The 56,694-nt window shown below is 65.7% G+C and carries 51 protein-coding genes (1 of these 51 cut by a window edge); 26 read left to right on the top strand and 25 right to left on the bottom strand.

What is annotated here, in order from left to right:
• From ACFOD4_RS21635 to ACFOD4_RS21650, 4 genes are all read right to left on the bottom strand, one after another.
• Positions 1–712 (bottom strand): hypothetical protein (locus ACFOD4_RS21635; protein ID WP_379599791.1); only part of this gene is annotated, 712 nt, incomplete at its 3' end.
• Between the two features lie 13 nt (positions 713–725).
• Positions 726–2,081, bottom strand: a complete 1,356-nt coding sequence (locus ACFOD4_RS21640; RefSeq protein WP_379599792.1) for an HlyD family type I secretion periplasmic adaptor subunit — start codon at positions 2,079–2,081, stop codon at positions 726–728.
• Positions 2,078–4,243: a peptidase domain-containing ABC transporter gene (locus ACFOD4_RS21645; RefSeq protein ID WP_379599793.1), complete on the bottom strand. Its 2,166-nt coding sequence runs from the start codon at positions 4,241–4,243 to the stop codon at positions 2,078–2,080. The genes ACFOD4_RS21640 and ACFOD4_RS21645 overlap by 4 nt, the downstream gene beginning before the upstream one ends.
• Positions 4,240–5,925, bottom strand: a complete 1,686-nt coding sequence (locus ACFOD4_RS21650) for an ATP-binding cassette domain-containing protein (RefSeq protein WP_379599794.1) — start codon at positions 5,923–5,925, stop codon at positions 4,240–4,242. The genes ACFOD4_RS21645 and ACFOD4_RS21650 overlap by 4 nt, the downstream gene beginning before the upstream one ends.
• Positions 5,926–6,217: 292 nt before the next feature.
• On the opposite strand from ACFOD4_RS21650, the gene ACFOD4_RS21655 reads away from it, so the two are divergent.
• The 6 genes from ACFOD4_RS21655 to ACFOD4_RS21680 all read left to right on the top strand — a co-directional run bounded on the left by ACFOD4_RS21655 (position 6,218) and on the right by ACFOD4_RS21680 (position 12,321).
• Positions 6,218–7,294, top strand: coding sequence for an ABC transporter ATP-binding protein (locus tag ACFOD4_RS21655; protein ID WP_379599795.1), 1,077 nt, complete (start codon positions 6,218–6,220; stop codon positions 7,292–7,294).
• Positions 7,295–7,341: 47 nt separating this feature from the next.
• Positions 7,342–8,685: an ABC transporter substrate-binding protein gene (locus ACFOD4_RS21660; RefSeq protein ID WP_379599796.1), complete on the top strand. Its 1,344-nt coding sequence runs from the start codon at positions 7,342–7,344 to the stop codon at positions 8,683–8,685.
• A gap of 57 nt (positions 8,686–8,742) precedes the next feature.
• Entirely contained in the window at positions 8,743–9,705 is a 963-nt protein-coding gene (locus ACFOD4_RS21665; RefSeq protein ID WP_379599797.1) for a carbohydrate ABC transporter permease, read from the top strand.
• Complete coding sequence (locus ACFOD4_RS21670) at positions 9,698–10,597, top strand: carbohydrate ABC transporter permease (RefSeq protein ID WP_379599798.1); 900 nt, start codon at positions 9,698–9,700, stop codon at positions 10,595–10,597. Before ACFOD4_RS21665 ends, ACFOD4_RS21670 begins: the two co-directional genes overlap by 8 nt.
• A 42-nt stretch (positions 10,598–10,639) precedes the next feature.
• Entirely contained in the window at positions 10,640–11,623 is a 984-nt protein-coding gene (locus tag ACFOD4_RS21675; protein WP_379599799.1) for a tripartite tricarboxylate transporter substrate-binding protein, read from the top strand.
• A 329-nt stretch (positions 11,624–11,952) separates the two neighbouring features.
• Positions 11,953–12,321, top strand: a complete 369-nt coding sequence (locus ACFOD4_RS21680; RefSeq protein ID WP_379599800.1) for a hypothetical protein — start codon at positions 11,953–11,955, stop codon at positions 12,319–12,321.
• A gap of 45 nt (positions 12,322–12,366) precedes the next feature.
• On the opposite strand, the gene ACFOD4_RS21685 is transcribed toward ACFOD4_RS21680, so the two are convergent.
• The gene (locus ACFOD4_RS21685; protein WP_456316919.1) at positions 12,367–13,698 is read right to left on the bottom strand and encodes a dicarboxylate/amino acid:cation symporter; all 1,332 of its coding nucleotides are present in this window, start codon (positions 13,696–13,698) and stop codon (positions 12,367–12,369) included.
• A 249-nt stretch (positions 13,699–13,947) separates the two neighbouring features.
• Between ACFOD4_RS21685 and ACFOD4_RS21690 the strand changes: the two genes are divergently transcribed.
• Positions 13,948–15,801, top strand: coding sequence for a sensor histidine kinase (locus tag ACFOD4_RS21690; protein ID WP_379599801.1), 1,854 nt, complete (start codon positions 13,948–13,950; stop codon positions 15,799–15,801).
• Positions 15,802–17,139 (top strand): sigma-54-dependent transcriptional regulator, encoded by a 1,338-nt coding sequence (locus tag ACFOD4_RS21695; protein ID WP_379599802.1) that lies wholly within the window; start codon positions 15,802–15,804, stop codon positions 17,137–17,139.
• 31 nt (positions 17,140–17,170) lie between these two features.
• Here the strand turns inward: ACFOD4_RS21695 and ACFOD4_RS21700 are convergent, their stop codons facing one another.
• Positions 17,171–17,638, bottom strand: a complete 468-nt coding sequence (locus ACFOD4_RS21700; RefSeq protein ID WP_379599803.1) for a CreA family protein — start codon at positions 17,636–17,638, stop codon at positions 17,171–17,173.
• 106 nt (positions 17,639–17,744) lie between these two features.
• Between ACFOD4_RS21700 and ACFOD4_RS21705 the strand changes: the two genes are divergently transcribed.
• The 12 genes from ACFOD4_RS21705 (at position 17,745) to ACFOD4_RS21760 (ending at position 30,234) form a co-directional block, all read left to right on the top strand.
• Entirely contained in the window at positions 17,745–18,314 is a 570-nt protein-coding gene (locus ACFOD4_RS21705) for a phosphatase PAP2 family protein (RefSeq protein WP_379599804.1), read from the top strand.
• Between the two features lie 221 nt (positions 18,315–18,535).
• Positions 18,536–19,738: an HWE histidine kinase domain-containing protein gene (locus ACFOD4_RS21710; RefSeq protein WP_379599805.1), complete on the top strand. Its 1,203-nt coding sequence runs from the start codon at positions 18,536–18,538 to the stop codon at positions 19,736–19,738.
• The gene (locus ACFOD4_RS21715; RefSeq protein WP_379599806.1) at positions 19,731–21,305 is read left to right on the top strand and encodes a GMC family oxidoreductase; all 1,575 of its coding nucleotides are present in this window, start codon (positions 19,731–19,733) and stop codon (positions 21,303–21,305) included. The genes ACFOD4_RS21710 and ACFOD4_RS21715 overlap by 8 nt, the downstream gene beginning before the upstream one ends.
• Before the next feature lie 67 nt (positions 21,306–21,372).
• Positions 21,373–22,146, top strand: a complete 774-nt coding sequence (locus ACFOD4_RS21720) for an SDR family NAD(P)-dependent oxidoreductase (protein ID WP_379599807.1) — start codon at positions 21,373–21,375, stop codon at positions 22,144–22,146.
• A gap of 82 nt (positions 22,147–22,228) precedes the next feature.
• Complete coding sequence (locus ACFOD4_RS21725; protein WP_379599808.1) at positions 22,229–22,621, top strand: hypothetical protein; 393 nt, start codon at positions 22,229–22,231, stop codon at positions 22,619–22,621.
• 169 nt (positions 22,622–22,790) lie between these two features.
• Positions 22,791–23,567, top strand: coding sequence for a DeoR/GlpR family DNA-binding transcription regulator (locus ACFOD4_RS21730; RefSeq protein ID WP_379599809.1), 777 nt, complete (start codon positions 22,791–22,793; stop codon positions 23,565–23,567).
• An 86-nt stretch (positions 23,568–23,653) separates the two neighbouring features.
• The gene (locus tag ACFOD4_RS21735) at positions 23,654–25,009 is read left to right on the top strand and encodes an NAD(P)/FAD-dependent oxidoreductase (RefSeq protein ID WP_379599882.1); all 1,356 of its coding nucleotides are present in this window, start codon (positions 23,654–23,656) and stop codon (positions 25,007–25,009) included.
• Positions 25,006–26,199: an NAD(P)/FAD-dependent oxidoreductase gene (locus tag ACFOD4_RS21740; RefSeq protein ID WP_379599810.1), complete on the top strand. Its 1,194-nt coding sequence runs from the start codon at positions 25,006–25,008 to the stop codon at positions 26,197–26,199. The genes ACFOD4_RS21735 and ACFOD4_RS21740 overlap by 4 nt, the downstream gene beginning before the upstream one ends.
• Positions 26,196–27,623 carry an FGGY family carbohydrate kinase gene (locus ACFOD4_RS21745; RefSeq protein WP_379599811.1) on the top strand — a complete coding sequence of 476 codons (1,428 nt, stop codon included), beginning with the start codon at positions 26,196–26,198 and terminating at the stop codon, positions 27,621–27,623. The genes ACFOD4_RS21740 and ACFOD4_RS21745 overlap by 4 nt, the downstream gene beginning before the upstream one ends.
• Positions 27,624–27,784: 161 nt before the next feature.
• Positions 27,785–28,735, top strand: coding sequence for an MYG1 family protein (locus ACFOD4_RS21750; RefSeq protein WP_379599812.1), 951 nt, complete (start codon positions 27,785–27,787; stop codon positions 28,733–28,735).
• Positions 28,736–28,805: 70 nt separating this feature from the next.
• On the top strand, positions 28,806–29,393 hold the full coding sequence (locus ACFOD4_RS21755) for a flavin reductase (RefSeq protein ID WP_379599813.1): 588 nt from the start codon (positions 28,806–28,808) through the stop codon (positions 29,391–29,393).
• Positions 29,394–29,499: 106 nt separating this feature from the next.
• Positions 29,500–30,234 carry a GntR family transcriptional regulator gene (locus ACFOD4_RS21760; protein WP_379599814.1) on the top strand — a complete coding sequence of 245 codons (735 nt, stop codon included), beginning with the start codon at positions 29,500–29,502 and terminating at the stop codon, positions 30,232–30,234.
• A 5-nt stretch (positions 30,235–30,239) separates the two neighbouring features.
• Here ACFOD4_RS21760 and fhuF read toward each other — a convergent pair whose 3' ends face one another.
• Together fhuF and ACFOD4_RS21770 are read right to left on the bottom strand one after the other, a co-directional pair.
• Positions 30,240–31,001 carry a siderophore-iron reductase FhuF gene (gene fhuF, locus ACFOD4_RS21765; protein WP_379599815.1) on the bottom strand — a complete coding sequence of 254 codons (762 nt, stop codon included), beginning with the start codon at positions 30,999–31,001 and terminating at the stop codon, positions 30,240–30,242.
• A gap of 48 nt (positions 31,002–31,049) precedes the next feature.
• Entirely contained in the window at positions 31,050–31,475 is a 426-nt protein-coding gene (locus ACFOD4_RS21770) for a hypothetical protein (RefSeq protein ID WP_379599816.1), read from the bottom strand.
• Between the two features lie 288 nt (positions 31,476–31,763).
• Between ACFOD4_RS21770 and ACFOD4_RS21775 the strand changes: the two genes are divergently transcribed.
• Both ACFOD4_RS21775 and ACFOD4_RS21780 read left to right on the top strand, forming a co-directional pair.
• Positions 31,764–34,529, top strand: coding sequence for a glycosyl hydrolase (locus ACFOD4_RS21775; RefSeq protein ID WP_379599817.1), 2,766 nt, complete (start codon positions 31,764–31,766; stop codon positions 34,527–34,529).
• 292 nt (positions 34,530–34,821) lie between these two features.
• Positions 34,822–35,949 (top strand): acyltransferase family protein, encoded by a 1,128-nt coding sequence (locus tag ACFOD4_RS21780; RefSeq protein WP_379599818.1) that lies wholly within the window; start codon positions 34,822–34,824, stop codon positions 35,947–35,949.
• Between the two features lie 58 nt (positions 35,950–36,007).
• On the opposite strand, the gene ACFOD4_RS21785 is transcribed toward ACFOD4_RS21780, so the two are convergent.
• Positions 36,008–37,240, bottom strand: a complete 1,233-nt coding sequence (locus tag ACFOD4_RS21785; protein WP_379599819.1) for a hypothetical protein — start codon at positions 37,238–37,240, stop codon at positions 36,008–36,010.
• Between the two features lie 103 nt (positions 37,241–37,343).
• On the opposite strand from ACFOD4_RS21785, the gene ACFOD4_RS21790 reads away from it, so the two are divergent.
• The 3 genes from ACFOD4_RS21790 to ACFOD4_RS21800 all read left to right on the top strand — a co-directional run bounded on the left by ACFOD4_RS21790 (position 37,344) and on the right by ACFOD4_RS21800 (position 40,504).
• Complete coding sequence (locus ACFOD4_RS21790) at positions 37,344–39,380, top strand: NAD(+) synthase (protein WP_379599820.1); 2,037 nt, start codon at positions 37,344–37,346, stop codon at positions 39,378–39,380.
• Between the two features lie 57 nt (positions 39,381–39,437).
• Complete coding sequence (locus ACFOD4_RS21795; RefSeq protein WP_379599821.1) at positions 39,438–40,046, top strand: cysteine hydrolase family protein; 609 nt, start codon at positions 39,438–39,440, stop codon at positions 40,044–40,046.
• A 185-nt stretch (positions 40,047–40,231) separates the two neighbouring features.
• Positions 40,232–40,504, top strand: coding sequence for an HU family DNA-binding protein (locus ACFOD4_RS21800; RefSeq protein WP_379599883.1), 273 nt, complete (start codon positions 40,232–40,234; stop codon positions 40,502–40,504).
• Between the two features lie 23 nt (positions 40,505–40,527).
• On the opposite strand, the gene nikR is transcribed toward ACFOD4_RS21800, so the two are convergent.
• The 13 genes from nikR to ACFOD4_RS21865 form a co-directional block, all read right to left on the bottom strand.
• Positions 40,528–40,950, bottom strand: coding sequence for a nickel-responsive transcriptional regulator NikR (gene nikR / locus ACFOD4_RS21805; protein ID WP_379599822.1), 423 nt, complete (start codon positions 40,948–40,950; stop codon positions 40,528–40,530).
• A gap of 64 nt (positions 40,951–41,014) precedes the next feature.
• Positions 41,015–42,916, bottom strand: a complete 1,902-nt coding sequence (locus ACFOD4_RS21810) for an AI-2E family transporter (protein WP_379599823.1) — start codon at positions 42,914–42,916, stop codon at positions 41,015–41,017.
• A gap of 114 nt (positions 42,917–43,030) precedes the next feature.
• Positions 43,031–43,972, bottom strand: a complete 942-nt coding sequence (locus ACFOD4_RS21815) for a replication protein RepA (RefSeq protein WP_379599824.1) — start codon at positions 43,970–43,972, stop codon at positions 43,031–43,033.
• Positions 43,973–44,401: 429 nt separating this feature from the next.
• Positions 44,402–45,379, bottom strand: a complete 978-nt coding sequence (repB, locus tag ACFOD4_RS21820) for a plasmid partitioning protein RepB (protein WP_379599825.1) — start codon at positions 45,377–45,379, stop codon at positions 44,402–44,404.
• The gene (gene repA, locus ACFOD4_RS21825) at positions 45,376–46,584 is read right to left on the bottom strand and encodes a plasmid partitioning protein RepA (RefSeq protein ID WP_379599826.1); all 1,209 of its coding nucleotides are present in this window, start codon (positions 46,582–46,584) and stop codon (positions 45,376–45,378) included. Before repA ends, repB begins: the two co-directional genes overlap by 4 nt.
• A gap of 134 nt (positions 46,585–46,718) precedes the next feature.
• Positions 46,719–47,444 (bottom strand): DapH/DapD/GlmU-related protein, encoded by a 726-nt coding sequence (locus ACFOD4_RS21830; RefSeq protein ID WP_379599827.1) that lies wholly within the window; start codon positions 47,442–47,444, stop codon positions 46,719–46,721.
• Positions 47,445–47,648: 204 nt separating this feature from the next.
• Positions 47,649–47,957, bottom strand: a complete 309-nt coding sequence (locus tag ACFOD4_RS21835) for a winged helix-turn-helix domain-containing protein (RefSeq protein ID WP_379599828.1) — start codon at positions 47,955–47,957, stop codon at positions 47,649–47,651.
• A 68-nt stretch (positions 47,958–48,025) separates the two neighbouring features.
• Positions 48,026–49,129, bottom strand: coding sequence for a molybdenum ABC transporter ATP-binding protein (gene modC / locus ACFOD4_RS21840; protein ID WP_379599829.1), 1,104 nt, complete (start codon positions 49,127–49,129; stop codon positions 48,026–48,028).
• Positions 49,129–49,821, bottom strand: coding sequence for a molybdate ABC transporter permease subunit (gene modB, locus ACFOD4_RS21845; RefSeq protein ID WP_379599830.1), 693 nt, complete (start codon positions 49,819–49,821; stop codon positions 49,129–49,131). The genes modC and modB overlap by 1 nt, the downstream gene beginning before the upstream one ends.
• A 2-nt stretch (positions 49,822–49,823) precedes the next feature.
• Positions 49,824–50,612 carry a molybdate ABC transporter substrate-binding protein gene (gene modA / locus ACFOD4_RS21850; RefSeq protein WP_379599831.1) on the bottom strand — a complete coding sequence of 263 codons (789 nt, stop codon included), beginning with the start codon at positions 50,610–50,612 and terminating at the stop codon, positions 49,824–49,826.
• A 63-nt stretch (positions 50,613–50,675) separates the two neighbouring features.
• Positions 50,676–50,954 (bottom strand): hypothetical protein, encoded by a 279-nt coding sequence (locus tag ACFOD4_RS21855; RefSeq protein WP_379599832.1) that lies wholly within the window; start codon positions 50,952–50,954, stop codon positions 50,676–50,678.
• A 341-nt stretch (positions 50,955–51,295) separates the two neighbouring features.
• On the bottom strand, positions 51,296–52,081 hold the full coding sequence (locus ACFOD4_RS21860; protein ID WP_379599833.1) for an SDR family oxidoreductase: 786 nt from the start codon (positions 52,079–52,081) through the stop codon (positions 51,296–51,298).
• A gap of 15 nt (positions 52,082–52,096) precedes the next feature.
• Positions 52,097–53,038, bottom strand: coding sequence for a dihydrodipicolinate synthase family protein (locus ACFOD4_RS21865; RefSeq protein ID WP_379599834.1), 942 nt, complete (start codon positions 53,036–53,038; stop codon positions 52,097–52,099).
• Between the two features lie 117 nt (positions 53,039–53,155).
• Between ACFOD4_RS21865 and ACFOD4_RS21870 the strand changes: the two genes are divergently transcribed.
• Positions 53,156–54,031: a LysR family transcriptional regulator gene (locus ACFOD4_RS21870; RefSeq protein ID WP_379599835.1), complete on the top strand. Its 876-nt coding sequence runs from the start codon at positions 53,156–53,158 to the stop codon at positions 54,029–54,031.
• Positions 54,032–54,037: 6 nt separating this feature from the next.
• Here ACFOD4_RS21870 and ACFOD4_RS21875 read toward each other — a convergent pair whose 3' ends face one another.
• The 3 genes from ACFOD4_RS21875 to cysW all read right to left on the bottom strand — a co-directional run.
• Complete coding sequence (locus ACFOD4_RS21875) at positions 54,038–55,117, bottom strand: tartrate dehydrogenase (RefSeq protein WP_379599836.1); 1,080 nt, start codon at positions 55,115–55,117, stop codon at positions 54,038–54,040.
• 108 nt (positions 55,118–55,225) lie between these two features.
• Positions 55,226–56,269: a sulfate/molybdate ABC transporter ATP-binding protein gene (locus ACFOD4_RS21880; RefSeq protein WP_379599837.1), complete on the bottom strand. Its 1,044-nt coding sequence runs from the start codon at positions 56,267–56,269 to the stop codon at positions 55,226–55,228.
• Positions 56,266–56,694, bottom strand: the 3' portion of a protein-coding gene (gene cysW, locus ACFOD4_RS21885) for a sulfate ABC transporter permease subunit CysW (RefSeq protein ID WP_379599838.1). It continues 396 nt past the right edge of the window; only the last 429 of its 825 coding nucleotides appear in the window; its start codon lies beyond the right edge, outside the window — the gene reads right to left on this strand; its stop codon occupies positions 56,266–56,268. Before cysW ends, ACFOD4_RS21880 begins: the two co-directional genes overlap by 4 nt.

The following is a 56,694-nucleotide window of genomic DNA, read 5'->3' on the forward strand; positions in this document are numbered from 1 at the left end:
TTGGCACAGGGAAGGAGTCGGATTGCTGGGGAACAGTTGTCGGAGGAAGTGGAGCCTCTTCCGGCACGGCAGCGGCCACTGTCTCCAGCGACTGGACCGGTGCTGCGGACGGCTCGCGCGACATCGGCGCCCTGAACGGTTCCGGCTGGCGCGGCAGAGCTGGCTCGGGAGATTGCTGTTCAACCGCCTCAGCATCGTCCTGAGCCGGAGCGCTTTCCTGCAGATCCTCGACGACTGAACCAGGAATCGGGGGCGAGGTGATCGCAGCCCGCTGGAACTCGGCCGGGAACAGATCTTTCGGTGCGGCCTCGGCGATGAAGGTGTTCTCCGTAACAGAAGACTCCTGTGCCGCCGAAGGCGGCCGGGCAGCGGGAGCAACCACGGCCATGCCGCCGCGCTCCCCTGTCATGCGAAGCGGCGGGATCTCCGCTCCAGGAGCTGTTTCCGGCACCGTTTCCAGTGGCCGCGCTGATTCCGCCGCAGGGTCATCCGAGGGAGCTTCCGCAGACAGCCCCTCCACGCCGCCGGCCTGCGCCATCCGCAGGGGCGCCAAGCCTCCTGCCGCCACGGTTCCACCGACCAGAGCACCTTGGGCGCCTTCCGCGCCCTGCACCAACATGCGCTGCACGGCGCGCAGGGCGCGCACCGCGTCCTCATCCACCACGCTGGACTCGAGCAAGGGATTCGACGTGTTGTTTTCAGCCTGTGCCATAGGACGTGGACCTTCAGCGCTCGTGGAACGATGCCGCAGTTGCCGAATAGATCGGCTTCAGCAGGTATTGCAGCACCGTCTTGGCACCGGTGGTGATGTCGGCTTGCACGGTCATGCCCGCCGCGAGCAGCGCCTGACGCGGATCATGGCCGACATGCTGCTGATCGAGAGCGATGCGGGCCCTGTAATGCGGCTGCTTCTGTTCATCGAGGAAAGTGCCGGCGGAAACGCGCTCCACGACTCCCGACAAGGTGCCGAAGCGGGCATAGTCGAAAGCCTGTATCTTGACCTGCACGGCCTGACCCACAGCAATGAAGCCGATGTCACGCGGCGCGAGCCTCACATCGGCCACGAGGGCTGCCGAGAGCGGCATGATCTCCGCCACCTGCCCACCAGGAGGCAGAACCGTTCCTGGCCGATGCACGGCAACGCCGCGCAGCACACCCTCCACCGGGGCCCTCAGCACAACACGATTGGCGCGGTCCTCAAGCCGGCCGACAGCTTCCGCCGTTTCGGCCGTCTCCAGCGCCACGCGCGCCGCTTCCTGCCGCGCCTCATCCACGGCTGAAGCATCCAGCTCCGTCACCCGCGCCTCGGCCTCCGCCAGGCTGCGATATCCGCCAGCCAGCTGGCCTCGAAGCCTGTCCCGCTCGGCGGCGGCGTTCATGACCGAGCGGCGCGCATCCAGCAGCGCGAGCCTCGTGGTCAACCCCTGCTGCGACAAGGCTTCCCGCGTTGCCAGTTCGCTTCGGTGCAGGGCAAGCTGCGCATCGAGTGCTGCAATCTGGCCAATCCAAGTTTCGAGGTCGTTGCGGCGCTGCGCCGCCTGCTCCAGCAAGACATCGCGCCGTGCCGACAGGGCCTGAAGCCGGGCCTCGAAAGCGGCGCGCTGTGACACGGCGAATCCGTTGGCAACCGCCGCCGGCATAGCGCTGCCACCCTCCGCAACGGCCCTCAAACGCTGCGCTTGGGCCTGCAGCGATTGCAGCCGCAGTCTGGCCTGGGCAAGGTCAGCCTGCAGCGCCGTGCCGTTCATGTGGAGCAGGGGCTGTCCGGCCTCAACAAACTGGCCTTCGGCAACCAGCACCTCCGTCACGATCCCGCCTTCGGCATGCTGAACCGGCGCCGGAGCAGTTGCAGGCACAATCTCCCCTAGCCCGATAGAGAGCTCGGGGATGCGGGTAGTGGCGGACCAGACGATACCGCCCACGACCAGCAGCGCCGCACCCAGGATCACCGCGCGTTCCAGCCCGTGAACGCGGACTTCCTCCAGAGCCAGCACGTGGCTGTCGGGCCGCGGCTGCCGGCTACCGCGCGGCAAGGGAGACGGAACCGGCAACGTTTCTCCGCCCGGCACGATGCCACTCATGGCGCGGATCCTTTGGACTGCAGGAGTTGCTGGGAGAAAACAGGTGTTCGCACACGGGCCGCATTCGGCGGCAGCTGCGACTCGACCTCCTCCACCTGGCCGTCACGCAAACGGAGGACGCGGTCCGCCAGGCGCATGTGGCTCGGCCGATGCGTCGCCATCAGAATGGTGCAGCGGCCACGGCGATGAGCAATAACGTCGGTGATGGCTGTGGAGCAGGCATCATCAAGACCGGCCACCGGCTCGTCGAGCAACAGGATCGGCGCGTCCCGTAACAACGCGCCAGCCAGAGCGATCCGCAGCAGAATGCTGCGCGGCAGACGGCCGCTGCGATTGTCCCCGACGCGCGTATCAAAGCCGCGCGGCAATGCCTCGATTGCTTCCAAAACGCCCGCCTCGGCGGCAGCGGCCTGCAACTCGGCATCGGAGGCCGTGGCATGGGCCAAGCGAAGATTCTGGGCGATGGTTCCATAGAGCAGTTCGGGGGATTGTGGCACCCATCCAATACTCCGTCGGAGCACGGCCGGATCGAAGGCCCGCACATCATGGCCGTCGATGCGCACCACGCCGCCCTGCGGCCGGTACAGCCCCGCCACCAGCTGCAACAAGCTGGATTTGCCCGCGCCCTCGGCGCCGATCACCGCGACCACCTCGCCAGGCTTGACGTCGAAGCTCGCGCCGGCGAGCACTGGCTCGGATTGCTGCAGGTAACGCAGTGTCACCCGGTGGAACAGGATGGCGCCCCGCTCAGGCGGAGCCATGCGGGCCTCCAATGGGCTCGGCCGCTCCGTTTCCAGCGCCATCATGCTGTCGACCTGACGGATCGAAGCCTGAGTCTGCTCCCAGCGCGACAGCATCAGGAACCCGGTCTGCATGGGCCCAAGCACGCGCCAGCTCAGCATCATGCCGGCGATCAGCGCCCCCGCGGTCATGGCCCCGGCGAACACCGACAACACGCCGGTGACAATGGCCGCGAGGCCCGACAGAGTCACCAGCGCCTGGCTGGCCACGAGCACAGATCCCGTCAGCGCACTCACCTCGGCCGAAGCCATGGCCGCCGCCGCCGAGGCGGACGCATAGCGCTCGATCCAGCGCTGCTCGGCACCTGTGAGCTTCAGCGTGCGAACCGCCTCCAAAGCCTCCACGGCAAGGGCATCTCGGGTCTGTGTGGCGCGGGCCCCTTGAGCAATGGCACGCCGCATCCGCGACCGCGTGGCCAGGAACAGGAGCACAAAACCCAAGGCCGTGCCCATGGGAACCAGGGCGATCCAGCCACCGAAGCCAATCATCAACGCGATGACCAGCAGGGTGAAAGGCAGGTCCAGCAAGGCGACCGCGAAGCTGCCGGTGAGAAACTCGCGGATGGCAGCGAAGTCGCGCAGGCGCGATACCTGGGAAGCGGTGCCGGCCCGCTCAACCAGCGCTGTCGGCAACGACATCAGCTGAGTGAAGACGGCGCAGGACACCAAACGGTCGAGCCGCTCCCCGATCCGCAGCAGCGCGCGCTGCCGGGTTGCGCGGAACACCGCCTCCAGCAGAACGGCACCCACCACGCCCATCACCAGCATGGTCAAGGTTCCTGGACTGCGGCCCGCGATCACCGTGTCGAAAACGGCCATGGTAAAGGCCGGCACGGACAGCCCCAGCAGCGCCATCAGGCCGCTGATGCCAAGCAGCGCCGGAAGGTCACCCTGGAACCGGCGCGCCACGCCGGAGAACCAGTTCTGCCGCCCACCTGCCTGCGGCTGGGGCACGTCGCTGAGCAACAACAGCGTGCCGCTCATGGTAGCCGGTGAGCCTGGTGTAACCAGGCCGGTCGCACCATCGAAGCAGAGCAGCTGGCCGTATTCATTGCAGTAGAGCACGCAGGCTGGGCCCTTAGGGCGCAGCAGGATGGCCGGCAGACGGCGGGTATCCAGTGCGTTCTGCCGCAACCTGCGCACCACTGTCGGATAACCGATGATGGACAGCGTGTTGCGCAGGTCCGTGACATCGATCCGAGGCTTGGCATGCGGCAGCGTAGCCAGCAGATCATCGGCGCCGCCCGACCAATCCAACAACCAAAGCATGGCCGACAGGCAGCGTGTCAGGTCGGAAGGGGCCAGAAGGTCCTCAGGCAGCGACAGCAACGCGCGCGGACGATCATCTGAGATCAGGCTCATGACATCGGCTCCAGCCGGCCATCGCGGATCGTCAGAACCCGGTCGGCGATCCCAAGAGTGGAGCGGCGATGGGTCACGATGACCACCGTCACATTGCCTCGAAGGCTGGACAGCAGGCGGGCGAGCCGCGCATCGCCATCGGCATCGATCTGGGTGGTGATGTCGTCCAGCAGCAGGATGCGCGGCTGCTCGATCAGGGCGCGCACAACGCCGATCCGCTGCGCGGCGCCGCGCGGCAGCGGGGTCGCGGCAATGCCCACGGGTGTGTGCCACCCTCCGGGCAGGGCACTCGCGACATGATCCAGCCCCAACTCGGCGCCGATCCGCAACGCTGCCGCCTCACGGTGTGGCTGGTGCAGCGTCAGGTTCTGCAGAAGGGTGCCGCGTACCAGCGCCGGATCGGGCGGTACCAGCGCGACATCGCGCCGTGCCGGCATGGCATCGACCCGTGCCAGATCCTGGTGGTCGATGAAGACCTCTCCTCGATCGGGCCGAACTTCGCCGGCGACAAGGCGCAGCAGCGTGGAGCGACCCGAGCCGTTGGCTCCCGTAATGCCGATGATTTCGCCAGGACGGGCCTCGAAGTTCAGATCATCGAAGAGCATGACCGACTGTCCTGCACTGCGCAGAGCCACGCCGTTCAGCCGGACGGAGCCAGCGCTCACTTCAAGCACGGGCAGATCCGGCCGGCGCTCCTGTGGCAGGGCATCGATCTCGGCCACGCGGCGGCGCGCCTCGGCCAGGGATTGCAGCCGCGACCACAGGGCGATCCCGCCCAGGAGGGGCTGCATGGTGCGACCGACCAGCATGGTGCAAGCACCCAGCCCGCCCACGCTGATCTGCCCGTTCAGCACCATGTGGCACCCGAAAGCCGCCACGGCGACGGTGGCAAGTTGCGACAGCAGCAACCCACCTTCCTGACCGGCCGAGGTTACCCGGCCAAGCGCGTGACGCATCTGCGCCGTGCCGTTCTGCAGCCTTTCATAGCGACGCTCGAGCAGCGGTTCGGCGCCCAGCAACTTCATGCCGTGGATGCCGTGCAGCGTGTCGAACAGAAAATTGAAACGTCTCTCCTCGGACAAGGCGAGGTCGTGCGCAGCACGGCGCACCCTGCGGCCGGTCAGCAGCGCCAGCGCTGCGACGCCTGCCAGCAGCGCCAGCGGCACCAGCACCAATGGGCCGGCCAGGTACCACATCCCCGCCAGGTAGAGCAGCGCGAAGGGCAGGTCGAGCATCGCCTGCAGCGCCGGGCCGGACCAGGCCTCCCGCAGCGTACCGATGGCGGAAAGCCGCTCCGCGTAATAGCCGTTTCCATGCGCTTCCAGCGCGGCCAGCGGCGCGTTCAGCAACCGCTGCATGGCAAGGCGGTGGGCCTCGGCCTCGGACGCCGCGGCCATCCGGGCGAGGATGCGGCCGCGCAGGTGGCGCAGAAATGCTTCCAGGAGCACGGACAGCGCCACGGCGGCTGCCAAAACCAGAAGGGTGCCCACGGCATGGTTGGGCAGGATGCGGTCATAGACCTGTAACAGTGCCACCGGCAGGGCCAGTGCCAGCACAGTGATCAGGAGCGTCGCTTCCAGCACCGGCAGCAGGAAGGCTGAGCCGAAGCGCCGCGCCACGCCCCGGAAGGGCCGCGTCAACCAGGGTTCCGAAAGGGTGGCCGCAGGTGCGATCTGATCCATGTCCTGTTCTCGCCCAGGCTGCGGGCTTCGGAAGCAGGATAGGAGACAGTCCTTATCAGCCGCTTAAACGGGAGCGCGGTGCAATGCCGCGCCGCCGGCGTATGGATCGTGCGTCATGGCGCGCATCGCACACGGTGATGAGTGTTGCGGAGTTCGCGCAGGAATGCCTAGGCTGTGCCATCGCGGCCGCAAGGCTGCCAAGGGCACTGCGTGAGACGGGGCCGGAACAGGGGGAATGTATATGCGGCGTGGCGCCTTGCTGTCATCGTGGCCGATGGGCCGTTGCTGAACCATGGCTGATGTCCGCATCCAGGAGGTGCGCAAGAACTTCGGCGACACCCCCATCCTGCACGGCGTCAGCGTCGACATCCCGGATGGCGAATTCGTGGTGCTGGTGGGGCCATCGGGCTGTGGCAAGTCTACCCTGCTGCGCATGATCGCCGGGCTGGAGAACATCTCCGGCGGCGAGGTGTCGATTGGCGGCCGGGTGGTCAACAACGTGCCCCCCAAGGACCGGGACATCGCGATGGTGTTCCAGAACTACGCCCTCTACCCGCACATGACGGTGCGCGACAACATGGCCTTCTCCATGCGCATCGCCAAGGCGCCGGCTGACGTGGTGGAGGCCGAGGTTGCCCGTGCCGCCCGCATCCTGGGGCTAAGCGCCCTGCTTGACCGTTATCCGCGGCAGCTTTCGGGCGGGCAGCGCCAGCGCGTGGCCATGGGACGGGCCATCGTCCGCAACCCGCAGGTCTTCCTGTTCGACGAGCCCTTGTCGAACCTCGATGCCAAGCTGCGGGTCCAGGTGCGCGCCGAGATCAAGGAGCTGCACCAACGGCTGAAAACCACGACGATCTATGTGACGCACGACCAGATCGAGGCCATGACCATGGCCGACCGGATCGTGGTCATGCAGGGCGGTCACGTGGAGCAGGTAGGCGCCCCGCTGGAGCTCTACGACAAGCCTGCGAATGTGTTCGTAGCCGGCTTCATCGGATCACCGGCCATGAACCTGTTGCCTGGCCGGATCCACAACGGCGCCTTCCACGCCACGCCCGCCGAGGGCCACGCCGACGGCATCGCCTGGCCGCTGCCGCCCGCCAACGGGATCACCGAGGGACAGCAGGTCACCTACGGGTTCCGTCCGGAGCATCTTCGCCTGGACGACGGCGGCATTCCGGCCGAAATCCACCTGATCGAACCCACCGGGTCGGAAACCCAGGTCACGGCGGAAATTGGCGGCATGCAGATCACCGGCGCCTTCCGGGAGCGCATTGCCGCCCGGGTGGGTGAAACCATCCGGATCCTGCCCGATGCATCGGTGGCCCACCTCTTCGATGCCGGAACCGGTCGCCGCATCAGTGCCTGACCTTTGAACGAAGGGCGCGAAAAGCGCCGTGCATGGGAGGAACGATGATGAAGAAGATGACACGGCGCGATGCGCTGGTTCTGGGCGCGGGTGCGGTGGGCGCCGGCGGGCTGACGGCGGCGGGTTTCGGGCGCGGCGCCCGGGCCGCCGCTATCCCCACGGCGAACGTCTCGCCCCCCGCGGCAAAGATCGAGAACGGCGCTTCGCTGCGCGTGCTGCGGCCGACAAAGTTCGTCGATGCGGACGAAACGATCTTCCGCGCCAACACACAGAAATTCACGGCCGAAACAGGCGTTCAGGTGCGCGTCGATTTTGCCGGCTGGGAGGATCTGCGCCCGCAGACAGCCGTTGCAGCGCAAACGGGGGCGGGGCCCGACGTTGTTGTCGCCTGGGCCGATGATCCACACATCTATGCCGACAAGGTGCTCGACCTCAGCGAACTCGCCGGCTACCTCGGCCAGAAGTATGGTGGGTGGCTCGCCCTGCCGCAGCGCTTCGGCAAGAAGTGGGGCACGGAGCAGTGGATCGCCCTCCCCATGGGCGGCTCCGGTGGGCCTTGCGTCTACCGCCAGTCCTGGATCAAGGAAGCGGGTTTCGACACTGTTCCATCCGACCATGCCGGCTTTCTCAAGCTCTGTCAGCAGTTGAAGGCCGCCGGCCATCCTGCGGGTTTCGCCCTGGGCAATGCGGTGGGCGACGGCAATGCGTTCTGCAACTGGCTGCTGTGGTCGCATGGCGGCATGGTGGTGGACGAGGCCGGCAAGGTCGCCATCAACAGCCCCGAAACCATCGCCTCCCTGCGTTACGCGCGTGAATTGTACCAGACCTTTATTCCTGGCACCCTGTCCTGGGGCGATGTGAACAACAACCGCGCCTTCGCGGCGGGCGAGATCGGGCTGACGCAGAATGGCGTCTCCATGTACTTCTCGCTGAAGAACGATCCGCGCACCGCGCCCGTCGCGCAAGACACGGGCATGGCCCGCATGCCGCTCGGTCCGGGCGGCAAGATGGCGGAGAACGTGCTCCTGCTGAACGGCATGATCTTCAAGCACACGCGCTATCCGAACGCGGCCAAGGAGTACATTCGCTTCATGATGGAAGCGGAGCAGTACGACACCTGGATGACAGGCTGCGGCGGCTACTGGTCGCATCCCCTCGCCGCCTATGCGCAGAGCGAGGTTTGGAAAAGCGATCCCAAGATCGCCGTGTACCGGGACACCAACACGGTGGAGTTCTGGTCGGGCTACAAGGGTCCGATCAGCGCCGCATCGGGTTCTGTCGCGGCGGATTATGTGGTGGTGCAGATGTATGCCGCCGCAGCATCGGGGCAGTCCACGCCTGAAGAGGCCGTGCGCGAGGCCGAGCGCCGCGCTCGCCGCTACTACCGCTGAGAACAGCCGCGCCATGGGGCACAAGGCCCTGTGGCGCGAAGGGAGATGCGCACGCCGATGTCGGTCACTGCCGATCGCAGCGCGAACTGGAAGAGGCCGCAGACCGCGCCCTCGACCCTGTCGCGCCTGCTGAATTCCAAGCCTTTCCTGATCGTGGCATGCCTGACGCCGGCCATTGGCCTGCTGCTGGTGTTCCTGACCTATCCGCTGGGCCTCGGTGTCTGGCTGGCCTTCACCGACACCCATGTCGGCCGCGGCGGCATCTTCATCGGGCTCGAGAATTTCGAGTCCCTCTGGTACGACCGCGTCTTCTGGGGATCGGTGTTCTACACTGTCTTCTACACCACAGTGGCAACGGTTCTGAAATTCGGGCTCGGCCTGTGGCTGGCCCTGCTGCTGAACGAGGACGTGCCCTTCAAGTCTCTGGTGCGCGCCATCATCCTGTTGCCCTGGATCGTGCCTACCGTGCTGTCCGCCATTGCCTTCTGGTGGATGTATGACGCGCAGTTCTCGATCATCTCCTACATCCTGGTGGATGTGCTCGGCTGGCGGGACACTTATATCGACTTCCTGGGCACGCCCTGGCACGCGCGCTGGTCATTGATCGCCGCCAATGTCTGGCGCGGGATCCCCTTCGTCGCCATCAGCCTGCTGGCCGGGCTGCAAACCATTCCGCCCTCGCTCTACGAGGCCGCACTGCTCGACGGCGCCTCGGCCTGGCAGCGCTTCACGCGTATCACCGCGCCGCTGCTCATGCCCATCCTGGCGGTGGTTCTGACCTTCTCGGTGCTGTTCACCTTCACCGACTTCCAGCTGGTTTACGCCATCACCCGTGGCGGGCCCATCAACTCCACGCACCTGATGGCGACGCTGGCCTTCCAGCGCGGCATCCCGGGCGGGCAACTCGGCGAGGGCGCGGCCATCGCCGTCTCGATGATCCCCTTCCTCGTGCTGGCCACTATCTTCAGCTACTTCGCGCTGGCGCGGCGCAAGTGGCAGCAGGGAGGCGACGATGAGTGATCAGGCCATCAAGAGCCGCAAGACCAAGGCCACGCCTGCTGTGGAGCGTCTGTCCTGGCAATCCGGTCGCCGACGCGTCGTCACGCTCTACGTGCCGCTCCTCTGCTTCATCTTCGTGCTGCTCTTCCCGTTCTACTGGATGACCGTCACGACCTTCAAACCGAATGCCGAACTGTACAACTACCAGCAGTTCAACCCCTTCTGGGTGGCAAAGCCGACGCTTGCCAACATCCAGAAGCTGTTGTTTGAAACCAGCTACCCGTCGTGGCTCTGGAACACCATGCTGGTGGCCGTATGCTCCACCATCCTGTCGCTGGTGGCTTCGGTGCTGGCGGCGTACGCCATCCAAAGGCTGCGCTTCCGCGGCTCCACCTATGTCGGGCTGGCGATCTACATCGCCTACTTGGTGCCGCCATCCATTCTGTTCATTCCACTGGCGACCATGGTGTTCCAGCTCGGATTGTTCGACAGCCCGATGGCGCTGATCCTGACCTATCCCACCTTTCTCGTGCCCTTTTGCACATGGCTGCTGATCGGTTACTTCAAATCGATCCCCTACGAGTTGGAGGAATGCGCCCTGATCGACGGCGCATCGCGCCTGCAGATCCTGTGGAAGATCACCCTGCCGCTGGCGGTGCCCGGGCTGATCAGCGCCGGGATCTTCTCCTTCACCTTGTCTTGGAACGAGTTCATCTATGCCCTTGCCTTCATCAGCAGCAGCGAGAACAAGACCGTTCCTGTCGCCATCCTGACGGAGCTCGTGCAGGGCGACGTGTACCAGTGGGGGGCGCTGATGGCAGGCTCCCTGCTCGGCTCGCTGCCGGTGGCCATCTTCTATTCCTTTTTCGTCGACTACTACGTCTCCTCGCTTACCGGCGCGGTGAAGGAGTGATGCCGCGCGGGTGAAGAGGTCCTTCCAAACGGGAGAACACGCATGATCCGCCGCCGCATCCTTCTGACTTCCGGCGCCTCGCTGCTCGCGGCGCCGGCCCTGGCGCAGCGAAACGCCGGCGGGCTGCCGGATCGCCCCATCACCATCACCGTGCCCTTCGCCGCCGGCGGCCCCACCGATGTGGTCACCCGCCTCGTCGCGGAGGGCATGGCCAAGGATCTGGGACAGGCGGTGGTGGTGGAGAACGTCACCGGCGCAGGCGGCACCATCGCCGCCGCTCGTGTGGCTCAGGCCCGTCCGGACGGCACCACCCTGCTGATGCACCATATCGGCCATGCCAGCACAGCCACCCTTTACCGCAAGCTGTCCTACGACGTGCAGGAAAGCTTCGCGCCACTTGGCCTTGCCTCCGACGCGGCCATGACGCTGGTCGCGCGGCCGGACTTCCCGGCGACAGATCTGGCTGGGTACATGGCCGAGATCCGCGACAAGGGCGACAAGCTCACCCTGGCCCATGCCGGGCTCGGTGGCGCGAATCAGCTTTGCGGCATGCTGTTGCAACGGGCCGCCGGACGGGCTCTGACCACGGTGGTGTTCCGGGGCAGCGCACCCGCCATCACCGAGATGGTGGCTGGCCGAATCGATGTGTTCTGCGATCAAGCCACCAACACCGCCCCCTTCATCAAGGAGAACCGCATCCGTGCCTATGCGGTGACCCTGCCGCAGCGCGTGCCAGGATTGGATCACCTGCCCACCACCGCCGAGGCCGGGGAGCCCAGCATCCTGATGAGCACCTGGCATGGGCTTTACGCCCCGGCCAGCACGCCTGAAGAGGTGCAGCAGCGCCTCGCAGCCGCGCTGAGGGCCGCTCTCCAGGAAAAGCGGCTGCTGGATCGCTTCTCCGAGCTGGTGACGCAGCCGGCGGCGCAGGACCGGGCGACACCGGAATATCATCGGCGTTATCTGGCTGAGGAAGTCGCGCGCTGGCGACCCATCATCCAGGATGCCGGCGTTTATGCCGACTGAAGCCAAAAAAAAGGCGATGCCGAAGCATCGCCGAGTTTAGGGAGGAAACGTCCAAGAAAGACAACATGGTGGCGAACCATCCATGCTGCGATGCACAAGTAGGAGCCCCGCCTGGTTTATGCAAGGGGTATGTCGCAGTGCAAAAATTCGCCTGACGGGGTTGCGGATCCCGGGCGTGAAAGGTTCCCTGCGTCGACACCGATCCGGGAGACCGCATGTCCTTTTCAGCCCGTCATGCCATATTCTGGCCGGTGCTGGCTGCCATATTGGCAGGTTGCTCAAATGAGGGCGCTCGCGTAGCGGCTGCCGGTCGGCAGAGCATCATCGGCATGAATGCCGACGACTTGCAGGCTTGCGCCGGGATCCCGACCCGGACCAAGACCCTGTCGGATGGTACCGAGCTTTTCACCTACGAACAACGCAACACCAACATCGGGGGGCTGGACGTGGCCCTGCCGATGGTCGGCGGCTTCAGCTTGGCAGGTAGCGGATCCTATTGCACGGGGCTGGTTCGGATCTGGGAAGGCCAGGTGATCGGCGTAGCCTTCACCGGCGACAATGACGACGCCCTGGGGCAGGAAGGGGTCTGCGCCCCGATCGTGCGGGGCTGCCTGCGTTATCCGACGCCGGCCCGGCCACCCGCTCCGCTTCCCATCACTCTGCCGGCGCAGCCGGGAACTTCTTCACCGCCACGATGAGAAAAGAGCGGCAACCCTTCGGCGCCGCCCTTTTCATCACGGGCTTTACTCCGCCGGCTGAACGACCGTGTCGACCAGCGGCACCATGTCACCGCGCATGGCGGCATCCAGCTTGTCGCGGTCCAGCTCGCCCTCCCACCGGGCGACGACGATGGTGGCCACCGCATTGCCGACCAGATTAGTCAGCGCCCGGCACTCGGACATGAAGCGGTCGATGCCAAGGATCAGCGCCATGCCAGCGACCGGCACCGCCGGCACCACGGAGAGCGTCGCCGCCAGGGTGATAAAGCCCGCACCGGTGATGCCGGCGGCACCCTTGGAGGACAGCATGGCCACCAGCAGCAGCAGCACCTGGTCCCACAGGCTCAGCTCGATGCCGCAAGCCTGGGCGATGAACAGCGCCGCCATGGTCATGTAGATGTTGGTGCCGTCCAGGTTGAAGCTGTAGCCGGTGGGCACCACCAGTCCGACCACGGACTTTTTGCAGCCAGCGCGCTCCATCTTCTCCATCAGCGTAGGCAGGGCAGCTTCCGAGGACGAGGTGCCGAGCACCAGCAGCAGCTCTTCCTTGATGTAGCGGATCAGGCCGAAGATGGAGAACCCGTTGTACCGGGCGACAGCACCTAAGATCACGATCACGAACAGCAGCGACGTCAGGTAGAAGGTGCCGATCAGCATCGCCAAGGAAGCGATGGAGCCGATGCCGTAGCGGCCGATGGTGAAGGCCATGGCGCCGAAGGCGCCGATCGGGGCGGCGCGCATCAGAATGGCGACCAGCTTGAACATTCCGGCCGAGGCGGAATGGAGCACACGCATCAGCGGATCCGCGCGCTCGCCCACCGCAGCCAGTGCGATGCCCAGCAGCACCGAGAAGAACAGCACCTGCAGGATGTCGCCCGAGGCGAAGGCGCTGACCGGCGAGGTGGGGATGATGTTCATCAGGAAGCCGGTAATGGTCGACTCATGCGCCTTGGCCGCGTAGCCGGAGACCGCGCTGGCGTCGAGCGTCGCCGGGTCGATGTTCAGCCCGGCGCCCGGCCGGATGATGTTGCCGGTGATCAGGCCGACGATCAGCGCCAAGGTGGAAAAGGTAAGGAAGTAGAGCATGGCCTTGCCGGCCACACGACCGACCTTGCCAAGATCCCGCACTCCAGCAATGCCGGTGACAACAGTAAGGAAAATGACCGGCGCGATCACCATCTTCACGAGCTTGATGAAGGCATCGCCCAGAGGCTTCATGTCGGCCCCGGTCTGTGGCCAAAAATGGCCCAGCAGGATGCCGGCGGTGATGGCGATCAGCACCTGGACATAAAGGTGATGATAAAATTTCTTCGGCGCTGCCGGCGCGGATGCGGCAACGGGATCCATGTAGGCCATGGTGCTTCCTCCACTGGGTCCGGCAGCCGCAAGGAGGCGCCGGTGAACTGGTCACAGCCGCCGGCGCAATTTACGGCGGCGATGGCATCCAGATTGGCAAGGGACGTGCCAGAAGTGGGGAACGCAGTTCTGCGGAGCTAAGTCTTTGGTCTTATATAAGTTTGCGATGCAGCAAATCTTGGAATGTTGGCGTCCTTGTGCGGAATCCCACACAACCGGAACCAATGCTGTGTGGATCGCCGCCCAACCATGATCCGCCGTGCGGTGCCCTGGCTGCTGGCTGTTGCGGCTCTGCTGGCGCTCGACCGTGTCGCTGACCGTATCGGGACGCGCTTGGCGCTGGGAGAGTTGGAGACCACCTCCCGCGCCGCCGCCATGCTGCGCGTTGCCGTGTTGCGGTCTGAGATCGACAAGCAGCGCAGCTTGCCCATGGTTCTGGCGCAGGATCCGGACCTGCACCGGGCGCTGGAAACCGCCGAGCCGGAACGCCTGCGTGCACTGGACACCAAGCTGGAGCACTTGGCATCCGCCACCCGCACGGGGGTGATCTACGCCCTCGACCGCAACGGACTGACGGTGGCTGCCAGCAACTGGCGCGAAACGACAAGCTTCGTGAACAATGACTATGCATTCAGGCCCTATTTCCGCGATGCCGTGGCCGAGGGCTCGGCGGAGCACTTCGCCCTGGGCAGCGTCAGCAACCGTCCCGGACTCTACATGAGCCAGCGCCTCGACGGTGCAGGCGGCGTCCTGGGCGTCATCGTCATCAAGGCCGAGTTCGCCGAAGTGGAACAGGGTTGGGCCCGGCTGCCCGAGCCGGTGTTGACCACCAATCCTGCTGGCATCGTCACGGTCACCAGCGTGCCGGATTGGCATTTCCGCGCCACGCGGCCGCTGCCTGAGGCAGAGCGTGACGCCATCCGGACCAGCCTGCAGTTCGGCGACGCGGCCCTGGCCGATCTGGAGTTGCAGCCGCTGGGCGAAGACCGGCTGCTACGAATCGCCGGCGTGCCGCCGCCTCTGTCGGGGCCGTTCCTTCCGGTGGCCGAGGCGGTGCCCGGGATCGACTGGGAGCTGACCTTGCTGGCGCCCACTCGCGGAGCTCTGGAGCCCGCGCGCGCTACAGCCAGGCTGGCGGCGCTGCTGGGGGGGTCTGGGTTGCTCGGCGTGATCGGCGTGGCGCTCCGCCGCCGTCGCCGCGCACGGGAAGAACGGGCGCGCGAACAGGTCTTGCGCCAGGAGCTGGAAGCGCGTGTCGGCGTACGCACAGCTGAACTGCGCGCCGCCAATGAGAGCCTGCGCGAGGAGGCCGAGGTTCGCCAACGCGCCGAGGCCACGCTGCACCGCATGCGTGACGAGCTGGGCCAGGCGAACCGCCTCGCTATTCTCGGACAGATCACCGCCAGCGTGGCGCACGAGATCAATCAGCCGGTCGCGGCCATCCGCACCTTTGCCGACAATGCCAGCCTGCTGGCGGAGCGGGGCGATGTTGCGGCGGCCCGGCGGGGCCTCGCCACCATTGCCGGGTTGACTGAACGGATCGGCAGCATCACTGGCGAGCTGCGCGGCTTCGCCCGCAAGGCTACCGCTGGCGAAGGCCCGGTCGGGCTGCGGAGCGCGGTGGATGGCGCTCTGCTGCTGCTGGGCCACCGGCTGCGGCAACAGGGCGTCGCGGTTGAGGTGGGGATCCCCGACGATCCCCTGGTGCGGGCGGAGCGGGTACGGCTGGAGCAGGTGCTGGTCAACCTGATCGGCAACGCCATCGAGGCTTTGCAGGATCGCCCGGATGGCCGCATCGTCCTGGCCGCCTCCCCTTTGCAAGGCCGGTGGCGTCTCAGCGTCACCGATAACGGCCCCGGCCTTTCCCCGGCCATACGGGCCGCCCTGTTCATGCCGTTCACCACCACCAAGCCCGCCGGGCTTGGCCTCGGGCTGGTGATCTCGCGCGAGATCCTGGAGGGCTTCGGTGGTTCCCTGGAGGCTCCGGAGATGGATCGGGGCGCCAGCTTCGTGCTGGAGCTGGCGGCCGCGTCATCTCCTGGCGGCCGGGATGCCACCGCCCTATTGCCATGCCCGGACAGATCGCAGGGACACAGGCCGTAAATGGACGTGCTTTTCGTCGATGACGACGCGGTGCTGCGGGAGGCCAACCTCCAGAGCTTCTCGCTGGCGGGGCTCGAGGCCATGGCGGTGCCCTCCGCCGCGCGGGCGCTGGAGGTGGCCGATGCCGAATTCCCCGGCGCGGTGGTCACCGACCTGCGCATGCCGGGGATGGACGGAATGGCCCTGTTCCGCCGGCTGCGGGAGATCGACCCAGACCTTCCGGTAATCCTGATCACCGGCCATGGCGATATCCCGATGGCTGTCGCCGCCATCCAGGAAGGCGCCTACGACTTCCTGCCCAAGCCCTATCCGGCCGAGACGTTGCTCTCGACCCTTCGCCACGCTCTGGAGAAGCGGCGGCTGGTGCTGGAGAATCGCCGCCTGGCCCGCGCAGTGGCCGAGGCCGGTGGCGATACCACCCTGCTCGGCACCACCCCGGCCATGGAGCGGCTGCGCCAGACACTGAAGCAGATCGCCGACACCGGGGTGGATGTGTTGATCGAGGGAGAGACCGGCACCGGCAAGGATGTGGTGGCCTCGGCCCTGCACCGCTGGAGCAACCGCGCCCACCGTCCCTTTGTCGCGCTGAACTGCGGCGCGCTGCCCGAGACGGTGATCGAAAGCGAGCTGTTCGGCCATGAGGCCGGTGCCTTCACCGGTGCGCAGAAGCGCCGTGTCGGGCGGATCGAGCATGCCGATGGCGGCACGCTGTTTCTGGACGAGATCGAGGCCATGTCGCCTGCCGTGCAGGTGAAGTTGCTGCGGGTGCTGGAAAGCCGCGAGATCGCACCCCTGGGTACGAACGAGGTACGCCGCCTCGACCTGCGCGTGGTCGCGGCCACCAAGCTGCCCCTCATCGAGTTGGTGAAACGAGGCACCTTCCGCGAGGATCTATACTACCGTCTGCACGTGGTCACGCTGCATATTCCGCCGCTGCGGGAACGCCGGGGCGATGTGCCGCTGCTCTTCGCGCATTTCCTGGAGCGTGCGGCCCGGCGCTTTGGCCGCCCTGTGCCGGATGCCGGGGAGGCGGTGCGGAACCATCTCGCCACCCATGCCTGGCCCGGCAATGTGCGCGAGTTGACCCACTATGCCGAGCGCGTGGCACTGGGCCTCGCCGATGGCGCTGCCCCCACGTCGCCGGCGGCCGGCGCCGCTGACGCACCGCTGCCGGAGCGGGTGGAATCCTATGAGGCCGCGCTGATCACCGAGGCGCTGTCCGCCCATGATGGCGATGTTCGAAGCGTGCTGGAGGTGCTGCGGATTCCGCGCAAGACCTTCTACGACAAGCTGCGGCGCCACGGCATCGACCCGCAGCATTTCCGTCCGTCGCGCTGAGGCCTTGGCACAAGGTGGCCGGGCGGCAAGCCTAAGGAGCGTTGACCGGAACCGCCGTCACGCTGTTGAAGGGCGATCCGTCCACCACCTTGGTGCTGACGATCAGGTAGATCAGCACCTGCTTCTCGGCATCCAGGATGCGCGTCACGGTCAAGGCCTTGAACAACGGCGAGGTGGACTGACGGAACACCGATTCGCGTTGCGGCAGTTCCGGCGGCAGGGTCACCTTGCCAGTTGCACGGCAGGCAATGCTGAAGCGCGAAGGGTCCTCAGCCAGCCCCACCCAGCCAGACAGTCCACCCGTATCGGCACGGCTGACATAGCACGAGACGTTCTCCACCCGCGGGTCGTCGTAGCGCTCCACCACCACCTTGTCGTTGGGCCCGATCACGCGGAAGGTGGTGCTGACTTCGCCAACACGCTGCTGTGCCGCCGCAGGTCCTCCAAGCAGCAGCATGGCCAGAACACCTGCCCCGCAGCGTCGCGCCATTCCGCGCATGGTTCGTCCGTCCTTGTTCATCTCGCCTGATTGTCAGGCTTGCGGGTCACGGCCGCAAGCCAGCGTGATGGGCAACCCGGCCAAGTCCCGGCTAAGGTGCGGCGCGATGGAGTTCCTTACCGATTTCGCCGATCAGGCGGTGATCCTGCCCGCCTTTGTCGCGCTCACCCTTACCCTGCTGTCCATGCAATGGCGGCATGGTGTTCTGCCCTGGACCCTGGCTGTCGCTGGCACACTGGGTTTCGTCTTCCTGGCCAAGGTGACGACCTACGCCTTTCCCGGCCTGATCGGAGCGGTGGACGGCCCGTGGGCGCTCCATAGCCCCAGTGGCCATGTCGCTTCCGCCGCCATCCTGTATGGCGGGCTGGCCGTGCTGCTGCTCAAGCAGCGGCCTGTGGCCCTGGCCCTTGCCATGGGCATCGCCATCGTCATGGCGGGAACCAGGCTGGCGCTGCAGGTCCACACTGTTGCCGATGTCGTGGCCGGCGCGGCACTGGGCCTGGTAGGCGTCGCGGCGCTGGCAACCCTGGCGCCCCGGCAGCCCGACCGGTTGCCGCGCATCGTCCTGCCGGCGGTGCTGTTCACCGTGGTCGTCCTGATGCATGGGCAGCGCCTCACCGCGGAACCGACCATTGCGCGAATCGCCTGGCGGTTGAGCCGCTTGCTGGAAAGCTGAGCCATCGCATTTCCGTGCTTTGAAACTCAGTCGGGCGGCCGTAAGGGAAAAGCAACGGATGCGAAATGGACATGGCCCGCACTCCTTTGCCTTTCCGGTTGAACGCCTACCCCGGCCGGTGCCGGGATGCTGCCGCCTGATCGTTGCCCGCGGTGTCGCATCAGCCCGGCTGGCCCGATCGAATTGCTGGACCTCTTTCGCTGCTTCTGGCAGCGGCGGGGATGATCCTGCTGGCCTGGACGTCTCACTGGCCTGGCATCCTGGTGCCCGCGCTGCCGATCGCCGGCAGTATGCTGGCGCTCGGCCTGCAACTCAGGCGCGAAATCCGGCGGCGGATTGCTGCCGAAACCCGCGCCGGGGTGCTGTTCGACGCCGCCCCGTTCGGCGTTCTGTTGCTGGACCCGGTCAGTCACCGCCTGCTGGACGCCAATGATCACGCCTGCCGGGAACTGGGCTACACACGGCAGGAGATGATGGCGCTCTCCATCACCGACATCGATGTGCTGGGCGAGTCAGACAAGCTGCGGCAACGTGGGCGGAGTCATCGGGTCGGCCCGGAGACCCAGGAGTTCGAGGCTCAGCACCGTTCCCGCGACGGGCGTGTCCGCGATGTGCTGGTTCGGGTGCGGGGCACACAGCCGGCCGGGCAGGACGTCACCTACGGCGCGCATTTCGACATCACCGCCCGCAAGCAGGCCGAGCGTGACCGGGCCTTGCTGATGGCGGAGGTGGACCATCGCGCGCGCAACCTGCTCGCCGTTGTGCAGGCGGCGCTGCGCACCACCCCGTGCGACGATGCCGAAACCTACGCCCGCGCGGTGGAGGCACGCATCCTCGCGCTCGGCCGTGCCCACACCTTGCTGGCGGCAGGGCGCTGGCGCGGCGTCGGATTGCGGGCGGTGGCCGAGTCGGAGCTGGCGGGCTTTCTCCATGGCGGCAAAGCCCGGATCGGCCTGGACGGCCCTGACGTGGCCCTGGCTGCGCACGCGGTGCAGCCCTTTGCCATGGTGCTGCATGAGCTTGCGACCAACGCCATCAAGCATGGCGCCTTGTCGCAGGTCTCGGGACAGGTCAGGCTGCGCTGGTGGCTGGCTACGGGCTGGCTTTATCTGGAATGGACGGAACTGGACGGCCCTTCCGTAAAGGCTCCGTCGCGGCGCGGCTTCGGCTCACGCATGCTGGACATCACCTTGACGCGGCAGCTTGGCGGCCACTGGCAGCGGGATTGGCAACAAGGCGGACTGGTTTGCAGGATGGAACTGCCGCTGCGGCAGGTTGCGCCCGCTTCGTCCGAGCATGAAGGTCCCCCCTGCCCGCAGTTTGTCTCGAACGAAAGCGACGCGGCCGCCTGCCGTGCGGAGGCGCGAGCATGCTTCTTGCACGAACCGGCTGCCCAACAGGAGTGCCCTTCCAGCCATGCATGACGTGATTGTTGTCGGAGCCGGTTCCGCCGGCGCACCCCTTGCGGCCCGCTTGTCCGAGGATCCGCAGCGTCGTGTGCTGCTGCTGGAGGCCGGGTCCGACTGGCGCGCCGCCGACGCACCGCATGCGCTGCGCAGCGCCAACATCATTCCCTTCATGCGTGACCCCGTGCATCAGGCCCGCTGGCAATGGCCGGGCCTGGAAACCCGCCGCACCCGGGCGCAGCAGCCGCGCTTCTATTGGCGGGGCAAGACCATGGGCGGCTCCTCCACGGTGAACGCGCAGATCGCCATCCGCGGGGTGCCGGCCGCGTTCGACACCTGGGCCGAGCTGGGCTGCGAAGGCTGGGCGGCGGACGATGTGCTGCCGATTTTCGATGCCATCGAGGACGACCCGACGACCAGCACCGCCCCCGGCGTCAGGCTGGGCGGCCCGCTGCCCATCCACCGGGCGGCGGAAACCGAATGGGGCGCAGTGGATCGGGCGCTGAAGGGAGCGGCGCTGGAATGCGGCTATCCCTGGAAGGCGGACCTGAACGCACCGCAGGGCGAGGGCATCTCCCCATACCCGATCAACAGCCGGAACGGCCGGCGCGTGACCACCAATGACGGCTATCTGGAGCCGGCGCGGAACCGCTCCAACCTGGAGATCCGCGGCGGCGCCCATGTGGACCGTGTTCTGTTCGAGGGTCGCCGTGCGGTGGGCGTACGCGTCCGCTTTGACAACAGCGGCGAGTGGCAGGACATCCCGGCCCGGGAGGTGGTGATCTGCGCCGGCGCCATCCACAGCCCGACCATCCTGATGCGTTCGGGCCTCGGCGATGCAGGGAAACTCGGCGCGCTCGGCATTCCGGTGCTGAACCACCTGCCGGCGGTCGGCCAGGGGCTGATGGACCACCCGATCGTCCGCGCCACCCTGCAGCTGACCGAGCCGGCCCGCGCCATTCACCCGGATTCGCGCCACACCAATTGCTGCCTGACCTATTCCTCCGGGCTGGCAGGAGGCGGTGAGCGCGACATGATCATGATCGCCTTCAACCATGCCGGTCTGATGCCGGAGGGGCAGGTGTCGCCACTAGGCTCGATCGGGGTGTCGCTCTACGACGCCTTCTCGCGGGGCGAGGTGATCCTGGCTTCGGCCGATCCCATGGCCAACCCGGTGGTCGAGGAGAACATGCTGGATGACCCCCGCGACCTCGAGCGTTTACGCGACGGGGTGCGGCGCCTCGCGCGGATCGCCTCGCATCCGGCCGTGGCCGGCATCGCCGGACGGATCACCTACTGCGATACCGCCCTGCCCTTCGCCGAGGCGGCGGCCCTGCCCGATGCCGAGCTGGACGCGCTGTTGCTGTCGGAGGCGGGGGACATCCAGCATGCCGCAGGAAGCTGTGTCATGACCGCCTACGAGGATGCTCGCGGCGTGGTGGACCCGGACCTCAGGGTCCGCGGCGTAGAAGGGTTGCGGGTGGCCGATGCCTCCATCATGCCCACCGATTGCCGCGCCAACCTGCATTTCACCTGTGTCATGATCGGCGAGGCCTTGGCACGACGGATGCGCGGCGCCGGCTGAGGCACGGCCAACCGCCGCCCTCGCGCCGCGTTTGTCCCCGCAGACACGTGGCACGAGGGAGATGCTCATGAAGCTGCAAGGCCGGACCGCCCTGATTACCGGTGCCAGCTCCGGCATCGGTCGGGCAATTGCTGAGTGCTTCGCCGCCGAAGGCGCCGATCTCGGCATCACCTACAACAGCGACGAGGAAGGGGCGCAGGAAACCGCCTCCCGCATCCGCGCCGCGGGCCGGCGGGTGCTGGTGCGCCAGTGCGACATCGGCGACAGTGCAGCCGTGGATGCCCTGTTCGAGGCCGTGGCGGCCTCGGAGCTCGGTGTGCCGGACATCCTGGTGAACAATGGTGGCCGTGACATGCGCAACATGTCGGTGTCCCAGATGGATGATGCGGTGATGGAAAGCGTCATCAACATCAACCTCATGGGTCCGCTGCGCTGCTGCCGGGCCTTTATTCGCCAGCGCCTGGTGCAGGGCGGCGGCGGGCGGATCGTCACCATCTCCTCGGTCGCCCAACATCTGCCGACGCCGGGCTCCGCGCCCTATGGCATGGCCAAAGCAGGACTGGGATCGCTGTGCCGCAGCCTTTCGCGCGAGGTGGCCGAGCACCGCATCACGGTGAACAACGTGGCGCCCGGCATGATCGAGACGGCCATGACCCAGGCGCGGATTGACGATCCGGAGGCGCGGGAGGCCTCTTTCCGCAACATTCCGCTGCACCGCGCGGGGCAGCCGCCGGAGGTGGCGCGCGTCGCCCTTTTCCTGGCATCCGACGACGCCGATTATGTGACGGGACAGACCTGGGTGATCGACGGCGGACTGACAATGAACTGGGGCGGTGCATAACAGGCCGCGGGAGGGCGCTTTCCTCGGCCTAAGTCGCCGGCTAACCCTTTCTCGGACCATTCTTGCGACCCGGAGCGCCGCCATGCCTACCGCAACCCCGCCGCACCGCCGCCTTGCCGCCGCCATCGCCGACCTGCACCGGGCGCTGCTCGGCGCACAGGCGGCCGGTACGCCGCTGGCCGGCAACCCCTATGCGCTGCTTCAGGCGGTGATGCACGACCCCGATTTTGCCTGGCTGAGGGATTTCTCCAACCTGTTGCTGTCCATCGACGAGGCAGGCGCCAAAGGTGCGACCCCCTCACCCGAGGCGATGCGGAGCTTCCTGACACGCGCCGGACACCTGCTGGATGGCGGGGACCCAGCGACGATGCAGAGCCACACCATGCTGCAGATGCACCAGCTCCGTCCCGAGATCGCCACCAAAGCCGCGGCCATGCGGCAGGTCGTTGAAGATCTCCGGCAGAACAGGTCCTGAGAGCGCCGGGTTATCCCCAGAACGCGTGGAAAGCCCCGTGGGCAAGCCTGTGGAAAACTGTGGAGGATGATGTTGTGGACGTGATGGGCTGCATCCTGGCCCGCGTAGCCGACCTTCCCGGGCATTACGCTGCCCAGGGCGGGCCTGGCCGGAGGCGAGAGGTGCCAGGGTGCGGCTGAGCGCGAGGCGTGATCGGATCGTGGAGCTGCTGCTGGAGCATGGGCGGCTGACGGTTGAGGAGCTGGCGCACCGCCTCGGCGCTTCACAGGAAACCATCCGGCGTGACCTCACGGAACTGGCCATGCGCAACCAGTTGCGGAAATTTCATGGCGGCGCCGCCCTTCCGGACACGATCGGCGAGGGCGCATTCCGACTGCGGATGGTGGAAAGGCTGGAGTCCAAGCGCAGCATCGCCCGCTGCGCGGCGCCACTCTTCCCGGCCGGCTCCTCGCTGTTCATCGACACGGGCTCCACCACCATCGCCCTGGCCGCGGAACTGGCGCAGCGGAGCGGGCTGAGCGTCATCACCAACTCGGTGGCCATTGCCCAGCTCGTGTCGCGCAGCGGGGCCAACACCACGTACCTGCTGGGCGGCGAACACCGGCACGAAGCCGGGGAGAACCTCGGTCCGCTCGCCGTAAGGCAGATCGAGGGGTTCTTCCCGGAGCATGCGGTGCTGACGGTAGGCGGCATCACGGAGGACGGCATTGCCGACTTCGATCTGCAAGAGGCGGAGATCGCCCGCGCTATGATTGCCCGAGCGGCGCGGATCACGGTGGTTGCCGATGCTTCCAAGTTCGGCAAGCCCGCCCTGTTCCACCTTTGCCCTTTGCCGCGCCTGGATCAGCTGGTCACGGATGCGCCGCCCCCCGAACATCTTGCCGCCGCGCTGGAGGCAGCCGGAACAACGGTGCTTGTTGCCCGAAACTGGCAGACAACTGGCTGAACCTCGCAAGCTCTGCGTGATTTCTGCCCGTTCGGTCATATAATGGCCGAATGCACGCCCATCCGGATCCCAGCATCTTGTATGATGTGGCTGTCATCGGCGGCGGCGTCGTCGGCTGCGCGGTGTTGCGGGAATTTGTTCTGGGTGGGCTCACGGCCGTGCTGCTGGAAAGCTCGCCGGACCTTCTCAGTGGCGCCAGCAAGGCCAACAGTGCCCTCCTTCACACCGGCTTCGACGCCGTGCCCGGTTCGCTGGAGGCCCGGCTGGTTGCCGATGGCCATGCCCGCTACCGCGCCATCCACCAGCGCCTGAACCTGCCGCTGCTGGAAACCGGCGCCATCGTGGTGGCGTGGACTGAGGCCGAGCAGAACGCCTTGCCGGAGATCATGGCCAAGGCTCTTGCCAATGGCGTGGCCGATGCGCGGCCGCTCGGGCCTGCCGAGATCCGCCAGCGGGAGCCCTTTCTGGCGGCGGATTTACTGGGCGGGGTGCTGGTTCCCGGCGAAGCGGTGATCGATGCGTGGTCTGCGCCCTTGGCCTATGCGCTGCAGGCTCTTGCCAATGGTGGCGCGATCTGGCGCAACGCTCGGGTTTGCGGCGGCAGGCGCGAGCATGGCGTGTGGACTTTGACGACCGCCGCAGGCCCGGCTCGGGCCCGGGTTGTTGTAAATTGCGCGGGCAACCAAGGCGACATCGTTGAAGCGATCGTCCGGCCCTCGCCCTTTGAGATCCGCCCCCGAAAAGGGCAGTTCGTGGTGCTGGACAAGACCGCGCATGATCTGGCGCGTTCCATCCTCCTGCCAGTGCCAAGCGAGGGGACCAAGGGGGTGGTGATCGCCCGAACCGCCTATGGCAACCTGCTGGTCGGTCCCACCGCCGAGGAACAGCAGGACCGCGAAATGGCGACGGTGGAGCCTGCTCTTCTCCAATTCCTGCTGGACCGGGGAGTTCGCATGATCCCGGCCCTGGCGCGGGAGCCGGTCACCGCCACCTATGCCGGTCTGCGCCCCGCCACCCAGTTCAAGGACTACCAGATCGAAGCCCTCCCGGCCGAGCGCTGGATCAGCGTCGCCGGCATCCGGTCCACAGGGCTGACCGGCGCGCTGGGCATTGCGGCGCATCTGGCCGCGCTGCACGCGGAGCATTTCGGCCCGCTGTCGGCGATTGCCGATCCGCTGTGGACGCCGGTGCCCAACCTTGCCGAAGCCCGTCCGCGTCTTTGGCAGCAGCCGGCGCGCGACGAGATCATCTGCCAGTGCGAGATGGTGACGCGGGCCGAGATCGAGGCAGCTCTGCAAGGCCCCCTGCCGGCAGGCGATCTGGGCGGGTTGAAGCGCCGCACCCGGTGCATGATGGGCCGCTGCCAGGGCTTCTATTGTACCCGCCGGGTCATGGAGATTGCTGCTCCACGCCTGCCTGGCCTAGTGGAGATGCTGGCATGAAGCCGGACGCCATCATCGTGGGCGCCGGCCCGGCCGGGCTTTCGGCAGCGCGTGTACTGGCCCTGGCGGGACGCCGCGTCCTGGTGCTGGAACGCAACCCCGAGCCCGGTGGCCTGCCCCGCTTCGCCGCGCATCTGGGCTGGGGCATGCTCGACTTTCATCGCCTGTGGCTTGGGCCACGCTATGCCCGTGCCCTGGTGGAGGCGGCCTCAGCTGCCGAAATTCGCACCCATGCCAGCGTCATCGCGCTGCACCCGGGCGGCGGGCTGGAGGTCAGCCTGCCCGGCGGCCGGGAACGGTTTTCGGCCGGCGCAGTGCTGTTGGCCGCCGGCATCCGGGAGATGCCACGCGCTGCGCGGCTGCTGCCCGGAACCCGGCCCTGGGGCGTGATCAGCACCGGCGCGTTCCAGGAGATGGTGCACGCTGGCGGGATGCGTCCGTTTCGCCGCCCGGTGGTTCTGGGAACCGAGCTGGTAGCTTTTTCCGCCCTGCTCACGGCGCGCCATGCGGGCATCCGCCCCGCGGCCATGATCGAGGAGGCCGATCGCATCACAGCCCGCCGCCCCGGCGACTGGATCGCGCGGCATGTGCTCGGAGTGCCGGTCTTCACCGGCACCAGGCTGCTCGGCATCGAAGGAAAGCAGAGGGTCGAGGCAATCAGGGTTGCCGGGCCACGGGGCGAACAGCGCATCGAGTGCGACGGCATAGTCCTGTCCGGGCGCTTCGTGCCGGAAGCAGCACTGGCCCGGAACGGCCATCTGGTGGTGGACCCCGCCACGCAAGGGCCTGCCATCGACAATCATTTCCGTTGCTCCGATCCAGCTTTTTTTGCCGCTGGCAACATGCTGCGCGCCGTGGAGCATTCCGGCGCAGCCGCATTGGAGGGCCGCACCGCGGGCCTCGCGATGCTGAAGGCGCTGGAAGGCCGTCTGCCCGCCGGGAACGGCATTCCGGTGGAGGCTGCAGGCGAGCTTCGCTACGTCTTCCCCCAGCGGCTACTGCCCGGGGATGCGCTTCTCCGTCTTCAGGCTCGCTCGGCCCGCGCCATCCGGGGAATGTTGCGGGTCATGGTCGACGGCCGAACCGTGCAGAGCCGGGAGATACGGGTCCTGCCGGAACGGCGCATCACGCTGCGGCTGCCGCCCGACCTTGTGCGCGGCGCCGGCTCGGTCCGGGTGGAATTGTCATGACTGGCATCCTGGCCCTCGACCAAGGCACCACCTCGACCAAGGCGCTGTTGTGGCACGACGGCGTGCTGATTCCCGTGGGGCAGCGAAGCCATCGGCAGATCCATCCCCGCGCCGGCTGGGTCGAGCATGATCCGTTGGAATTGCTGCGGCATATCGGCGAGCTGGAGGAAATATCGAGCGCGATTGGCGGCGGTCCTTGCGGCGCTGCCGGCCTCGCCAACCAGGGTGAAACGGTGGTGGCTTGGGACACGGGCACGGGGCGCCCTCTGCACAACGCCATCGTGTGGCAGGATCAGCGCACGGCGGATGCCGTCGCCAAGCTGCATGCGGAGGGCGTGGAAACGCTGACGCTGGAGCGTGCGGGACTGCCGCTCGACCCCTACTTCTCGGCTGCGAAGCTGCGCTGGCTCCTCGACCACGCCGAAGGAGCACGGCATCTGCTGGCCTGTGGCCGCCTGCGGCTTGGCACCAGCGATGCCTTCTTCCTCGACAACCTCGCCGGTGTTTGCGCCACGGATGTCACCACCGCCTCCCGCACCAGCCTGATGAATCTTGGCACGCTGCAATGGGATCCTGATCTCTGCGCGGCATTCGGCGTGCCGATGCAGTGCCTGCCGGAGATTCGTGCGACAGCCGACGCGTTTGGCTCCCTCCCGGGCGGAACGCCGATCCTGGTCAACGCGGTGGATCAGCAGGCCGCCTTGTTCGGCCATGGCTGCGTTCAGCCTGGTGACCTGAAGATTACCTTCGGCACCGGCGCCTTCGCCCTCGGACTGGCGGAAACGCGGCCAGAGGGGGGACGAGCGGATGGACTGCTTCCAACCTGTGCCTGGCAGTTGCGCGGCCAGCCTGCGCGCTATGCCCTGGATGGCGGCATCCTCACGGCCGGGGCAGCGGTGGAATGGCTTGGCGGTATCGGGCTGCTGGAGGATTACGCGGCACTCGACGGCTTCACCGGACCGTCGGCGCTGGAACGCGGCTTGGCCTTCGTGCCGGCACTGGCCGGGCTGGGCTGTCCGCACTGGGATCGCAAAGCGCGCGGCGCCTGGCTCGGCCTGAGCCTTACAACTGGCGCTGGCGACATGCGCCGTGCCGTGCTGGAAGGCATTGCCTTCAGGGCCGCGGAACTCGCCAGGGCGATGCAGACGCGTGGCGGCGGGCTGAGGCGCATCGCGATCGATGGCGGCCTCAGCCGCAGCGGCTTCTTCTGCCGCTTCCTTGCCTCGGCGATCGGCAGCCCGGTCGAGGTGGCGGCCTCGCCCGACGTCACTGCAATCGGCATCATCCATCTGGCGCTCGCCGCATCGGGCTCCACGGTGCGACCGGGGAGCGGGACGTCCCGGCAGATTGACCCGAACGTCCTGCCGGACGGGCTGCACGAGCGCTATGCCGAGGCGGTCGCTCTGGTACGGGGCTGGGGGTGATCGTTGCGCCGTCCCGGCCACCGGAGCCGGCGCCGGTTGCGGTAGCGCGCCAGCCTGCCGGGACAAACTCAAGGCTGCGGTTGCTCCCGCCATGGCAAAGCCGGAGGCCGCCCGCTACAACCCGAGGCGATTCATGTCGCGCCTGATCCGGGAATATTCCGATGTCCTCCGCTCAAACCCCTCTTCTCGTCACGCATAGCGGAGGTTTCCATTGCGACGATGCCTTGGCCTACGCCGTGTTGCGGCTCGCGCTGGGGCTGGGCGAGGCCGGGCTGGATCACCGGCTGGTGCGCACACGCGACAGCACGATCATCGAGGGTGCCAGCATCGCCTTCGATGTCGGGCTGGTGCATGACCCGGAGGCGGGACGCTTCGACCATCATCAGCGCGGGGCACCGACGCGGGATGACGGGCTGCCCTTCTCGGCAGCAGGGCTGGTCTGGCAGCGCTATGGCACAGATGCAGTGCGGGCCTTGCTGGCCGGACAGGGCGAGGCAGCGCTGACCTTGGCTCCCCAGATCGCGGCTCATATCGACGAGTCCATCATCCGCCGCGTGGATGCCATCGACAATGGCGTCGGCCCCCGTGATGACGGGCTAGGCCTCGGCGCCCTTGTGGGCGATTTCAACTTTCCCTGGGACTCTCCCGATTTCGGCAATGGCCCGGCCGAGGATGCAGCGTTCCAGGAAGCCTCGACGCTGTGCGAGGCTGTGCTGCGGCGACGCGTCGGGATGGTGCGGGCCAAACTCATGGGCGAGGCGGCCGTGCTCGAAGCTTATGCGGTGGGCGACGATCAGCGCCTGCTGGTGATGGACCGCAAGCTGCCCTGGCGCAGCGTGTGCTTCCGCCAGGGCTGGCCCGTGTTGTACGCCATCTATCCCGTTCCGAACGGCAACTGGATGGTGGACAGCATGCCGCCGGAGCCGGGCTCCTTCGAGCAGCGCCTGCCTTTGCCGGAGAGTTGGGCCGGGCTCCAGGGCGAGCCGCTGGTCGCCGCATCCGGCATCGGAGACGCGGTGTTCGTTCATGCTCGACGCTTCATCGGCAGTGCGCGCTCGCGCGATGGCGCGCTAGCCATGGCCCGGGCAGCGATGACGATCGGCGGTGCCTGACGCGTTTGCCGGCCCTTTTCTGGATCATGCGCGCCGGCGGGCCTTTCATCGGCGTCCGGATGGGGTCAGCATGTTCCGGATCAATGAGAGCGGGAGGGCGGCGCATGGCACCCGCCCCGCGGATGAGACGGAGACCATGACGATGAGCGTGACCCAGCAGGCCTTCCGTGCCGCCATGTCGCACCTGGCGGCGGCGGTGAACATCATCACGACGGATGGTGTGGCCGGGCGTGGCGGCATGACAGCCAGCGCGGTCTGCAGCGTCACCGACGCGCCTCCCACCTTGCTGACCTGCATCAATCATTCGGCGCGACTCAATGCCATGATCAAGCAGAACGGCGTCTTTGGCGTGAATGTGCTGGCAGCGGCCCATCAGGATATTTCCGGCCTTTTCGCCAACAACAAGGAGGAGATGGAGGCGCGCTTCTCCATGGGTGCGTGGTCCAGGCTGACCACTGGAGCCCCCGTGCTCGATGAAGCACCGGTATCCTTCGATTGCAGCGTCACGCAGGTGGTGGAGGCGGGCACGCACACCATCTTTCTGGGCGAGGTCGTGGGGCTGCGGGTCACCGAAGGCGAGCCGGACGGGCTGGTGTATTTCCGCCGTGGCTACCGGCAGATCGTGACCATGCAGGGCGGCATTTTGCCAGGCGCCTGACGGATCGTGGCGTTGAAGGCGGCCGGTCAATGCGCCACCTTTCAGAAGTCGGGCTGACAGCCTCCGCCTGGCTGAGCCAGCCCTGGCCGCTGAGGGCTTTCCGGTGGTGACAGGAACGCGCAGCTCTTCTTCTGAGTCCACTCTCCACCGGGTACGCGGCCTTGAGATCGCCATTGCCCAGGATATCCAGGCTGGGCACCTTCCGGCCGGCGCCTGGTTGAAACAGGTCCTGCTGCAGCAACGCTACGGCCATAGTCGCGGCGATGTCCGCCGCGCACTGGATCGACTGGTCGCGCAGCACTTGGTTCAGCATGTCCCCAATTGCGGCTATCGCGTGCAGGATGTGGATGAGCCAAACCTGCTGGAACTGCGACAACTACGGGCCATTCTGGAGAATGCAGCCGCAGCCATGACCACGGTGCCAGCTCCAGCGGAAGCCTTGGTAACGCTGCGGCGCCTTGCAGACGCGTTTTCCACCGCCGCCGCCCAGGGGTCCGTGCATGACCGCAACGAAACCAACCTGGCCTTCCATCAGGCATTGCTGAACCTCTGCCCAAACCGGGAACTGGCCCACGCAGTGATGCGGACCCGCCTGCGCATGCCGGCCGCGCCCGGTGCTCAATGGGCCGCGGCGGGCTGGGTGTCGGAATCGGCGCGGCAGCACCATGCCATGGTGGATGCTCTCAGCGCCGGGGACAGGGCTGCCTTCTGCGCCGCCGTACGAGCACATCAGCGACCTCCGCCGCCCCAGCCGGTCCGCCCGGCACCCGGGCGTCAGGGACGCGGCCGGCCACGCCGTCCCCTCCCCGCCGAGAAAGCAGAACCGCAGCCCACTGGCTGAAAAGGTTATGCGGCGTGCTGCAACTGGATGCGCGGCAACGGGCAGGTTCCACACCCCTGCTCCAGACCTGGAAGATGATAACGGAGGCAGCAGACGCGGCGGCGCGGTGCCTCCTCCCAGGGCGAGGCGGCAGCATGAAAGGTCCGCTGCAGCGGATTCTCTCCGCCGCCGGGCCATGAAGAATCGGAAAACAGGCGCTGCATCAACACTTCCGCAGCAGGCCGGACCTCCGGCCGTGCCGCCAGCATGCGCAAGGCATGGCCGATCCTGACACCGGCATTGCCCCAGATCACCTTGGCCGAGATACGGCCCGCGGCGGCGATGGCGGACACCATCGGCTCCAGGTGCTGAACCAGAAAACGGCGCAGGCTCGGCTCGTCCATCGCATCGGCCAATACTTGGCCAGGTCCGGCCAGCTGCAGGGCCATTGGTGCGGCATCGGAGCCCAGCACCAGAGCGGTATCGCCGGGATCCAGCACCATCTCGCGCCTCAGCAGCAATCGCGTCGCGAAGACCGGGTAGATCAGCACGGTCATGTAGAACTGGCTCCACATGGACAGCACGGCCGTGGCATCGGCCCCGGGGTAGCGCCCAGCACCGAACCGGGCGACCAGTTCCCCGATCCTCCCCCCTTCCAGCAGGGTAGAGCACGGCACGGCTTCCAGGCCCTCCGCTTCCAGCACCAGGCTGCCTCGGGCGAAGCAGAACGGTCCGTCGAAGGCGGCGGCAAGATCGGGGATCGAGCGGGACGCGGGCTCCGGGGTCATACATCCGCAGATGACACTCATTCGCAATCGCGTCCAGCAGAGATGCGATCAGAAGCGGTAGGGCCCGGTAAAAAGATCGCCCAGCGCCCATCGGCGACGATAGGTCAGCCGCCTCTGCGCGAGATGATGAGGCCGGTCGTGCAGCATGTGGCATCGCTGGCACAGACTGCGCAGATTGCGCGGAGTATTGTTGCAAGGATCGTGGTCGAGATGGGCCGTGGCGAGCACCACCCGTGTGTGCCGCAGCCTGCCCAGTTCGACCGGCCGCGGGGTCCGTACGGGGCGCCCGGCCTTGTCACGCCACCCTGTGCCAGCCGGGTCCAGCCAGCGCCCATCGGGGAGGCAGGCGATCTGTGTGCCGTGAGGTCGCCGACAGTGCTCGCAGCGACCCCTTGCCCGGCCAAAACGAATGGCACGACTCAGTTGCGACCAGTCGATCGGGTAGAGCCAGCGCAGCTCGCGGCGAATGGGCATGGGTCAGCCTTAAGGATGCGGATGCGCGCCTTAACATTGTGGCGGCCGCCCGGCTGATCGGCAAGCCGTCGGCAAGGAGCCTTGTTGGCCGGGTTCCCCAGCCGCCCGGGCACAACCTTGCTGCTGCGGCCGTGCCGGGTGGAATGGGCTTCTGCAATTATCTCCTCAGGTTGAATTACATTTTTGAAATTCCCGTTTTTCGTGTTCGTCAACCACTTTCCTTAACCAATCCTTGGGGTCGTCATCATAAAACCGTGAGGTCAATCGAGACCTGCGGAGCGAAGATCAATGACGGCCCTGGGCGTCTATGTCGATAATAACCGTCAGCATGTGTACAGCTTCGAGCAATGGCTGGGCCGTGAAGTTGACTTTGTTCACGGCGTTATCGGCTTCCAGAGCTGGGATGATTACATCAGCAGCGCGAGCTGGTCGGTGAATTCCCTTTGGAAGAACCTGGGCCGTGATGTGCACTGGTCCGTTCCATTGATTTCGAAGGATGGAAATCTTTGGGACGCCGCCCAAGGCGACTACAAGCACTATTACGAGAAGGTCGCCCAGACGATCCTCAGCGGCACGCCCGGCACAGACAAGATCTATGTCCGCACTGGCTGGGAGGCGAATGGCACCTGGTTCTTCTGGAACGCCATCGGCAAGGAGGAAGCGTTCAAGGGCGCTTTCCGCGAATTTGTTGAGACGTTCCGGAGCGTGTCCGACCGCTTCATTTTCGAATGGAACGTCGCCCAGGCCAGCGGCGGCCTTGATCCGGCCACCATTTATCCCGGCGATGAATGGGTGGACATCATCGGGATGGATTTCTACTACAAGCCGGAATTCCACGGCTACGATGCCGCCAAGGGCTTCGCCTACATCCGTGACGACGTATACGGCCTGCAATGGCTCGAAAACTTCGCTAAGCTACACGGCAAGCCTACTTCCTATTCGGAATGGGGAGTTCAGGGCGACTATTCGGCGGAGTTCGTGAACCTCGCTAGGCAGTGGTTCGACAGCCACGACGTGGTGCTGCAGTCCTACTGGGACTCCAATGCCGACTATCCCGGCATGCTGTCCGACAACAGCGATCCGACCACGGGTGCCGCGTACAAGGAGGCCTTTTCGGGTCCTTCAACGGTTAAGCTGCCAGAAGGTGGCGGCGCCTCGGCACCTGCGCCGACCCTGCCGGAGTCTGGCAACAGCACCACCCAGACGGCGGTTAGCGGCTCGTGGAAGTTTCAGTCCTGGGGAGGTAGCGACTGGACCGGCACCAGCGCCAATGACTGGCATCAGTCCAGCGGCAATGGTGACACCATGAAGGGCGGCTATGGGGATGACACCTATATCGTCACCAGCGCGAACGACACGGTGATCGAGCTGCCAGGCCAGGGCGTGGACACTGTCATCACTTGGCTGAGCTACACACTGCCGGCCAATGTGGAGAATCTCGTTCTCACCGGGCAGGGCTGGGTCAGCGGCACCGGCAACGACCTGGCCAACATCATCATTGGCAATGATGCACCGAACGTGCTGAACGGCAAGGGAGGGAACAACACCCTAACCGGCGGCGGCGGCGCCGACACCTTTGTCGTGGAAAAAGGATCGGGCCACAACACGATCACCGATTTTACCAGCGGACAGGACAAGATCCGGCTGGATGGCTTCATCTTCGAGAGCTTCGCCGCTCTGAAGGCGGCCGGCATCCAGTCGGGCAGCAACACCGTCCTCGACCTGGGCGGCGGCCAGAAGCTTACTTTGCAGAACTTCAAGTTGTCTGCCCTGACCGCTGGCGATGTGCAAACCAGCTACAAGCCGGTGATCCAGGACACCACCGTGGCCAAGGCCAGCGCGGCCTGGACCGTGCAGTCCTGGGGCAGCGCCAACTGGATGGGCTCGGACGCCAATGACTGGCATCAGTCCGGAGGCAAGGTCGGAGAGACCATGCGCGGCGGCAACGGCGACGACACCTATTACGTGATGCACGCCAGCGACAAGATCATCGAAACCGCCAATGGCGGCATTGATACGGTGGTCACCTGGCTGAGCTACACCCTGCCCGATCACGTGGAAAACCTCATCCTCACCGGTCATGGATGGGCGAACGGCACGGGCAACAGCCAGGCCAACATCATCATCGGAAACGATGCGCCCAATGTGCTGAACGGCAAGGGCGGCAACAATATCCTCACCGGGGGCGGCGGTACCGACACCTTCATCATCGAGAAGGGTGTAGGCCACAACACCATCACGGACTTCACCAGCGGCGAGGACAAGATCAAGCTTGATGGTTTCAGCTTCACCAGCTTCGCGGCCTTGAAGGCGGCCGGCATCCAGTCGGGCAGCCACACCATCCTGAACCTGACCGATACTCAGACGCTGACGTTGCAGAACTTCCAGCTCGCCAACCTCGGCAGCGGCGACGTCAGCACGACCTACACGCCGGCTCCGATCGCTCCACCCCCCGCCTCTTCAATGGCCAAGGCGAGCGCGGCATGGACCAAGCAATCCTGGGGCGGGTCCAACTGGGTCGGCACGGATGGCCATGACTGGCACCAGTCTGGCGGCACGGTGGGCGAGACCATGCGCGGCGGCAATGGCGACGATACCTATTCCGTCATGCATCGCGACGACAAGGTCATCGAGACCGCCAATGGCGGCATCGACACCGTGGTCACCTGGCTCGGCGAGTACACCCTGCCCGACCACGTGGAGAACCTCACCTTCTATGGCCACAGCTGGTCCAAGGGCACCGGCAACAATCTCGACAACATCATCATCGGCAATGACTCACCCAACGTCCTGAACGGCAAGGGCGGCAACAACATCCTGACCGGCGGCGGCGGGGCCGACACCTTCGTCATCGAAAAGGGTTTCGGGCACAACACCATCACCGACTTTGCCCGCGGGGAAGACAAGCTGCAGCTGAGCGGGTTCGGCAAAAGCGCCTGGCTTCAGCACAGCAGCGGCAACATCTTCTCGGTGCATGGCTCGGACGGCAGCACGCAGTACGTCACGCTGCAGGGTGTCACCTCCATCTCCTCCAACGACTATGCGTTCGTCTAACACTCATCAACCTGAGCGACAGAAATCTGCTGTTTCTGCTCGGTAACTGCATCAATCGCTTGTAAAGGCGCGGCGTCTCCCGCAAGGGTGGCGCCGTTCATGCTTTACGAAACCGTGATCGGATGAACGATCCGCAAGATACATCGCGGATAGGTGAGAATAACAGTTTCGGCATCAGTGCTATGGCTGCGGCGCTGTTTTACGGAACGTAACACGATCGTTCTGCCTTGGGATCGAGGCGGCCAGGAGGTCGCCCCGTGCCCCGTCACGGCCCATGGAAGGAGAAACCTTCTTGTCTCATTCGATGCATGGCTTGCAGCCGCGTCAGGACATCCCCGCTCTGACCGGGGCGCGAGGGCCTGCGGCGCTTGCCGTTGTTGCTTACCACCTGCCGATGGACGCCACGGTGGCGCAGCATGCCAACTGGTTCGGGCTGGAGGCCATCTTTGCGCGCGGCTTCCTGGGTGTCGATTTCTTCTTCATCCTCAGCGGCTTCATCATCCATCACGTCTACCGGAACGTGTTCGCGAGCGGCGTCTCAGCCCGAGACGCGCAACGCTTCATGCTCTACCGTTTCGCGCGGATCTGGCCGCTGCACGTGGTCACGATGCTGGGGGCGCTGGCGCTCTATGTCGCAGCGATCTTTGTGTTCAAGCGCGTACCGGCCGATGCGGCGGCCTACTCGCCTTCCAGCATTCTCGCCAATCTGCTGATGGTGCAGTCCTGGTTCGGGATCGGCTCGCCCAACGTACCGGCCTGGTCCATCTCAGCCGAATGGGCCGCCTACATCGTCTTCCCGTTCCTGTGCTGGGTCCTGATGCGCCTGCCGCTGGTAGGCTGGATCGGTGTAGGGCTTGTGGCCTGGCTGCTGACCGGCACGGAGATGGTCTCTCATCCGCTCGGCCGCATCGCCTGCGCCTTCACCATAGGAGTCGTGCTTCGCGAGCTGGAAGGGCGGCTCGGCCTGGCGCATCGTCTGGGCAGCCTGGCCGGCCCGGCGCTGCTGGCGCTGCTGATCGGCAGTTGCTGGTTCCTGCCGGACACGATGCTGCCCGCCTACACGGCCGGCTTTGCCCTGCTGATCCTGGCCCTGAGCAACCCGCAGGACAGACTGGGCCGCATCGCTGCCATCCGTCCCCTGGTTTATCTGGGGGAAATCAGCTTCGCGCTCTATATGTGTCATGCGGTTGTTTGGTCGGCGTTCAAGAACGCGCTGCGCATGGTGGCACCGGGGCTTGATCCCGTATCCTACATCCCGGTGGTCCTGGGCACGGTGCTGTCGTTGCTGGCCGCGTCAATCCTGTATCACTGGGTTGAAATGCCCGGTCGTGACCTGCTGCGACGGGGCCAGCGCCGGGCGCCGCAGCATGTCGCCCAGAACCGTGGCGACGAGGCCTTGGCGAATACGGCGGCGCGCTGAACCGCACCGCCGCTGGAAGGACCGGGGGCGGGCCGCGCGACGGGCCGCCCTTTCAGGTTCAAAGATGCAGCAACCGCGGCAAAGCCTCGCCTAGTCTGAGCCGCGCCCACTGGTGCAGGCCATCGCCCGGATGAATGCCGTCCTTCGGCGGACCGCCCTTGTCGCCGCGCCAGAGGCGGGGCCTGGCCAAATCGCCAAAGACCTCTTCGATGTCAAAATAGCCGTAGCCGACGCCGTTGCGCTGGCGAATCGCCCGCGTGACTGCATCGAGTTGCGCCCAGGAGTCACTTGCGCCGAACTGCGATGGGGCGGCATTGGCGGCATCGGTTCGGGGCCAGGAGGTTCCGGGAACCAGCCGGATGCGCAACGGCTCCAACTCCCGCCGGAGCTTGTCGAGATCACCCAGGAACTGCTCCGCATTGCGGTGCGCGGCCTGATCGTTCTGCCCCAGGAAGCAGAGCATGTGGGTGATGCCGATGCCGGCCAGGATGCGGAAGCGGCGGCCGCGCTGCTCCGCGGGCGCGGCCATGATCTCCGCCAGAGACAATCCGGCCGCACCCATGTTGATGAAAGGCAGATCGGCATCGCCCAGTGCCGAAAGCACAAAGCCTGGATGGTGGCATTTTCCGATCAGGGCGGACGCTCCTGCGGCCCCGGTGGAGGAAATGCTGTCACCCAGAACAGCCACGCGCGGCCGCGGCGCGGCGCCTGGCAGAGGACGGCCCAGGATCGCCGCTGGCGCCATCACCAGGTAGTTGGCGGCACGCCCATAGCGAGCGAAGCGGCTGGCTCCGACATCGCTGCGCACTTCCTCGGCCGGACCCGCGATGCTGACCTCGTCGGGTCCGAAGGCTGGCAGGTCGGTGCCAGGGAAAACACGCGGCGCTTCCGCCCAGCGCGCCTCGATCGGCAGTTGAACGTCGCCTGCCGGATAGGCCATGGGTATCGCGGCCCGTGCCATTCCATCCGGCTCCAGCACTTCGGGCCGCACCAGCAGGACGGGGGAAGGCTGGTCAAAGCGAGGCTTGGGGGCGGCCGCCTTCAGCGTCACCGCCGACGCACCTGGCCTCAGCACCCGGACCCCGGTGATGTTCTGCCAGATCACCGCGAGCTCCGAGCAGGGCTCGGTGATGCGGTGCCATGAATTCTGTCGCCAGACGACCACACGGCCCGGCTGCGGGCTGGGAATGTCCCGCGCCGGAAGGCTGCAGCGGTTGCCGACCAGCACCAATGGCGTGTCATCGGCCACGAAAAGCCGGCCGCCGCGAATGGCGGCCAGAAGGCCCAGCATCTATCGCCTCCAACCCAGGGATGCGGCATGGGCGTGCCAAGGCGCGGCCTCCGCGTCAACGGGTCACTGGACGACTGCGCTGGTCCGTCCCACCTTACGCGCCATGAGCTTCCATTCCCTCTACCGTCACGGCTTCGCCCGCCTTGCCGCCTGCACCACCCCGGTGCGCCTGGCGGACCCGATGCGCAACGCGGAAGCCATTCTGGCCGCCGCGCGGCAATGCGACGCCCAGGGCACGGCCCTGGCCGTGTTTCCGGAGCTTTCGCTTTCCGGCTATGCGATCGACGATCTGCATCTGCAGGACGCGCTGCTGGATGCGGTGGAGGAAGCGGCGGCGACGCTCGTCGAGGCATCGGTCTCCATGCGGGTTCTGATGCTGGTGGGCGCACCGGTGCGTCACAAGGGGCGCGTCTACAACACCGCCCTGGCCATTCAGGGAGGGCAGCTGCTGGGTGTGGTGCCCAAGCAGCACCTGCCGAATTACCGCGAATTCTACGAACGCCGCTGGTTTGCATCCGGCGCCGGCACCGAAGGCGGTACGGCGCGGGTGGCCGGGCATGAGGTCCCCTTCGGCCCTGACCTTCTTTTCGCCGCCGAGGATGTTCCGGACCTCATCGTGCATGCCGAGATCTGCGAGGATGTGTGGGTGCCGATCCCGCCCTCCTCCGTGGCCGCGGCCCATGGGGCACTTGTGCTGGCCAACCTCTCGGCCAGCAACATCACCGTGGGCAAGGCGGATACCCGACGGTTGCTGGCGCAGTCGCAATCGGCGCGTTGCCTTGCGGCCTATCTCTACGCGGCGGCGGGGGTGGGTGAATCGACCACCGACCTGGCGTGGGACGGGCAGGTCTCCATCTTCGAGAACGGCGCCATCCTGCGGGAAAGCGATCGCTTCCCCGATGCCGAGCAGATCGTCATCGCCGACATCGATCTCGACCTGCTGAGGCAGGAGCGGGCCCGGCAGGGCAGCTTCGACGACAATCGCCGGGCTCATCACGCGGAGTTCCGGCGCATCTCCTTCCGCCTCAACCCGCCACAGGGGGACATTGGCCTGCAACGCGCCATCGAGCGCTATCCCTTCGTGCCCGCCGATCCGGCACGCCTGCACCAGGATTGCTATGAGGCCTACAATATCCAGGTTTCCGGCCTGGTGCAGCGACTCGGCTCCACGCGGGGCAAGGTGGTGATCGGAGTGTCGGGCGGCCTCGACTCCACTCAGGCACTCATCGTGGCCGCACGCGCCATGGATCGGATGGGAAAGCCGCGCACCGACATCATCGGCTACACCCTGCCCGGCTTCGGCACCTCCGCCGGCACCAAGACCAACGCTCATGCGCTAATGGAGGCGCTGGGCATCACGGCACGGGAACTCGACATCCGACCGGCGGCCAAGCAGATGCTGACCGATCTCGGCCATCCTTTCGGCCGGGGCGAAGCGGTTTACGACGTCACTTTCGAGAACGTCCAAGCCGGGCTGCGCACCGACTACCTGTTCCGTGCAGCCAACCACGAGGGCGGCATTGTACTGGGCACCGGCGACTTGTCCGAGTTAGCGCTCGGGTGGTGCACCTACGGCGTGGGCGACCAGATGTCGCACTACAACGTCAACGCCGGGGTGCCCAAGACGCTGATCCAGCACCTGATCCGCTTTGCCATCAGCTCGGGCGATTTCACTGATGAGGCCGGGGCGACCCTTCAATCGATCCTGGACACGGAGATCTCGCCGGAACTGGTGCCGGCCGACGCGGATACGCAGGCCCTTCAGAGCACCGAGGCCAAGATTGGCCCCTACGCGCTTCAGGACTTCAACCTCTTCTATACGCTCCGCTACGGCTTCCGCCCGTCCAAGATCGCCTTTATGGCCCTGCATGCCTGGGGCGACAAGGCCCGCGGCGCCTGGCCACCAGGCTTCCCGGAGGACCGGCGTGGAGCCTACGATCTGCCAACGATCCGGCACTGGCTGGAGGTCTTTCTCAGCCGCTTCTTCGGCTTCAGCCAGTTCAAGCGCTCCGCCATGCCGAATGGGCCGAAGGTGGCTGCAGGTGGATCGCTGTCGCCTCGCGGAGACTGGCGCGCGCCGTCCGACGGCAACGCCACAGCCTGGCTGGAGGAGCTGAAGCGCAACGTTCCGGCCGGGTGAATACGGCGATTACGGCCTGGCCACGCATCTCCTGCGCCTGCGGTTCGTTCTTCCCCCATGACAAACCGGGAAGCGTTGCGCTTCGGGCCACTCGGGCCGAATGCGCTGCACCTTTGCATCGACATGCAGCACCTCTTCGCCGAAGGTCCATGGGAAACCCCCTGGATGCATCGGGTGCTGCCGCTCGTGACCGCGCTGGCAGAGGCAGCGCCGGATCGAACGGTGTTTACCCGCTTCATTCCGCCCGAGCGTCCCGAGGACGCACAGGGCAGCTGGCGACGCTACTATGAAAGCTGGTCGCAGATGACCCGCCAGGCCCTGCCAGCGCAGGCCCTTGACCTTCTGCCGCCGCTGGCAAGGCTTGTGCCTCCGGCTGCAGTGCTCGACAAGGGCACCTACTCTCCCTGGACCGAGCCGGCGCTTGACCAGCTCCTGGCCGAGCGCGGCGTCGACACGGTGGTGATCAGTGGGGCAGAAACCGATGTTTGCGTGCTCGCCGCCGTCATGGGAGCCGTGGATCGGGGCTACCGCGTCGTGGTGCCTGTGGACGCTATCTGCTCCTCTTCGGACCGGACACATGACGCCCTCCTGACCCTGTATCGCGAGCGCTTCGGCCGGCAGGTGGAGGCCGTCAGCGCCGACGTCATCCTGGCAGAATGGCGCTGACCACACGCTCTCGCTGTGGCGAAGCCGTCACAATCCACCGGAACACTTCTCAAGCCTGTGGAAAACCACCCTCAGCGGGGCTTTGATCATCCAACCGGTGCTTGACCAGGCGGTGGAGAGGGTGTCTCTCCTGGCCGACCGACATCAAGATCCGGAGTATGCCTTTGTCCGACGATTCCCGCCCGATGACCCGCCAGGAGCTGGTCGATGCTGCCGCTGCCGCCGCCAACCTGCCGAAGACGCAGGCAGAGGCCGTGATCAAGGCCGTGCTGTCCTCCGTGGGCGAGGCCCTGGGTGCTGGCCGCGAGGTCCGTCTGGCCGGTTTCGGCAGCTTCGCCATCAGCGAGCGTGCCGCCCGGCAGGGCCGCAATCCGGCCACCGGCGAAGTGGTGCAGATCGCCGCCAGCAAGTCCGTGAAGTTCAAGCCCGCCAAGGATCTGAAGGACAAGCTGGGCTGAAGCCCCGCAGGCCACGGGAACCATCAGGTTTCCCGTGGCTGTTTTGCAGTGTCCGGCAGCACGACCAGCTTACCGTGCCGGACGCCCCGCTCGGCCATCACGTGGCCGGCGAACTGGCGAAGCGAGCCCGCATCGCCTCGCAGCACCGCCACCTCCAGGCAGTATTCCTGGTCGAGATGCAGGTGCAGCGACGATACCGAGAGATCATGGTGGTGGTGAAAGGTGCCCGTGAGGCGCCGTGCCAAGTCACGCTGCTCGTGTGAATAGGTGTAGACCAACGCCCCCAGGCTGGGGCCTTCCTCGCCACGGTCGGCAGCGTCCTGCTGCAAACTGGCCCGCAGGAGGTCGCGCATGATCTCGGACCGTCCGGCTTCGCCCCGCGAATGGGCGAGCCGGTCGATCTCTGCCACCAGCCCATCGTCCAGTGTCACGGTCACGCGTTGCATCGTGGTGCGCTCTCCAGCTTGATAGGGCCTCGACACCGGTTCTTTCCGTGGATCGACGCAGCCTTCAAGGGGCAGGTACCGTTTCTCCCTCGCCGGCAGCCGCCTGAAGACAGAACTGCACCGTCTCCCTCAGGCTGTCCGCCATCGGAGGTGTGTTCTCGGCTTCCTCGAGGACAGTGCTCTCGCCGGCTTCGCCGAACAGGCTGATCAGCACCGGCGTTTCAGGCAGGCGCTGCCTCAAACGGCGCAGGAGATAGCGGAGATGGCTCGTCGGGCCCGGCACCCGAAGTGCGCAGATGCAGGCCAGTCGAACCCCCTCCCCTTGTAGCTGGCCCACCTCACGGCGTGACACCGCCGCATGGGAGATGATCCGCACACCGAAACCATGCTTGCGCAGGATCTGCGCGGTCAGCACGGATGCGATGTCATCAAGCGGTCCCCTGCCGGCAACACAGAGCACCGCGCCCTCTGCCTGCCATTCCGGCGCCAGCTCCGGAGTACCCGGCTCCGGCGATGCTGGCTGGCTGGTGGGAAGGCGCAGCAGCCGGGTGGGTACGGGAACGCTGTCGGGATGATCTTCCAGTGCATCGGACAGCTCGGTCACAGCTTCGCGGATGCGTTCGAGCTGTGGCGGAGTTACCAGGCCGCGCCGCACGTCCGCGGCCGCCAGGGCCAGTCCGCGAAGCGCCACCTCGTCGTAATAGGCGGAGAGTGGCCGGTCACGCAGCAGAAGCTCGGCCTGCTCTTCCGCCTCGTCAGGATCGCCCGCCAGGGCGCGCTGGTAGAAGTTCTCCACCGGCGTGAGAGCAGGCCGGTCTCCGAGCAGGACATCCAGGAACTCGAACCGTTGAACATGCCGGCCCATCACCACGAGGCAGAGCGTCAGCGGCGTGGCGATGATCAGCCCGATCGGACCCCAGATCCAGCTCCAGAAGATGGTGGCGATCACCACCGAAACCGGCGACATGCCGGTGCTGTGGCCGTAAACGAGCGGCTCCACCACATGCGCGATGACCGGCTCGAGGGCCAGGAACAGGGCAATGGTCCAGAGCATCAGGGACCATCCGGGGTCCACCGCCGCAGCAAGGGCGATGGGCAGCAAGGCGCCCAGAATGGCGCCCACATAGGGCACGAAGCGCAGCAACGCCGCCAGGATACCCCAGAGCAGCGGGCTTGGCAGTCCGATCAGCAACAGCCCGAGGCCAATGGCGGCGCCGAAAGCGATGTTGATGGTCAGCTGGGCCAGAAAGAACCGGCTCAGGCGGTAAGCGGCATCATCCATGGCGATGGTGGTGCGGTGCAGATCGGTGGCGCCGAACAGCCGGATCAGCCGGTCCCGCAGATCCTCCCGCCGCAGCAGTACGAAGATGCTGACCAGGAGCACGATGCCGGCCTGCGCCAGAGGGCCCATCAGCGGTGTCGCCACCCGGTCCAGGATCTGCAGAGGCGTCAGGTCCGGCTCATGGACCTCCACCGGGATGGGCGCCGGCGCACCCGTGCCGCCTTCCCCGGACGCCGCCGGCGGTGCCACCGGGGCGACTTGAGGCGATGGCCGCCCGAGATCGCCGCTCAGCCGTTCCAGGACGCTGTCCACACGGTTGAAGGTTAATGCCTTCAGCGCATCGAGCTTCTGCTGGATGGTGGTCTGGTAGAGGCCGATATTTTGCACCAGCTCGGCCAGCTGGGCTCCGATTACTGCCGCGGTCGCCAGAGCGACACCGAGGGCCAGTGCCACGGCCAGAAGCACCGAGGTGACGCGGCCCAGACGGAAGCGCCGGAGCAGCCTGACCAGCGGCGACAGCACCAGGCTCAGCAAAATGGCGAGCGTTACCGGGATCAGCACGTCGCGTCCCAGATAAAGGGCTGCCACGAGCACGACGCCACCAATCAAGGTGGTCAGGCTGCGCAGTTCGGAGGCAGACCCGGCTTGCGGGGGCGCCATCCTGAAAGGCGGCAAATCAGGCATTGCGGCGGAGCTCCACGGCCAGGAGGCAGGCCGCGGGGCGCGGCCGCAGCCTTAACGCCGAAGAGGCATCAGAAGTCTCTCGCTCAGCCTGCCGTGGACTTTGCCGACCGCGACCTAGCCCTGGTTGCGCACCAGCTTGCGCACCGGCGGCGGAGACGGGTGCAGCATCAGGCCTTCCGGGGTTAGCTCCACGTGGGCGTCGCGATAAACTGCTTGGGCTAGTTGGAGGTTTTCGGTGAAGGCCGCCTTGAAGTGCTTGCGGAGGCGAATACCGGCTCCGAACTGCGTGGCCAGAGCTGGCCAGGAGATGAGCTTGCTGTCCTGCAGGGCATGCAGGCGGTAGGCGAGCCAGCAATACACGTCCAGTGCCATGGAAGAGTTGCGGATGTGGCGGATGGCCGCTTCATCCAGGGGCACGGCATGCTGGCGGAGCTGCTGGAAAAAGCTTTCCGACAGTCGGGCGGTTTCCACGAAGAGGTCGCCCTGCCGCTTGTCGCCTCCCTCCGCGCCGTCAACAAACATGGCGATGTCGACGATATTCTGGTTGACCAGGACCGAGGTGCCATTGCGGGTGAAGTGAAAGGAAAGCCTGCACCGGCTGATGCGGTCGGCCTGTTCGCGAACGAGCCTGGTGGTCTTGCCGCCGACCGAAACACCGAGACGACCCAGGAAGTCACGGAGTGATCGGCCGAGCTGTACGTCCCGGGACCCGGTCCGCAAGGCCTCCGATTGAAGATAGATCAGGATCAGCCGGGCAATGGAGCCGAAGGGAACACCAACATGGGCGGTGCTGCCATCGGGTCGCAGCCTGAGGCCCGGTTCGACCAGAAGGGTGAGGCTGTCCGTTTCCAGCTTCCAGACGGCGCTGTCATCGTCAGGCCGCCGATGGGGCAAGGCCGTTTGGCACCAGCCAGAGTGAATGTAACCTGTTCCGATATCTTCATCAGCGGCCCATGACGCTGCGGCTTCCACGATCCGAGCGCCACGACGCCCCTCCACCATGTCTCGGCTGGCCTGGCGCCCGAAGGCTTCAATGAGGCGGTGAACCGTGGCCATGGCCCTATCGTTCCTGCTGCTGGTGACCGATCATTCCCAAAGGGATCGATCGTCCCGATGCATCTTGGCGGCACCCTGACGGACGCGCGGCGCGCTGTCGCCGTGGACTTTGACGACCGAAAGCTAATTGCAGCTAGTTGAAAGTTATATTTGCTCTGTGCCGACAGAGTCCCCGGGAAAACCGTTGCAAGTGATTGTTTTGACGAGCGGCCCGTCGGCAGAGTCCACGCTTGAGCCGGCAAGGTCCACGGAGCGGAGCCTGGACGACTCCGCGGCCCTCCTGCCCTCTCCGGGGAACGACTCCAGCCACTTCTAGACCCGCGACAATGGGAGCCTCCGTGCGGTCGCCAAAGTCCACAGCCCTGGAAAACAGCCCGGTGGCCCTGCAATCCAGCAGCTGGTCGCTAAAGTCCACAGACACGTTCCCTGTCATTCCCGCGTCTCGGCAAGGAAGTCCCGGTGCAAATCGTCAAGGCGATCCACCAGGAACCGGGCGAAGCGTGGCTCCAGTCTTTCATTGATGGTCAACCGTGTGCTCTGGCCGCTGGCCTCAATACGCACCACCGGATCTCCGGCGGCGTTGCGCCAGTACCGCTCCGCGTTTTCCGCATCATCGGCTCGGCGAAGCGCTTCATAGATCCGTAGGAAGCGCGCGTCGCTGCCCAGCGCGCGATAGCCTGGTGCCTCCAGGGCGCGTTCCGCCGTCAACGCGGCCTGCGGGTGGGAGAATAGACGCTGCAACTCCAGCCAACGGGGACGGCCGGTCCGAGGGGCTGCGCCGATGGCCAGGATGATGGGGCGAGGAATGCCTCTGGCGACCTGCAGATAGCGGGTCATTTCCGCGGATTGCACGGCGAGGGCGGCATGCAGGGTGGGTCGGTCAAAACCCAGCTCCTCCAGATGAGCGGCAAATAGCGCCTTCTCGATAAAGGTGAGATTGCGCCGCTCGATGTTCTCCTTGCCCTGAGCAACAACAAGTTCAGCATCGCTCAACGGCCTGATGACCGCCTTGAGGTGTATGCCGAGCCGTTGCACGGCCATCAGGCGCCGATGGCCATAGGCCATCTGGTACCGTCCTGCCTTTGCGGGATGGGGCCGCACGAGAACGGGGACCTGCTGTCCAGACTCGCTGATGCTTTGCACCAGCTGCTGCATCTCCGCGTCGTGATCCGCAGCAAGACGATCCTGTACGAAGGACGTGTCTACCAAGCCCGGATCCAGATCCACCACCGAATCCCCGGCTTCAATCTGCGCCTTCAAGGCTTCGGCCTCTTCCCTCATCTGGCCCAGGTTGAGTCCCATGGCGCGGACCGCGCCAGAGGGGACACGGCTGGCAGCCGGCGTCTCTGCCTCGGGGGCCGCCGGTGCGCTGCCCAGAAGAGAGCGCAGAGTGTCCTTGCGTTTCATCGGCTGGTGCGCCCCCAGGCTTGAGCCATCAATTGCGCCACTTCGCCGTTCACGGCATCCAATGCCTCGGCTGCGCGGTTATAGGTCTCACGGCTGAAATTCTGCGGGCCGACTTCGTAGAGGGTCTGTTTGGTCAGTCCTGCATCCGAGATAGCGGTGGATTTGACCATCGGGTTGGTCAGCACCCGGTCACCGAACAGACTGCGCAGGAAGCCGACGACCTGTGTTTGTGGCCCGTCCTGAGGCTCATACCGGGTGACCAGATAGCGCAGGAAATCGTAATCGAGGCTGCCTCCCGCTTCTCGCACTACCGAGAGAAGATCGGAGGTCATCAGCAGGAACTGGCACATGCTGGCGATATCCAGCATCTGCGGATGCACCGTGATCAGGACCCCCGTGGCGGCGCAAAGCGCCGAAAGCGTGAGAAAGCCAAGTTGCGGCGGGCAGTCAATAATGACCGCATCATAGTCGGCTTGCACCGTACTCAGAGCTTCAGTGAGGCGCGTGAAGAAGACGGAGCCTTGTCGGCGTTCCGACTGTGCGAGCATACGAGGCGTGTCATGTTCAAACTCGTGCAGTTCCAGATTGGCTGGCACGATGTCCAGTCCCGGGATGTAGCTGGGCCTGATCACGTCACGCAGTGGCCTGCGCTGGCTGTCATAGCGCAGAGCGGCGTAGAGGGTCTGGTTCTCACCGATATCCAGTTCCGGTTGGTAGCCGAACATTGCTGAGAGGCTGGCTTGCGGGTCGAGGTCAAGGGCAAGGACGCGGTATCCACGGAAGGCCAGATATTCGGCCAAATGCACTGTGGTCGTGGTCTTGCCAGAGCCTCCCTTGAAGTTTGCCACAGCCAGAACCTGCAGATGTTCCTGGCCTGTGCGGTGCGGCTGACCGGGCTTCTTCTTGGTTCCGAGAAGACGGCGCAATTCGTGGATCTGCTCCAGAGTATAGGCACGGCGTCCGCCAGGCCCTTTCTCGGGTACCGGCCCTTCACCTGCCAGCGCCAGTTGGCGAAGATAGGAGTCGCTGATCTGGACCAGGGCAGCGGCTTCACCGCTGGAGAAGCGGCGAAGGCTTTTTCGCGCGGCAGGCGGAAAAATGCGGTTGCGCAGCAGAGCGAGCTGCGCACTCAGGGCTTGAGCATCGGCGCCGATTTGATGGTCTATCGTTCTTGCGGGCGCCGGGGTGGCGGTGGAGGAGGGCATGTCCGACGCTTTTCTCCGACGAATTCGAATTTCGGCGTCACTATAAGGTCTTGGCGCTGAAATGCATCAACTTCAACGTTGACAGCTGTCAATGCCGCTCGTTGACAGCTGTCAATTCCAACAATGGCCGATCCTCAGGTTGGCCCGCCCCAGCGATCGCAGAAGGAGGCGATATCGTCGTTCTGAAAGTCCGGCAGTCGTTCCATGATGAGATCAAAGGGCCAGTCCCACCAGGCGATGCGTTGTAGCCGGCCAGCCACCTCTTCCGGGAAACGACGGCGGATCTCGCGGGCAGGCACTCCGCCCACGATGCTATAGGCTGCGACGTCGCGAGTGACTACCGCGCCGGCAGCCAGTACTGCACCGTTCCCGACCGTTACGCCTGGCAGAACCACCACGCCGTGCCCGATCCATACATCGTGTCCGATCGTGGTGCGTTCGAGACGGCGTTGCTGGAAGAAGCCGGCATCGCGTTGTTGCCGGGGATCGTAATATTCGGGGCAGTAGGTGAAGCGATGCACCGATGGCCGTCGCAGGGGGTGGTTCGGCGCTCCGATTCGAACATGCGCCGCAATAGCGCAGAAGCGCCCGACGCTTGCATCCGCAACCATGCAGTAGGCGCCCAGATAACTGAAATCTCCGATCGAGGAATACTCGACACTGCAATGGTCCAAGACCTCACAACAACGCCCAATCTCCGCTTCTCGAAGCTGTGTGATGGGCGAGATTATGGTTTTGCTGATCTTGCCGCCGGAGTACGACATGGCGCTCTTGCCCTCATCTGTCATGCCGCGAGGTTTTAGCAAGAAGATGAAAAACCGTGTGTGACACTCGCTGAAGGGGTAGTCGACGTCGCGCAAGGCTTTGGTGTCGACGTAGCCATAGTTCCGGCTGCGGACATCCCCTTCTCCACGCCGGCTGGAGCGTCAGCTTGAGAGGCATCCGAGCCGTAATATCACAACATTACAAGAGGCTGTTGGTGCGTCTTCGCCGGACCTTGTCCCGGCCTAGCCGGCACCATCCCTCCCTATACGGGTTCGTTGGAGGAAGATGGTCGACGCTGATCAAAGATCATGATCAGGCAGCGTATGCTGCTCCGCGTGAGCCCGAGTGCACAGGCGAATCAGATGCTCCATCTCCGATGCCGCCGCGCCGGAGGCCAGGATCTCGGCTCTGCGATAGTGATGAATGACCTGCTGTCCCAGCGGGGTCAGGGTTGCACCACCGCCGCTGCGGCCGCCGGTTGATGTTGCTACCACCGCATTGCCAAGAATGTCGTTGGTCGCCTCCACCAACTCCCACGCGCGCCGGTATGACATGCCGAGCGATCGTGCCGCCGCGGAAATAGATCTTCGCTGGTCGATCGCTTCCAACAAGGCAATCTTTCCGGGACCAATGCGCCCGCCAGGCAGGTCAAGGCGCAGGCTCAGCCTCGACCGGGTCATTGTATGTCCTCCACCGCAGGACCGGCCGTGAAGGCGACCGACTTGACCAGGGCCCAGATAGAGGCACCTTGGGCAAGACCAAGGCGTGAAACAGCATCCTGCGTCACACGGGCCAGCAGGGTGCTGTCACCCAGCCGGATATGCAGCATCGCCTCATGTGCGGCCACGGGCTTAATGCTCTGCAACACGCCTGGGAGGACGTTCTGCATGGAGAGATGCCGCGGTTCGACCGTGGCGATGGAAACATCCCGCGCCAGGATGCGCAGGCGCAAGGCCGTTCCCGGTTCCTCGCTCCGCAGTGGCACCTGGATCTCGCCGCCGGCGAAGCTGAGCCTAGTGAGCCCGCGTCCCCTGTCATGCGTCAGCACCCGGCACGGAAGAACGGCGCCTGCATCCCGGCGATGGACAAGCGGTAGGTCGGTGCGGGTGGACATCACCTCCACCGTGCCACTGGCCAAGGTTTGCCCATTCTCCATCAGCACCAGGAAGTCAGCCAGCTGGTCAACTTCGTCCAAGGCGTGGGTAACGTAGACAACGGGAACACGAAGCGTCTCCCGAAGGCGTGCGAGGAACGGGAGCAACTCGGCCTTGCGCGCCGCGTCTAGAGCTGCCAGCGGCTCGTCCATCAGCAACATCGAGGGACGTGAGAGCAGCGCACGGCCCAGTGCAACCCTCTGCTTCTCGCCGCCCGAGAGATGCCCAGGCCGGCGGGCCAACAGGTGATCGATCCCAAGAAGCTCGACCACTGAAGCAAAATCCGGACCCTGAGCCGCGGCAGGTGCCCGGCGTTCTCCGTAGCGAAGGTTCCGATGCACAGAAAGATGAGGGAAGAGCCGGGCATCTTGAAAGACCATCCCGCATCGCCTCTGCTCCGGAGGCAAGGCCACTTGGTGCGCGGTGTCGAGCAGAACGCGGCATCCAAGAACGATGCGTCCGTGCTGAGGCATCAGGAGACCTGCGAGGGCGGTGAGCAAGGTCGATTTACCGCAACCGGATGGCCCGAACACGGCGGTGACGCCTGCGGCCGGCGCGGCGAAATCCACATCGAGCGAGAAGCCAGACGTGCCTCGAAAGCGGTGCTGAAGCTGGACCTGCAGCATCAGCGCCCGAGCAAACGCTGCAGGCGCCGCGCCGCGAATTCCGCAAGAATCAGTGCCAGCACTGCGAGAGAAAATGAGATGGCGGCCAGCCTGGCCGCAGTTGCTTCGCCACCGGGCGTCTGCACCGCCGTGTAGATGGCGAGTGGCAGGGTTTGCGTTTCCCCCGGAATATTGGAGGCAAAGGTGATCACCGCGCCGAACTCACCCAGTCCCGCAGCAAAGGCTGTGATGGCGCCTGACAGGATACCTGGGCTCATAAGGGGGAGCGTGATCGTCAGGAAGCGATCCCAGCGACGCGCGCCCAAGCTGCGCGCGGCCTCCTCCAGGCCCGGATCGACACCGTCCAGGCTGAGGCGCACCGCACGGACAATCAGCGGGAAAGACATGACAGAGGTAGCGAGGGCGGCGCCATGGCTGGTGAACACCAACCGAAGACCGAACCATTGGTCGAGCAGCGCGCCGATGGGCCCGCGGATGCCAAAGGTCATAAGCAGTATCCAACCGACAAGTACTGGAGGCAGCACCAGCGGCATGTGGACCATTGCATCCACAAGCGACTTTCCAAAAAATCGCCCGCGCGACAGCAGGTAAGCCACCGCAATGGCGGGCGGGAGGCCGAAGGCCATGGACCGGAAGGCGATGCTGAGGCTGAGCCTGACGGCTTCCCATTCCTCGGGAGCGAGCCAGTTCATGCTCAGGGATTGCGAGGGGCGAAACCGAAGCGACGATATATGGCCGCGGCTTCTTCTCCTGTGGCAAAGGCAAAGAAAGCCTCCGCCGCAGGGTTGCCTGCCGCCTTGCGCGTCATCGCGAACGGATAGGTAATGGCGGGATGGCTCTCGGCCGGAAAGGTACCGACCACCCGGACGCCGGGCGAGGCCGCGGCGTCGGTACCGTACACAATTCCAAAGGGAGCTTCACCTCGCTGGACCAGCAACAATGCAGCACGAACATGATCAGCGCGGGCCAGTCTGGGCTCCACTACGTCCCATTGCCTCATCCATTGCAGCGCGGCTTGTGCATAGCGGCCAACAGGGACATGGACAGGATCACCCGTCGCAACTCGCCCATTTTGTCCCAACAAGGACCGCAGATCCGTCGTCGGCGATAACTCGACGCTTGCAACCTGACTGTCGGCCGGTGCTATCAGCACCAGGCTGTTGGCGACGAGACTGATCCTGCTGGCCTCGATGATCAGCTGCCGTTGCTGTGCGTAGTCCATCCAAGGTTCGTCAGCGGAGGCAAAGATGTCAGCCTGCGCGCCTTGCTCCAGCTGACGCGCCAATGCCGAGGATGCCGCAAAGGAGAAGCGGGGCGGGGCATGGCCGCGGTCCTGCCACGCCTTGGCCAGTTCCCGCATCACATCAGTCAGGCTGGCGGCGGCGAAAACGACGGGAGAGGGCTGGCTCTGCGCGTGCAATGACGAAATCCAGCCAAGCCCAAGAAGAATGGCCAAGGCGGCGGAAGTGGCCCGACGTCGCATGGGAGCAACCCTCGTTATTCCCGTTCGACTATATCGGCCGCTTTTCTGATGACAACAGCCGCGTCAGGAGCGTTCCAGCATGCTGTCAGCTTGGTGCTCCAATTGCTTCGCCGCATCCCGCGCGGCGGAAACCTTGCCTGCAGTGTCGCTGAGCCGCGATTGATAATCCTGCAGCTGGCTGGCCAAGCCATGGGTCGCTTGGCGCATCTCAACCAAATTGCCGCGAAACGCAGCCACGGCAGCCTTCTGTTCAGCCAGTGCGGCCTCCAGACGGCGTAGGGCGAGACGAAGGCGATCCTTGTCGCTCCGGGGGAAATCGAGCAGTTCGGCGGTGCTGGACATGGTGGATCTGGCTCGTGTCTGTCTCTTTTCTCGCGAAAACCTACCATTAAGTTAAATAGTCGCACAATCCGGGACGGCATGACGCCTATGAGATCTTCGTTAATGATGGTGGATCGTGGGAAATGCGAGAGCCGCACCTTATGCCTGCATCTGCCCTGCGGAATGAGAGCCTGCCAGCACGGACTGCGAATGTCTGCGCTGGAGCGGGCTGAGCAGAAATGGCTGCGCGCACCGCGTGTCCGGGGTGAGGAGCACAGCGGGGAGGAGCGAAGCTACGCTAGCGCTTAGGAGTTTAGAAGAGCAGGCGCGGCCAACTGCTCTAGCCGCGCCTACTTGATGGATCAGACGCTGGCGATGAACCCGCCGTCCACGCGAATGGTGGAACCGGTGATGTAGGACGCACGGGCGCTGGCGAGAAAGGCGACCGCATCGCCATACTCCTCCGGCCTGCCGTAGCGGCCGGCAGGGATCGAGCCGGTGCTCTCGGCCTCCACATCCTCAACCGAGCGGTTCTCGCGCTTGGCTTTGGCCTCGTCCAGGAAGCGGATGCGATCGGTCGCCACGCGGCCGGGCAGAATGATGTTGGCGGTGATGCCGTCGCGCGCCACTTCGCGCGCCAGCGTCTTGGACCATCCGACGAGCGTCATGCGCAACGCATTGGACAGGCCTAGATTCGGAATCGGCGCCACCACACCGGAGGAGGTGCTGGTGACGATGCGGCCCCATTTCGCGGCCTTCATGCCCGGCAGGATGCGGTCGGTGATGGCAACAACCGACATCACCATCATCTCGAAGCTGCTGCGCCACTTGTCAGGGCTCTGACCAGAAACCGGCGTCGGCGGCGGACCGCCGGTGTTGTTCACCAGGATCTGCACTGGACCATGCGCGGCCTCGATGGCGCTGATGTGGCCCTCGATCGAACCCAGATCGGCCAGATCCCACTTCACCGTGCGAATAGTGCCGCCTTCGGCCTTCACCGCGGCTTCGGTCCCGGACAGCGCCTCATCGCTGATATCAGCGGCCGTTACCTTCACACCTTCGCGCGCCAGAGCCACGCAGATGGCACGGCCCAGGCCACCACCTCCACCCAGCACCAGGGCGGATTTGTCCTTGATTCCAAGATCCATGAGCTTTGTTCTCCCTCAGGCGATTTTGCCGGCGGCGCGCTTGTCGTGCTTCGCCACGCGGGACAGCAGGTATTCCACTTCTGCCTTGGCCTTGGCACTCAAGCTCGCGCCCGGCTTGCGCTGGGCATCGCTGGCAATGATGCCGCGCTTGGCCATAACATACTTCCGCACGGCCAGGCCCACGGCGCCTTGCTGCTGCTCATAACGCAGCAACGGCAAATGCGCGTCGAACAGGTCGTGTGCGGCGTCGCGCTGACCTTCGGCCTGCAGCCGGACCACATCGCAAAGCATGTCGGGGAAGGCGTAGCCGGTCATGGCCCCGTCGGCGCCGCGCTCAACCTCGAAATCGAGGAACAGCCCGCCATTGCCGCAAAGAATGGAGATCGGCTTCATGGAGCCGTCCGCCTGGAAGTTCCTCAGCGCCGAGATCTTCTCCAGCCCCGGCCAGTCCTCATGCTTGAGCATCACGCAGGCGGAGTTTTCCTGCACGATCTTGCGGATCACGGCGGGCGTCATGACCACGCTGAAGGTCTGTGGGAAGTCCTGGATCACAAAGGGCACCTCGGTGCCGATCGCCTCGGAAGCCTGACGGTAGTAGGTGGTGATCTGATCGTCGGTGCGCAGTGTGTTGGGCGGTGCGATCATCACGCCTGCGGCACCTTTGTCCATCACCGCCCGGGTCAGGCTGGCCATGGCGGCGAAGCCGGGAGCCGAGACGCCGATGATGACCGGCAGCCCCTCGGCACGGTTGATGAAGCGGGTAGCGATCTCCAGCGCCTCTGCGGCGTCGAGCTTGGGCGCCTCGCCCATCACCCCCAGCACGGTCATACCGGTGGAGCCGACCGAACGGTAGAAATCGATCATGCGGTCAATGGAGGCATAGTCGATGCGGCCATCCTCATGGAACGGTGTGGGGGCGATGGGATAGACGCCCTTGGCGTCCGCGGTAAGCAACATGGTCTTTCTCCAGCCGGGTGAGCGATCGGGGCGGGATGCTAACCGGTTCCGGTCGCAGGAAAAACATGCGGTTTCCGGCTTCAGAAGACGGAAAATCCGGCCTACCCTGCATGAACAATGAATACTCGCTTCCTGGCCACTTTCTGCGCCGTGGCGGAACAGGGCTCGCTGGTCGCCGCAGCCCGGCGACTGGGCCTTGCCAGCGCATCGGTTGGGGAACAAATCCGTGCGCTGGAAAGCGAACTCGGCACAAGGCTGCTGGCACGGCGGGGCAGGGGGCTGGTAGTGACAGAGGCCGGGCAGGCGGTTCTGGCCGGCGCGCGCGACATCCTGGTGCGGGTGCAGGCGTTGAAGCACCTCGCAAGGCCCGGCGAACTGAGCGGACAGCTCCGTATCGGCGCGATCTCAACGGCGCTGATCAGCGTGGTGCCGCCGGCGCTGCGGCTGATGACGGAGCGGCATCCAGGCATCGAACTGAAGGTGCTGCCCGGTACGTCCGCCCAGCTCTACCGAATGCTGGAGCATGAGGAGATCGACTGCGCCCTGACACCATCGCCGCGATTTCCCTTGCCGAAGCGCTTTGGCTGGACGTCCCTGCGGGCGGAGCCGCTGGTGCTGGTGGCGCCGGCAGGGATGGCGGGACGCGACGCCGGGCAGATGTTGCGCGGCGCGCCCTTTATCCGGATGGACCGGCAATCCTGGACGGGCCGCCTTATCGACGATTACCTGAAGAACCGGCGCATCGCCCCCCGTGAACTGTTTGAGCTGGATGCGCAGGAGGCCATCGTTATCCTGGTGGCGCAGGGCCTCGGTGTCGCCCTTTTGCCGGACTGGGGCATCGAGGCTCCCAAGGGCCGGCCTGTTCGCAAGCTGCCTGCCGGCGGGCTGGCGTATAGCCGGGAGATCGGTGTGATCACCGCCGGGGGTCTGCGCGAAGGGCAGGCTTCCGCCTTTCTCGACGCGCTGCGCGATGGCATCGTGGAGCCGGTCTAGCTCGCTTCATGCATTGGCGCTGTGGATCGCGTCGCAAACAGCCTCGGTGACCTGCCGTGTGGTGGCCGTGCCGCCTAGATCCGGGGTTAAGAGGCCCGAGGCAGTGACGCGCTCCACAGCCTGCATCAGCCTTGCGGCCGCTTCGCGCTCGCCGAGATGTTCCAGCATCTGCGCGCCCGTCCAGAAGGTGGCGATGGGGTTGGCGATGCCCTTGCCCGTGATATCGAAGGCAGAGCCGTGGATCGGCTCGAACATCGAAGGGAAGCGCCGCTCGGGATCGACATTGCCGGTGGGTGCGACGCCGAGGCTGCCTGCCAGCGCGGCTGCGAGGTCGCTCAGGATATCCGCGTGCAGGTTGGTGGCAACGATGGTGTCGAGGCTGGCGGGCTTCAGCACCATGCGCATGGTCATGGCATCGACCAGCATTTTGTCCCAGGTGACGTCGGGGAACTCGTGACTAACCTGCTCCGCGATCTCGTCCCACATCACCATGCCGTGCCGCTGCGCATTGGACTTGGTCACCACGGTCAGGAATTTGCGTGGGCGGGACTGTGCCAGGCGGAAGGCGTAGCGCATGATGCGCGTGACGCCGACACGGGTGAAGATCGCAACTTCCGTGCCCACCTCTTCAGGCAGGCCACGATGCGCGCGACCACCATGGCCGGAATACTCGCCTTCCGAGTTCTCTCGCACGATCACCCAGTCCAAGTCGCCGGGGCCACAATCCCGCAGCGGCGGTGTGATGCCGGGCAGGATCTTCGTGGGACGCACATTGGCGTACTGGTCGAAGCCTTGACAGATCGGCAGCCGCAGGCCCCACAAGGTGATGTGGTCTGGCACGTCCGGCGCGCCGACGGCGCCGAAATAGATGGCATCAAAGGCCTTCAGCTGCTCCAGCCCGTCCGCCGGCATCATGGCTCCATGCTTCCTGTAGTAGTCGGAGCCCCAGGGGAAGTGCTCGACATGCAGGCGGAACTCGCCGCTGCGCTTCTGTAGGGTCTCCAGCGCCTGCAGCCCGGCGGCGATCACCTCGGGACCGATGCCATCGGCCGGAATGGCCGCGATTCTGTATTCCCTGAGACCCATGACGATGTCGCTCCCGTTCGGTTCGGCCGCAGTGTGCCATGATGGCGGGCACGCCGCGAGATCGCACCGCGGGGCCCGCTCCGGACTTGCTGGCCAGCCGGCGCGGCGTCAGGCCGCCGGAAAGACCCGTGCGGTGCGGGCGCGCAGATGGCAGGCGGTGCCGGGCCGCAGTCCTGGAAACGGGAGCTCGGCCTCGATCACTGCGCCATCCATGCCGATCTCGGCATGGGCTCGGCTACCGTCTGGGCGACAGGAGCGTATGACGGCGTTCGGCTGCGCCTGCTCGACAACTTCCCATTCATGCGCTCGAACAAAGGCCAGGACGGGCCCCGCGAGATGTGGTGCGCAGGTCAGGACGGTGGAGGGCAGCGGTGGCAGCGGCAGCGGCGCGAACTCCAGCATGCCGTTCCGCAGCGTGGCTGGCAGCCTTGCCGCCTGGCCCAGAAAGCCCGCGACAAAGGCATCTGCCGGCTGATCCAGCACTGCGTCCGGTGTGTCGAACTGGGCGATGCGGCCCGCCTCCATTACCGCCACCCGGTCGGCCAGCTCCATGGCTTCCTGCTGGTCATGCGTGACGAACAGGCTGGTGAGGCCCAGCTCCGTATGCAGGTCCCGCAACCAGCGCCGCAGCCCGTGCCGCACGGCGGCGTCCAGAGCGCCGAATGGCTCGTCCAGCAGCAGAACCCGCGGTTCGATCGCCAGGGCACGGGCCAGGGCCACACGCTGCCGCTGCCCGCCGGAAATCTGTTCCGGGCGCCGCTTCTCCAGCTCGGCAATGCCCATGCGTTCCAACAGGCGGCGGACACGGCGGCCGATCTCATCCTCCGATTGCCGTTCTCGTCGTGGACGGACCCGCAAGCCGAAAGCCACATTCTCGAACACGCTCATATGGCGGAACAACGCGTAGTGCTGAAACACGAAGCCGATCCTGCGCGACCGGGCCGGCACTTGTGCCATTTCGCGTCCGCCGATCTGCACGCTGCCCTCATCCGGGTAGTCGAGCCCGGCCAGGATGCGCAGCAGCGTGGTCTTGCCGGAGCCGGATGGGCCGAGCAGCGCCACAAACTCGCCATTCCGCGTCGAAAGATTGATACCTTTCAACGCCTGCGCCGGGCCGAAGCGCCGCGACACGCCCTGTACCGTGACGCTCATCCCGCCCGCCACTCCAGCACAGCCTTGGCCGCCAAAGTCAGCAGCGCGAGCAGGGCAAGCAGCGCCGCAACCGCGAAGGCTCCAACGAACTGGTACTCGTTGTAGAGGATCTCGACATGCAGCGGCATGGTGTTGGTTTCGCCTCTGATATGGCCGGAGACGACGGATACCGCCCCGAACTCGCCCATGGCCCGCGCGTTGCACAGCAGAACACCGGAAAGCAGCGCCCAGCGGATCTCAGGCAATGTGACCCGCCAGAAGCTCTGCCAGCCGGAGGCACCGAGCGTTGCGGCCGCTTCCTCGGCGCTGCCACCCTGTTCCTGCATCAGCGGGATCAGGGTACGGGCGACAAAGGGGAAGGTCACGAACAGGGTAGCGAGCACCAATCCGGGCAGAGCGAAAATAATCTGCACGCCGCGCCCTTC

This window comes from Teichococcus globiformis, from assembly GCF_042646265.1.
Classification (GTDB): domain Bacteria; phylum Pseudomonadota; class Alphaproteobacteria; order Acetobacterales; family Acetobacteraceae; genus Pseudoroseomonas; species Pseudoroseomonas globiformis.

What these genes read in the sequence shown, in the direction of transcription:
- ACFOD4_RS21640 (WP_379599792.1), bottom strand. Translation starts at nt 2,081, where the DNA reads ATGAGTGGCATCGTGCCGGGCGGAGAAACGTTGCCGGTTCCGTCTCCC.
- ACFOD4_RS21645 (WP_379599793.1), bottom strand. Translation starts at nt 4,243, where the DNA reads ATGAGCCTGATCTCAGATGATCGTCCGCGCGCGTTGCTGTCGCTGCCT.
- ACFOD4_RS21650 (WP_379599794.1), bottom strand. Translation starts at nt 5,925, where the DNA reads ATGGATCAGATCGCACCTGCGGCCACCCTTTCGGAACCCTGGTTGACG.
- ACFOD4_RS21655 (WP_379599795.1), top strand. Translation starts at nt 6,218, where the DNA reads ATGGCTGATGTCCGCATCCAGGAGGTGCGCAAGAACTTCGGCGACACC.
- ACFOD4_RS21660 (WP_379599796.1), top strand. Translation starts at nt 7,342, where the DNA reads ATGAAGAAGATGACACGGCGCGATGCGCTGGTTCTGGGCGCGGGTGCG.
- ACFOD4_RS21665 (WP_379599797.1), top strand. Translation starts at nt 8,743, where the DNA reads ATGTCGGTCACTGCCGATCGCAGCGCGAACTGGAAGAGGCCGCAGACC.
- ACFOD4_RS21670 (WP_379599798.1), top strand. Translation starts at nt 9,698, where the DNA reads ATGAGTGATCAGGCCATCAAGAGCCGCAAGACCAAGGCCACGCCTGCT.
- ACFOD4_RS21675 (WP_379599799.1), top strand. Translation starts at nt 10,640, where the DNA reads ATGATCCGCCGCCGCATCCTTCTGACTTCCGGCGCCTCGCTGCTCGCG.
- ACFOD4_RS21680 (WP_379599800.1), top strand. Translation starts at nt 11,953, where the DNA reads ATGAATGCCGACGACTTGCAGGCTTGCGCCGGGATCCCGACCCGGACC.
- ACFOD4_RS21685 (WP_456316919.1), bottom strand. Translation starts at nt 13,698, where the DNA reads ATGGCCTACATGGATCCCGTTGCCGCATCCGCGCCGGCAGCGCCGAAG.
- ACFOD4_RS21690 (WP_379599801.1), top strand. Translation starts at nt 13,948, where the DNA reads ATGATCCGCCGTGCGGTGCCCTGGCTGCTGGCTGTTGCGGCTCTGCTG.
- ACFOD4_RS21695 (WP_379599802.1), top strand. Translation starts at nt 15,802, where the DNA reads ATGGACGTGCTTTTCGTCGATGACGACGCGGTGCTGCGGGAGGCCAAC.
- ACFOD4_RS21700 (WP_379599803.1), bottom strand. Translation starts at nt 17,638, where the DNA reads ATGCGCGGAATGGCGCGACGCTGCGGGGCAGGTGTTCTGGCCATGCTG.
- ACFOD4_RS21705 (WP_379599804.1), top strand. Translation starts at nt 17,745, where the DNA reads ATGGAGTTCCTTACCGATTTCGCCGATCAGGCGGTGATCCTGCCCGCC.
- ACFOD4_RS21710 (WP_379599805.1), top strand. Translation starts at nt 18,536, where the DNA reads ATGATCCTGCTGGCCTGGACGTCTCACTGGCCTGGCATCCTGGTGCCC.
- ACFOD4_RS21715 (WP_379599806.1), top strand. Translation starts at nt 19,731, where the DNA reads ATGCATGACGTGATTGTTGTCGGAGCCGGTTCCGCCGGCGCACCCCTT.
- ACFOD4_RS21720 (WP_379599807.1), top strand. Translation starts at nt 21,373, where the DNA reads ATGAAGCTGCAAGGCCGGACCGCCCTGATTACCGGTGCCAGCTCCGGC.
- ACFOD4_RS21725 (WP_379599808.1), top strand. Translation starts at nt 22,229, where the DNA reads ATGCCTACCGCAACCCCGCCGCACCGCCGCCTTGCCGCCGCCATCGCC.
- ACFOD4_RS21740 (WP_379599810.1), top strand. Translation starts at nt 25,006, where the DNA reads ATGAAGCCGGACGCCATCATCGTGGGCGCCGGCCCGGCCGGGCTTTCG.
- ACFOD4_RS21745 (WP_379599811.1), top strand. Translation starts at nt 26,196, where the DNA reads ATGACTGGCATCCTGGCCCTCGACCAAGGCACCACCTCGACCAAGGCG.
- ACFOD4_RS21750 (WP_379599812.1), top strand. Translation starts at nt 27,785, where the DNA reads ATGTCCTCCGCTCAAACCCCTCTTCTCGTCACGCATAGCGGAGGTTTC.
- ACFOD4_RS21755 (WP_379599813.1), top strand. Translation starts at nt 28,806, where the DNA reads ATGTTCCGGATCAATGAGAGCGGGAGGGCGGCGCATGGCACCCGCCCC.
- fhuF (WP_379599815.1), bottom strand. Translation starts at nt 31,001, where the DNA reads ATGACCCCGGAGCCCGCGTCCCGCTCGATCCCCGATCTTGCCGCCGCC.
- ACFOD4_RS21770 (WP_379599816.1), bottom strand. Translation starts at nt 31,475, where the DNA reads ATGCCCATTCGCCGCGAGCTGCGCTGGCTCTACCCGATCGACTGGTCG.
- ACFOD4_RS21775 (WP_379599817.1), top strand. Translation starts at nt 31,764, where the DNA reads ATGACGGCCCTGGGCGTCTATGTCGATAATAACCGTCAGCATGTGTAC.
- ACFOD4_RS21785 (WP_379599819.1), bottom strand. Translation starts at nt 37,240, where the DNA reads ATGCTGGGCCTTCTGGCCGCCATTCGCGGCGGCCGGCTTTTCGTGGCC.
- ACFOD4_RS21790 (WP_379599820.1), top strand. Translation starts at nt 37,344, where the DNA reads ATGAGCTTCCATTCCCTCTACCGTCACGGCTTCGCCCGCCTTGCCGCC.
- ACFOD4_RS21795 (WP_379599821.1), top strand. Translation starts at nt 39,438, where the DNA reads ATGACAAACCGGGAAGCGTTGCGCTTCGGGCCACTCGGGCCGAATGCG.
- ACFOD4_RS21800 (WP_379599883.1), top strand. Translation starts at nt 40,232, where the DNA reads ATGACCCGCCAGGAGCTGGTCGATGCTGCCGCTGCCGCCGCCAACCTG.
- nikR (WP_379599822.1), bottom strand. Translation starts at nt 40,950, where the DNA reads ATGCAACGCGTGACCGTGACACTGGACGATGGGCTGGTGGCAGAGATC.
- ACFOD4_RS21810 (WP_379599823.1), bottom strand. Translation starts at nt 42,916, where the DNA reads ATGCCTGATTTGCCGCCTTTCAGGATGGCGCCCCCGCAAGCCGGGTCT.
- ACFOD4_RS21815 (WP_379599824.1), bottom strand. Translation starts at nt 43,972, where the DNA reads ATGGCCACGGTTCACCGCCTCATTGAAGCCTTCGGGCGCCAGGCCAGC.
- repB (WP_379599825.1), bottom strand. Translation starts at nt 45,379, where the DNA reads ATGAAACGCAAGGACACTCTGCGCTCTCTTCTGGGCAGCGCACCGGCG.
- repA (WP_379599826.1), bottom strand. Translation starts at nt 46,584, where the DNA reads ATGCCCTCCTCCACCGCCACCCCGGCGCCCGCAAGAACGATAGACCAT.
- modC (WP_379599829.1), bottom strand. Translation starts at nt 49,129, where the DNA reads ATGCTGCAGGTCCAGCTTCAGCACCGCTTTCGAGGCACGTCTGGCTTC.
- modB (WP_379599830.1), bottom strand. Translation starts at nt 49,821, where the DNA reads ATGAACTGGCTCGCTCCCGAGGAATGGGAAGCCGTCAGGCTCAGCCTC.
- modA (WP_379599831.1), bottom strand. Translation starts at nt 50,612, where the DNA reads ATGCGACGTCGGGCCACTTCCGCCGCCTTGGCCATTCTTCTTGGGCTT.
- ACFOD4_RS21855 (WP_379599832.1), bottom strand. Translation starts at nt 50,954, where the DNA reads ATGTCCAGCACCGCCGAACTGCTCGATTTCCCCCGGAGCGACAAGGAT.
- ACFOD4_RS21860 (WP_379599833.1), bottom strand. Translation starts at nt 52,081, where the DNA reads ATGGATCTTGGAATCAAGGACAAATCCGCCCTGGTGCTGGGTGGAGGT.
- ACFOD4_RS21865 (WP_379599834.1), bottom strand. Translation starts at nt 53,038, where the DNA reads ATGTTGCTTACCGCGGACGCCAAGGGCGTCTATCCCATCGCCCCCACA.
- ACFOD4_RS21870 (WP_379599835.1), top strand. Translation starts at nt 53,156, where the DNA reads ATGAATACTCGCTTCCTGGCCACTTTCTGCGCCGTGGCGGAACAGGGC.
- ACFOD4_RS21875 (WP_379599836.1), bottom strand. Translation starts at nt 55,117, where the DNA reads ATGGGTCTCAGGGAATACAGAATCGCGGCCATTCCGGCCGATGGCATC.
- ACFOD4_RS21880 (WP_379599837.1), bottom strand. Translation starts at nt 56,269, where the DNA reads ATGAGCGTCACGGTACAGGGCGTGTCGCGGCGCTTCGGCCCGGCGCAG.